The organism is Streptomyces sp. bgisy159 (genome assembly GCF_057707805.1).
Window position 1 is genome coordinate 110108 of sequence record NZ_JBYIQX010000015.1, and the last position, 54331, is coordinate 164438.

General features: G+C 72.5%; 57 protein-coding genes, 2 pseudogenes and 1 riboswitch (2 of these 60 cut by a window edge). Of the genes and pseudogenes, 27 read left to right on the forward strand and 32 right to left on the reverse strand.

Annotation, left to right across the window (positions count from 1 at the left end):
- Together AC3ET3_RS17240 and AC3ET3_RS17245 are read left to right on the forward strand one after the other, a co-directional pair.
- Positions 1-762 carry the 3' portion of an undecaprenyl-diphosphate phosphatase gene (locus tag AC3ET3_RS17240; RefSeq protein ID WP_432157092.1) on the forward strand. 114 nt of this gene lie to the left of the window's left edge, so the window shows 762 of its 876 coding nt (coding positions 115-876); the start codon falls outside the window, past its left edge; the stop codon is at positions 760-762.
- 100 nt (positions 763-862) lie between these two features.
- On the forward strand, positions 863-1042 hold the full coding sequence (locus AC3ET3_RS17245) for a hypothetical protein (RefSeq protein ID WP_432138970.1): 180 nt from the start codon (positions 863-865) through the stop codon (positions 1040-1042).
- A 36-nt stretch (positions 1043-1078) separates the two neighbouring features.
- On the opposite strand, the gene AC3ET3_RS17250 is transcribed toward AC3ET3_RS17245, so the two are convergent.
- Positions 1079-1657, reverse strand: a complete 579-nt coding sequence (locus AC3ET3_RS17250; protein ID WP_435612444.1) for a DUF4291 domain-containing protein — start codon at positions 1655-1657, stop codon at positions 1079-1081.
- Between the two features lie 2 nt (positions 1658-1659).
- Positions 1660-2760 (reverse strand): annotated as a pseudogene (locus AC3ET3_RS17255) (alpha/beta fold hydrolase); the annotation flags it as partial.
- Positions 2761-3046: 286 nt separating this feature from the next.
- Here AC3ET3_RS17255 and AC3ET3_RS17260 point away from each other — a divergent pair.
- A complete protein-coding gene (locus AC3ET3_RS17260; RefSeq protein ID WP_435612439.1) occupies positions 3047-4027 on the forward strand; it encodes a hypothetical protein in 981 nt (326 codons plus the stop codon).
- 210 nt (positions 4028-4237) lie between these two features.
- On the opposite strand, the pseudogene AC3ET3_RS17265 reads toward AC3ET3_RS17260, so the two are convergent.
- A pseudogene (locus AC3ET3_RS17265) lies at positions 4238-4429 on the reverse strand (DUF4291 family protein); the annotation flags it as partial.
- 92 nt (positions 4430-4521) lie between these two features.
- Between AC3ET3_RS17265 and AC3ET3_RS17270 the strand changes: the two are divergent.
- On the forward strand, positions 4522-4986 hold the full coding sequence (locus AC3ET3_RS17270; RefSeq protein WP_432138973.1) for a nuclear transport factor 2 family protein: 465 nt from the start codon (positions 4522-4524) through the stop codon (positions 4984-4986).
- A 237-nt stretch (positions 4987-5223) separates the two neighbouring features.
- The gene (lnt, locus tag AC3ET3_RS17275) at positions 5224-6789 is read left to right on the forward strand and encodes an apolipoprotein N-acyltransferase (protein WP_432138974.1); all 1566 of its coding nucleotides are present in this window, start codon (positions 5224-5226) and stop codon (positions 6787-6789) included.
- Here lnt and AC3ET3_RS17280 read toward each other — a convergent pair.
- A complete protein-coding gene (locus AC3ET3_RS17280) occupies positions 6707-7618 on the reverse strand; it encodes a Gfo/Idh/MocA family protein (protein ID WP_432157117.1) in 912 nt (303 codons plus the stop codon). The two genes, lnt and AC3ET3_RS17280, sit on opposite strands and share 83 nt — an antisense overlap.
- 176 nt (positions 7619-7794) lie before the next feature.
- Here AC3ET3_RS17280 and AC3ET3_RS17285 point away from each other — a divergent pair, with 176 nt between their 5' ends.
- Both AC3ET3_RS17285 and AC3ET3_RS17290 read left to right on the forward strand, forming a co-directional pair.
- Positions 7795-8307 carry a DinB family protein gene (locus tag AC3ET3_RS17285; RefSeq protein WP_432138975.1) on the forward strand — a complete coding sequence of 171 codons (513 nt, stop codon included), beginning with the start codon at positions 7795-7797 and terminating at the stop codon, positions 8305-8307.
- A 113-nt stretch (positions 8308-8420) separates the two neighbouring features.
- Complete coding sequence (locus tag AC3ET3_RS17290) at positions 8421-8942, forward strand: hypothetical protein (protein WP_432157090.1); 522 nt, start codon at positions 8421-8423, stop codon at positions 8940-8942.
- An 85-nt stretch (positions 8943-9027) separates the two neighbouring features.
- On the opposite strand, the gene AC3ET3_RS17295 is transcribed toward AC3ET3_RS17290, so the two are convergent.
- The 5 genes from AC3ET3_RS17295 to fabG all read right to left on the reverse strand — a co-directional run bounded on the left by AC3ET3_RS17295 (position 9028) and on the right by fabG (position 13736).
- Entirely contained in the window at positions 9028-9522 is a 495-nt protein-coding gene (locus tag AC3ET3_RS17295) for a hypothetical protein (RefSeq protein WP_432157089.1), read from the reverse strand.
- 100 nt (positions 9523-9622) lie between these two features.
- Complete coding sequence (ung, locus tag AC3ET3_RS17300) at positions 9623-10306, reverse strand: uracil-DNA glycosylase (RefSeq protein ID WP_432138978.1); 684 nt, start codon at positions 10304-10306, stop codon at positions 9623-9625.
- An 81-nt stretch (positions 10307-10387) separates the two neighbouring features.
- Entirely contained in the window at positions 10388-11917 is a 1530-nt protein-coding gene (locus AC3ET3_RS17305) for an ABC transporter substrate-binding protein (RefSeq protein WP_432138979.1), read from the reverse strand.
- Positions 11918-12191: 274 nt separating this feature from the next.
- Positions 12192-12944: an SDR family oxidoreductase gene (locus AC3ET3_RS17310; RefSeq protein ID WP_432138980.1), complete on the reverse strand. Its 753-nt coding sequence runs from the start codon at positions 12942-12944 to the stop codon at positions 12192-12194.
- A gap of 30 nt (positions 12945-12974) precedes the next feature.
- Positions 12975-13736 (reverse strand): 3-oxoacyl-ACP reductase FabG, encoded by a 762-nt coding sequence (gene fabG, locus AC3ET3_RS17315; RefSeq protein WP_432138981.1) that lies wholly within the window; start codon positions 13734-13736, stop codon positions 12975-12977.
- 318 nt (positions 13737-14054) lie between these two features.
- On the opposite strand from fabG, the gene AC3ET3_RS17320 reads away from it, so the two are divergent.
- On the forward strand, positions 14055-14495 hold the full coding sequence (locus AC3ET3_RS17320; RefSeq protein WP_432138982.1) for an excalibur calcium-binding protein: 441 nt from the start codon (positions 14055-14057) through the stop codon (positions 14493-14495).
- Positions 14496-14809: 314 nt separating this feature from the next.
- Here AC3ET3_RS17320 and AC3ET3_RS17325 read toward each other — a convergent pair whose 3' ends face one another.
- Positions 14810-15259 (reverse strand): DUF3037 domain-containing protein, encoded by a 450-nt coding sequence (locus tag AC3ET3_RS17325; protein ID WP_432138983.1) that lies wholly within the window; start codon positions 15257-15259, stop codon positions 14810-14812.
- A complete protein-coding gene (locus tag AC3ET3_RS17330; RefSeq protein WP_432138984.1) occupies positions 15256-16020 on the reverse strand; it encodes a HipA family kinase in 765 nt (254 codons plus the stop codon). Before AC3ET3_RS17330 ends, AC3ET3_RS17325 begins: the two co-directional genes overlap by 4 nt.
- A gap of 104 nt (positions 16021-16124) precedes the next feature.
- On the opposite strand from AC3ET3_RS17330, the gene AC3ET3_RS17335 reads away from it, so the two are divergent.
- Positions 16125-16592, forward strand: coding sequence for a Rieske (2Fe-2S) protein (locus AC3ET3_RS17335; RefSeq protein WP_432157088.1), 468 nt, complete (start codon positions 16125-16127; stop codon positions 16590-16592).
- Here the strand turns inward: AC3ET3_RS17335 and AC3ET3_RS17340 are convergent.
- Positions 16579-17211 carry a cysteine hydrolase family protein gene (locus AC3ET3_RS17340; RefSeq protein WP_432138986.1) on the reverse strand — a complete coding sequence of 211 codons (633 nt, stop codon included), beginning with the start codon at positions 17209-17211 and terminating at the stop codon, positions 16579-16581. The genes AC3ET3_RS17335 and AC3ET3_RS17340 overlap by 14 nt on opposite strands.
- 83 nt (positions 17212-17294) lie before the next feature.
- Between AC3ET3_RS17340 and AC3ET3_RS17345 the strand changes: the two genes are divergently transcribed.
- Complete coding sequence (locus AC3ET3_RS17345; protein ID WP_432138987.1) at positions 17295-17765, forward strand: pyridoxamine 5'-phosphate oxidase family protein; 471 nt, start codon at positions 17295-17297, stop codon at positions 17763-17765.
- Between the two features lie 7 nt (positions 17766-17772).
- Here AC3ET3_RS17345 and AC3ET3_RS17350 read toward each other — a convergent pair whose 3' ends face one another.
- Positions 17773-18675 carry a LysR family transcriptional regulator gene (locus AC3ET3_RS17350; protein ID WP_432138988.1) on the reverse strand — a complete coding sequence of 301 codons (903 nt, stop codon included), beginning with the start codon at positions 18673-18675 and terminating at the stop codon, positions 17773-17775.
- Positions 18676-18749: 74 nt separating this feature from the next.
- On the opposite strand from AC3ET3_RS17350, the gene AC3ET3_RS17355 reads away from it, so the two are divergent.
- On the forward strand, positions 18750-19688 hold the full coding sequence (locus AC3ET3_RS17355) for a DMT family transporter (RefSeq protein ID WP_432138989.1): 939 nt from the start codon (positions 18750-18752) through the stop codon (positions 19686-19688).
- Between the two features lie 388 nt (positions 19689-20076).
- Here AC3ET3_RS17355 and AC3ET3_RS17360 read toward each other — a convergent pair whose 3' ends face one another.
- Positions 20077-21408 carry an aminotransferase class I/II-fold pyridoxal phosphate-dependent enzyme gene (locus AC3ET3_RS17360; protein WP_432138990.1) on the reverse strand — a complete coding sequence of 444 codons (1332 nt, stop codon included), beginning with the start codon at positions 21406-21408 and terminating at the stop codon, positions 20077-20079.
- A gap of 38 nt (positions 21409-21446) precedes the next feature.
- Between AC3ET3_RS17360 and AC3ET3_RS17365 the strand changes: the two genes are divergently transcribed.
- Both AC3ET3_RS17365 and AC3ET3_RS17370 read left to right on the forward strand, forming a co-directional pair.
- On the forward strand, positions 21447-22151 hold the full coding sequence (locus AC3ET3_RS17365; RefSeq protein ID WP_432138991.1) for a pyridoxamine 5'-phosphate oxidase family protein: 705 nt from the start codon (positions 21447-21449) through the stop codon (positions 22149-22151).
- The gene (locus tag AC3ET3_RS17370) at positions 22145-22771 is read left to right on the forward strand and encodes an FMN-binding negative transcriptional regulator (protein WP_432138992.1); all 627 of its coding nucleotides are present in this window, start codon (positions 22145-22147) and stop codon (positions 22769-22771) included. Before AC3ET3_RS17365 ends, AC3ET3_RS17370 begins: the two co-directional genes overlap by 7 nt.
- Positions 22772-22875: 104 nt before the next feature.
- On the opposite strand, the gene AC3ET3_RS17375 is transcribed toward AC3ET3_RS17370, so the two are convergent.
- Positions 22876-23790, reverse strand: a complete 915-nt coding sequence (locus tag AC3ET3_RS17375; RefSeq protein ID WP_435612445.1) for a DMT family transporter — start codon at positions 23788-23790, stop codon at positions 22876-22878.
- Positions 23791-23834: 44 nt separating this feature from the next.
- On the opposite strand from AC3ET3_RS17375, the gene AC3ET3_RS17380 reads away from it, so the two are divergent.
- On the forward strand, positions 23835-23984 hold the full coding sequence (locus tag AC3ET3_RS17380) for a hypothetical protein (RefSeq protein WP_432139029.1): 150 nt from the start codon (positions 23835-23837) through the stop codon (positions 23982-23984).
- Between the two features lie 138 nt (positions 23985-24122).
- Here the strand turns inward: AC3ET3_RS17380 and AC3ET3_RS17385 are convergent, their stop codons facing one another.
- Together AC3ET3_RS17385 and AC3ET3_RS17390 are read right to left on the reverse strand one after the other, a co-directional pair.
- Positions 24123-25127, reverse strand: a complete 1005-nt coding sequence (locus tag AC3ET3_RS17385) for an EamA family transporter (RefSeq protein WP_432138993.1) — start codon at positions 25125-25127, stop codon at positions 24123-24125.
- A 108-nt stretch (positions 25128-25235) separates the two neighbouring features.
- The gene (locus AC3ET3_RS17390) at positions 25236-25910 is read right to left on the reverse strand and encodes a Clp protease N-terminal domain-containing protein (RefSeq protein WP_432157085.1); all 675 of its coding nucleotides are present in this window, start codon (positions 25908-25910) and stop codon (positions 25236-25238) included.
- Between the two features lie 218 nt (positions 25911-26128).
- On the opposite strand from AC3ET3_RS17390, the gene AC3ET3_RS17395 reads away from it, so the two are divergent.
- On the forward strand, positions 26129-26317 hold the full coding sequence (locus AC3ET3_RS17395) for a hypothetical protein (protein ID WP_432138995.1): 189 nt from the start codon (positions 26129-26131) through the stop codon (positions 26315-26317).
- A gap of 103 nt (positions 26318-26420) precedes the next feature.
- Positions 26421-26852, forward strand: coding sequence for a type II toxin-antitoxin system Rv0910 family toxin (locus tag AC3ET3_RS17400; RefSeq protein WP_432138996.1), 432 nt, complete (start codon positions 26421-26423; stop codon positions 26850-26852).
- A gap of 97 nt (positions 26853-26949) precedes the next feature.
- On the opposite strand, the gene AC3ET3_RS17405 is transcribed toward AC3ET3_RS17400, so the two are convergent.
- A complete protein-coding gene (locus AC3ET3_RS17405) occupies positions 26950-27573 on the reverse strand; it encodes a PadR family transcriptional regulator (protein WP_432138997.1) in 624 nt (207 codons plus the stop codon).
- A 272-nt stretch (positions 27574-27845) separates the two neighbouring features.
- On the opposite strand from AC3ET3_RS17405, the gene AC3ET3_RS17410 reads away from it, so the two are divergent.
- Positions 27846-28274: a VOC family protein gene (locus AC3ET3_RS17410; RefSeq protein WP_432138998.1), complete on the forward strand. Its 429-nt coding sequence runs from the start codon at positions 27846-27848 to the stop codon at positions 28272-28274.
- A gap of 109 nt (positions 28275-28383) precedes the next feature.
- Here the strand turns inward: AC3ET3_RS17410 and rox are convergent, their stop codons facing one another.
- Both rox and AC3ET3_RS17420 read right to left on the reverse strand, forming a co-directional pair.
- Positions 28384-29826 carry a rifampin monooxygenase gene (rox, locus tag AC3ET3_RS17415; RefSeq protein WP_432138999.1) on the reverse strand — a complete coding sequence of 481 codons (1443 nt, stop codon included), beginning with the start codon at positions 29824-29826 and terminating at the stop codon, positions 28384-28386.
- Positions 29827-30197: 371 nt separating this feature from the next.
- Complete coding sequence (locus tag AC3ET3_RS17420; protein ID WP_435612440.1) at positions 30198-31190, reverse strand: NAD-dependent epimerase/dehydratase family protein; 993 nt, start codon at positions 31188-31190, stop codon at positions 30198-30200.
- A 192-nt stretch (positions 31191-31382) separates the two neighbouring features.
- Between AC3ET3_RS17420 and AC3ET3_RS17425 the strand changes: the two genes are divergently transcribed.
- Positions 31383-32198, forward strand: a complete 816-nt coding sequence (locus AC3ET3_RS17425) for a PhzF family phenazine biosynthesis protein (protein WP_435612441.1) — start codon at positions 31383-31385, stop codon at positions 32196-32198.
- A gap of 18 nt (positions 32199-32216) precedes the next feature.
- On the opposite strand, the gene AC3ET3_RS17430 is transcribed toward AC3ET3_RS17425, so the two are convergent.
- Together AC3ET3_RS17430 and AC3ET3_RS17435 are read right to left on the reverse strand one after the other, a co-directional pair.
- Positions 32217-33008 (reverse strand): CPBP family intramembrane glutamic endopeptidase, encoded by a 792-nt coding sequence (locus AC3ET3_RS17430; RefSeq protein WP_488191831.1) that lies wholly within the window; start codon positions 33006-33008, stop codon positions 32217-32219.
- A 447-nt stretch (positions 33009-33455) separates the two neighbouring features.
- Positions 33456-34973, reverse strand: coding sequence for a glutamate-cysteine ligase family protein (locus AC3ET3_RS17435; protein ID WP_432139003.1), 1518 nt, complete (start codon positions 34971-34973; stop codon positions 33456-33458).
- A 568-nt stretch (positions 34974-35541) separates the two neighbouring features.
- On the opposite strand from AC3ET3_RS17435, the gene AC3ET3_RS17440 reads away from it, so the two are divergent.
- The 3 genes from AC3ET3_RS17440 (at position 35542) to AC3ET3_RS17450 (ending at position 38267) form a co-directional block, all read left to right on the forward strand.
- A complete protein-coding gene (locus tag AC3ET3_RS17440) occupies positions 35542-36120 on the forward strand; it encodes a hypothetical protein (protein WP_432139004.1) in 579 nt (192 codons plus the stop codon).
- A 592-nt stretch (positions 36121-36712) separates the two neighbouring features.
- Entirely contained in the window at positions 36713-36919 is a 207-nt protein-coding gene (locus AC3ET3_RS17445) for a DUF5999 family protein (protein WP_432139005.1), read from the forward strand.
- A 355-nt stretch (positions 36920-37274) separates the two neighbouring features.
- Entirely contained in the window at positions 37275-38267 is a 993-nt protein-coding gene (locus tag AC3ET3_RS17450) for a LacI family DNA-binding transcriptional regulator (protein ID WP_432139027.1), read from the forward strand.
- Positions 38268-38273: 6 nt separating this feature from the next.
- Here AC3ET3_RS17450 and AC3ET3_RS17455 read toward each other — a convergent pair whose 3' ends face one another.
- The 4 genes from AC3ET3_RS17455 to AC3ET3_RS17470 all read right to left on the reverse strand — a co-directional run bounded on the left by AC3ET3_RS17455 (position 38274) and on the right by AC3ET3_RS17470 (position 42539).
- Positions 38274-39335 carry an endo-1,4-beta-xylanase gene (locus AC3ET3_RS17455; RefSeq protein WP_432139006.1) on the reverse strand — a complete coding sequence of 354 codons (1062 nt, stop codon included), beginning with the start codon at positions 39333-39335 and terminating at the stop codon, positions 38274-38276.
- 61 nt (positions 39336-39396) lie between these two features.
- Positions 39397-40245 carry a carbohydrate ABC transporter permease gene (locus AC3ET3_RS17460; protein WP_432139007.1) on the reverse strand — a complete coding sequence of 283 codons (849 nt, stop codon included), beginning with the start codon at positions 40243-40245 and terminating at the stop codon, positions 39397-39399.
- The gene (locus AC3ET3_RS17465; protein WP_432139008.1) at positions 40242-41240 is read right to left on the reverse strand and encodes a carbohydrate ABC transporter permease; all 999 of its coding nucleotides are present in this window, start codon (positions 41238-41240) and stop codon (positions 40242-40244) included. Before AC3ET3_RS17465 ends, AC3ET3_RS17460 begins: the two co-directional genes overlap by 4 nt.
- Before the next feature lie 6 nt (positions 41241-41246).
- The gene (locus AC3ET3_RS17470) at positions 41247-42539 is read right to left on the reverse strand and encodes an extracellular solute-binding protein (protein WP_432139009.1); all 1293 of its coding nucleotides are present in this window, start codon (positions 42537-42539) and stop codon (positions 41247-41249) included.
- Between the two features lie 317 nt (positions 42540-42856).
- Here AC3ET3_RS17470 and AC3ET3_RS17475 point away from each other — a divergent pair, with 317 nt between their 5' ends.
- The 5 genes from AC3ET3_RS17475 to AC3ET3_RS17495 all read left to right on the forward strand — a co-directional run bounded on the left by AC3ET3_RS17475 (position 42857) and on the right by AC3ET3_RS17495 (position 46725).
- Complete coding sequence (locus tag AC3ET3_RS17475; protein WP_432139010.1) at positions 42857-43255, forward strand: TOBE domain-containing protein; 399 nt, start codon at positions 42857-42859, stop codon at positions 43253-43255.
- Between the two features lie 278 nt (positions 43256-43533).
- Positions 43534-44355 carry a molybdate ABC transporter substrate-binding protein gene (gene modA / locus AC3ET3_RS17480; RefSeq protein ID WP_432139011.1) on the forward strand — a complete coding sequence of 274 codons (822 nt, stop codon included), beginning with the start codon at positions 43534-43536 and terminating at the stop codon, positions 44353-44355.
- Positions 44352-45179: a molybdate ABC transporter permease subunit gene (gene modB / locus AC3ET3_RS17485; protein ID WP_432157082.1), complete on the forward strand. Its 828-nt coding sequence runs from the start codon at positions 44352-44354 to the stop codon at positions 45177-45179. Before modA ends, modB begins: the two co-directional genes overlap by 4 nt.
- The gene (locus AC3ET3_RS17490) at positions 45176-46273 is read left to right on the forward strand and encodes an ABC transporter ATP-binding protein (protein ID WP_432139013.1); all 1098 of its coding nucleotides are present in this window, start codon (positions 45176-45178) and stop codon (positions 46271-46273) included. The genes modB and AC3ET3_RS17490 overlap by 4 nt, the downstream gene beginning before the upstream one ends.
- A gap of 29 nt (positions 46274-46302) precedes the next feature.
- Positions 46303-46725: a TOBE domain-containing protein gene (locus AC3ET3_RS17495; protein WP_432139014.1), complete on the forward strand. Its 423-nt coding sequence runs from the start codon at positions 46303-46305 to the stop codon at positions 46723-46725.
- A gap of 49 nt (positions 46726-46774) precedes the next feature.
- Here AC3ET3_RS17495 and gcvP read toward each other — a convergent pair whose 3' ends face one another.
- A complete protein-coding gene (gene gcvP / locus AC3ET3_RS17500) occupies positions 46775-49660 on the reverse strand; it encodes an aminomethyl-transferring glycine dehydrogenase (protein WP_435612442.1) in 2886 nt (961 codons plus the stop codon).
- 176 nt (positions 49661-49836) lie between these two features.
- Positions 49837-49933: riboswitch (glycine riboswitch) on the reverse strand.
- 114 nt (positions 49934-50047) lie between these two features.
- On the opposite strand from gcvP, the gene AC3ET3_RS17505 reads away from it, so the two are divergent.
- Positions 50048-50422, forward strand: coding sequence for a PRC-barrel domain-containing protein (locus tag AC3ET3_RS17505; protein WP_432139016.1), 375 nt, complete (start codon positions 50048-50050; stop codon positions 50420-50422).
- On the opposite strand, the gene AC3ET3_RS17510 is transcribed toward AC3ET3_RS17505, so the two are convergent.
- From AC3ET3_RS17510 to ftsR, 5 genes are all read right to left on the reverse strand, one after another.
- Entirely contained in the window at positions 50419-50874 is a 456-nt protein-coding gene (locus tag AC3ET3_RS17510) for a nucleotidyltransferase domain-containing protein (protein ID WP_435612443.1), read from the reverse strand. The genes AC3ET3_RS17505 and AC3ET3_RS17510 overlap by 4 nt on opposite strands.
- The gene (locus tag AC3ET3_RS17515; protein ID WP_432139018.1) at positions 50871-52364 is read right to left on the reverse strand and encodes a DNA polymerase IV; all 1494 of its coding nucleotides are present in this window, start codon (positions 52362-52364) and stop codon (positions 50871-50873) included. Before AC3ET3_RS17515 ends, AC3ET3_RS17510 begins: the two co-directional genes overlap by 4 nt.
- Before the next feature lie 68 nt (positions 52365-52432).
- Positions 52433-53077, reverse strand: a complete 645-nt coding sequence (locus AC3ET3_RS17520; RefSeq protein ID WP_432139019.1) for a MerR family transcriptional regulator — start codon at positions 53075-53077, stop codon at positions 52433-52435.
- Positions 53078-53321: 244 nt separating this feature from the next.
- Entirely contained in the window at positions 53322-53795 is a 474-nt protein-coding gene (locus AC3ET3_RS17525) for a bifunctional nuclease family protein (protein ID WP_030833746.1), read from the reverse strand.
- Between the two features lie 79 nt (positions 53796-53874).
- Positions 53875-54331, reverse strand: partial view of a transcriptional regulator FtsR gene (gene ftsR / locus AC3ET3_RS17530; RefSeq protein WP_432139020.1) — the 3' portion only. The gene runs 281 nt beyond the window's last position; 457 of the gene's 738 nt are visible here — the last part of the coding sequence; its start codon lies off the right edge, out of view; its stop codon occupies positions 53875-53877.

Sequence of the window (54331 nt, forward strand, 5' to 3'; positions counted from 1 at the left end):
CCGGGCGCGGCCTTCACGGCGATCACGCAGATCGGCACGGAGGCGGCGGTGCTGATCTACTTCCGCAAGGACATCGGGCGAATCCTCACGTCGTGGACGCGGTCGCTGGCCGACAAGGAGATGCGCCGGGACCCGGACGCCCGGATGGGCTGGCTGGTCATCGTGGGCTCGATCCCCATCGGGGTGCTCGGGCTGACGCTGAAGGACCAGATCGAGGGGCCGTTCCGTGATCTGCGCATCACGGCGACCATGCTGATCGTCGTCGGCGTGGTCATCGGCATCGCGGACCGGCTCGCGGCCCGCGACGAGAAGGGCGGCCGGCACCGGGCGCCCAAGCAGCGCAAGACGCTGCAGAACCTCGGCGTGCGGGACGGCCTGATCTTCGGACTGTGCCAGGCGTGCGCCCTGATCCCCGGCGTCTCCCGCTCCGGCGCCACGATCAGCGGCGGCCTGTTCATGGGCTACAAGCGCGAGGCGGCGGCCCGCTACTCCTTCCTCCTCGCCATCCCGGCGGTCCTCGCCTCCGGGGTCTTCGAGCTCAAGGACGCGATGGAGAGCGACCACGTGGCCTGGGGCCCCACCCTGTTCGCCACGGTGATCGCCTTCGTCAGCGGCTACGCCGTCATCGCCTGGTTCATGAAGTTCATCAGCACCAAGTCCTTCATGCCCTTCGTCTACTACCGCGTCGCCCTCGGCATCGTCCTCGTGGCCCTGGTCGCCACGGGAGTGCTGAGCCCCCACGCGGGCGAGTCGGCGGGCTGACTCCCCCTGGGCCGACGGGTCGAACAGTCGTGACCAAGCCCATAGGGGATCGGTAGCGGTGCGGTAGCGCGCTGTCATGGCTTGCGCCTAGGCTTGGTCTATGTCCCCCGAATGTGCCTTCCCTGGTTCCGTGCGGTCCGCTGCCGAGTTAAACGAGCGCATCCGGGCCCTGTGGCTGCGGGCCGGCGGATCGCTGTCGGCTCAGGAGCGCGCGGAGTACGAGCTGCTGGTGGTCGAGTGGGCCGAGGCGATCCGCGGCGGGGTCGTCGAAGCCGCCTGAAGCCCCCAGCCCCCGCCGGCGGTCACGGCTCACGGCTCACCTGCGCAGGTGAGCGACCGTCGCCTCGGCCACCGGATAGGGACGCTCACGCGGCAACAGCGCCCGCGCGCCGTCCAGTTCAGCGGCGCGCACCCGGCCGTGGATCTCCCTGGCCAGCGGGGTCACGTCCTCGATCCCGACGATCCACTCGTCCGCGTACCGGCGGGTCGCCTCCCCGCACAGCCCCAGCTGGAGCGACCGGTGAGGCAGGGGCTGGTGGTGCAGATCCCGCTCGGGATCCCACTGCACCCGCGCCGGCGCCTCCCTCAACTGCCGCTTCCAGTGGGCGATTTCCCCGTGCAGCTCGGGCACGTGGTGGGACAGGCAGGCATTGCGCAACGCCCATTCGAAGCCCGCGCGGGTGATCTCCACGGCGAGCACGGCCTCCTGGTTCTCCTTGGTGCCCCAGCCGCAGCGGTACATCATCCACAGGAACGACGGCTTGCCCCACGTCAAGCCGTGTTCGCAGACCCTTCCTGCGGGCTTGCCGCGTCGTTGTGTGCCCGCCGGGCCGACACCAGGTGCCCGTCGGCGTCGACGGGCATGTCGAGGAAGGCCCGGACCTCCCGGTTGAATGCGACGGGGTTCTCCCAGAATGCGAAGTGGCCGGCACGCTCGCTGAGGATCCGCACGACGGCCCCGGGAATGGCCAAGGCCACTGACCGCGCGGCAGTGGAGGGGATCATGCTGTCGTTCCCTCCGATGACCAGTGTCGGAACGGTGATCCTGGGCAGGATGTCACGCCAGTCCTGCATGACGTTGTCCAGCAGTAGTCTTCCGGCGTACTCCCTGGGCAGGAGCAGGTTCTGGGCGAGAACCCACTGACGGTCCCCCTCGTCGGCGGCCTGGGTCCACATGGCATTGAGGAATTCGGCACTGAGGATCTCGGCATCCGAGCGCGGGTCGCGGAGTCCTGCGACGACATCGGCGACTTGTCCGAGCCCGTACAACGCGCCAAGGCGTTCGGCCAAGCCGTCCGGCCAGTACGGCTGGCGGACCAGAACGGCGGGTTCGTCGAACAGCACCAGGCGCGCCAGCCGGTCCCCACCGAACAGGTCCCAGTAGGACCACGCCAGCGCGCAGCCCATGGAGTGGGCCACCCAGACGACCTCGGTGAGGTCCAGGAGATGAATGAGCTGATGGAGGTCCGTCGACAGACGAGCGACCCGGTAGCCGTGATCCGGCCTGTCGGATCCGCCGTGGCCGCGGTGGTCGACCGCGATCACATGATGCGTGCGCGCGAAGTCGGCGATCTGGTGCCTCCATTGCGCGGCGGTCTGCGACCAGCCGGGGACGAGAAGCATGTCCGGACCGCTGCCGGCCTCGAGATAGTGCAGCCGTACGCCGTCGTTCATGGTGACGTGGCCACTGCGCACACCGCGCATCTCGCCCTCCTCCTGCACAGCGGCAAACGCCTGGCCACATCGCTCTGCGGATGCGGCCAGGCTCGCCCGACTCAGCACTTCCGCGACTCGGGGAACGATCATGTCGGGTCGTGCCGGCCCGGGCAATTTCCCACGCCGCCCGGTCAGCCCACCGCAGAGGTGCGGGCACCCCTGCTCCGCACGCCTCGGCGGCACCTGGCGGAACCCTCCGCCGAACCGCCGTGCCCCGGCCTCTGGCTGCAGGTTCCTGTCGGCTTCCGCTGCGGAAACTGTCAACGCGGCTTGATGACCCATGTCAAGCCGCGCTCACAGACCACTCAGAGGGCGTCAAGCCCGGTATTCAGGGCGCGGTGGCGCAGTCGGCGACCGGGGATCCCGAATCCCTCGAACACCGGGAAGCCATGAACGCGATCATCTCCCTTCACGGAGGTTCACCGCCAGACCGGTGATATTCCGGCGGCGCCTGGTGGGAACCGAACGGCCTCTGCCCTAGCGTCCCGAGCGGGCCGGGACCCGTGGCAGTGCTCGCCGCGCAACGAAAGGACACATGATGAGACGTCGGTTTCTGACACGTAGCCTGTTGTCGACTGTCGTCGGACTGAACCTCCTGACGCTGGCCGCGTGCGGCGTCGAGAGGTCCACCGGCGTCTCGTCCTCCGGCGCGAGCCGGGTCAGGGTGGCACCACGCGAGTTCAGCGGCATCGCCTGGCTCGCCACCGAGCGCGGGTTCACCGCCCCGGGGCGCGACGCGGAGTCACGAGAGGTCTTCCTGATCTGCCACGACGCGAGGGACAACGCGGCCGAACGCGACCTGCCGCGCCTGGCGATCGTGCGGACGCCCGTCGACCCCGACGGGATCACCGTCGAGGAGCTTCACGTGGACTTCCCCAGCGTGCCGAACGACCTGGAGAGCATTGCCCGGCTGCCAGGCCGAGACGAGGCGCTGCTGGTGGAGAGCAACGCCGACGGCGATGACCCCGACCCCACCATCTACCTCGCGCGGTGGGACAAGAACCTCGATGTCGAGATCGTGGGCTCGGTGCCGTGGCCGAAGACACCCGAGCCGCTCACCAACGTCGAGGCCACCGCCGTCGCAACGGTCGGCGGGCGAGACTACTTCGTGTACGCCGAGCGGGCGCAGGGGAGCGACACCACCCGCATCAACATGACGCGTCTGACGGTCGGCAGGAGCGGTGCGATCACGTTCGGCAGGAAATGGACGTCCGTCTCGTTCACCGCGCCCGAGCCGCCGGGTGCGCGCCCTGCCTCCGGCCTCGACATCGACGCGAAGGGCAATCTCTACGTCTCGGCCGCTTACGACCCCGGTGACCTCGGGCCCTTCGACAGTGCCGTGTACCGCGCGGCCACGGTTCAGCGGGGCGGACCCCTCGGTGCGCGGCTGGCTCCCGTCAAGCCGGCGCAGATGCTCGCCCGGAGCTCGGGGCTCAAGGTCGAAGGCGTTGCGTTGGTCTCCGGCTCTTTTCCGATCTTCATCAGTGACGACGACGAGGACTACGGCGGCCTGCTGCGGCAGCTGCGAGTGACGGAGCCGGGTCACTGACTGACCGAGCATCGGACGGTTTGTCGGGGCGATCGCCGGAGCGGCGGACCGGCCCGCGCAGGCAGGGACGCCGAGGCGCTCAGCCGTGTCCGGTCGCGGCGCAGGGCGGGGGATGGCGTTGTGCCCTGTGCGGCTCGGTCGGCACCCGCGAGTTCAGCCTGCGTACTGCTCGGCGACGCACCACGGATCCGGTTGTGAACGCGGTTTGATGATCCAGGTCATGCGCTCACGGCTCCACGCGGACGGGAACCGCCCGGTGCGGGCGGCCGCCCGGCCGATCTTCGGCCGGTAGGCCTGATACACGGTGATCGTGGACTCCGTGTAGCGGGCCCGAATACGGAACCTGGGTTCCGCACCATCGATGCCCTCGACCGGCTGACCGTTCTCCGGCTGATCGTTCACGGCCTCAGCCTCGCGCCGACCGGGCCGTTCGGCCACCGAATATCGCCGCACGCCCCCTTGGCCCGGCGCAGCGCGTGCCCAACACTCGGCTCATGACGCAGCGTGCGGAGCTCGCCACCGTGATGGACCGTCTGGCCATCGACGTCCTGATCACCGACTACGCGACAGCGGTCGACGACGGCGACTGGCCGGCGTACCGGAGCCTCTTCACCCTCGACGGCCGGGCCGACTACCGCTCCGCCGGCGGCATCGAGGGCCGGGTCCAGGAGGTCGCGCAGTGGCTCGCCGACAGCATGCGGCGGTTCCCGATGCGGCAACACCTCATCGTCAACCGCCGACTGCGCTTCGGACTCCTGGAGCAGGACGACGGCGACACGGCACGAGTCCACGCCGACTACGTCAACCCCATGCGCCTGAGCGGCGGCGACGGCGACGTCTCCCCGCCCGACTTCATCTGCGGCGGCCGCTACGCCTTCGGGCTGCTGCGCACCCCCGACGGCTGGCGGGTGCGCACGGTGGCCGTGCGGGAGAAGTGGCGCCGGCTCCCCCAGCCGTAGCACACCGCCGCCGCTCGGCGGCCTCCCGTCGCCGGCCACGGCAGCTCCAGGCTGCCACACGCCGGGGTCCGGCCACGCGTCCGGCCCCGACCAGAGACCTCGGCCCCGGCGGCAGCCCTCGGCCCCGCGCGCGACCCGCCGCCGCGCCCCTGCCGGAGCCGCGCCGCGCCGCCGTGCCGTGTGCCGGAGATCGCCGTGAGGCGGCACACTGGAGCCAGCACCGGGCAGGAGGCGCTCATGAAGTGGTTCGGCCGGGGGCTCGCCTCCCCCTGGGGGCGGTCCGCGCTCGCCGCGTCGGCGGGTGCGCTCCCCGTGCTCGCCTTCCCCGCCCCGTCCCTGTGGTGGTGGGCGTACGTGGCCCTCGTTCCCTGGCTGCTGCTGGTCCGTGGGGCGCCCAGCGGGCGCCGCGCGGCGTACGACGGCTGGTGCGGCGGGTTCGGGTTCATGCTCGGCATGCACCACTGGCTGCTGCCGAACCTCCATGTGTTCACCTTCGTCATCGCCGCGCTGCTCGGCGTGCTGTGGGCGCCGTGGGGCCTGCTGGTCCAGCGGTTCCTGACCGGCGGGCCCTCGTCGGGGCGGGCTCCGGCGGCCCTGCTGGTGGTGCCCTCGGGCTGGCTGACGATCGAGCTGGTCCGCTCCTGGGAAGGGCTCGGCGGTCCGTGGGGCATGCTCGGCTCGACCCAGTGGCAGGTGACACCTGCGCTGCGGCTGGCCTCCGTGGGCGGGGTGTGGCTGCTGAGCTTTCTGGTCGTGGCCGTCAACGTCGCCGTCGCGATCCTGGTCGCCGTGCCCTCCGCGCGCGTCCGGGCGGTCGCCGGGCTGACGGCCACGGCCGCCGCGGCCTCGGCGGCCTGGGCGTGGGCGCCCCGCCCGCCGGAGACCGGCCGGGTCCGGATCGCCGTAGTCCAGGCGGGGGTCGTCGACGGGCCGGAGCGGCGCTTCGACCGGGAGGAGCAGCTGACCCGCCGGCTGATCGGCCAGGACGTCGACCTGGTCGTCTGGGGCGAGAGCAGCGTCGGTCACGACCTCGCCGAACGGCCCGACCTGGCCCGGCGGATCGCCGGCCTGGCGGCGGCGACCGGAGCGGACCTGCTGGTCAACGTCGACGCCCGCCGCTCCGACCGGCCCGGCATCTACAAGAGCTCGATCCTGGTCGGTCCCGGCGGCCCGACCGGCGACCGCTACGACAAGATGCGGCTGGTGCCGTTCGGCGAGTACGTCCCGGCCCGCGCCCTGCTCGGCTGGGCCACCTCGGTGGGTGACGCGGCCGGCGAGGACAGGCGGCGCGGCACCGGGCAGGCGCTGATGCAGGCCGCACCGGGGCTGCGGATCGGCCCGCTGGTCTGTTTCGAGACGGCGTTCCCCGACATGAGCCGCCGGCTGGCCGCCGACGGCGCCGACGTCGTCGTCGGCCAGACCGCGACGTCGACGTTCCAGAGCAGCTGGGCGCCGCGGCAGCACGCCTCGCTCGGGGCGCTGCGCGCCGCCGAGACGGGCCGCCCGTTCGTACACGCCACGCTGACGGGGGTCTCGGCGGTGTACGACGCGCGGGGAGCCCGGGTGGGACCGCTGCTGGACACGGACGCGGGAGCGACGGCCGTGTACGAGGTGCCGCTGGCCGGCGGGGTCACGCCGTTCGTGCGGTTCGGGGACTGGCCGGTGTACGGGGCGCTGCTGGTACTCGCCGTGGCGGGGGCGGCGGAGGGCCGGCGGGCGCTCAGGCCGCGCCGGGGTGCTCCCGCACCGCTCGGACCACCCGCTCGCACAGTTCGTGGGTCGCGAGCGCGTCCCGGGCGCTGAGCACCTTCCCGGCGCGCACGGCGTCCAGGAAGGCGAGCACCACCTGCTCGATGCCGCGCTGGCGGGCCACCGGCACCCAGTCGCCGCGTCGGCGCACGGTCGGCTGCCCCTTGTGGTCGATCACTTCGGCCAGGTTCACCACCTGGCGTTTGGTGTCCTGCCCGGAGACCTCCAGGATCTCCTCGTTGGAGCCGCTGAGCCGGTTCATGACGCCGAGCGCGGTGAAGCCGTCCCCGGCCAGCTGGAGGACGACGTGGTGCAGCAGGCCGTCCCGGACCCGGGCGCGGACGGTGACGTCGTCGATCTCGCCGGGCGCCAGGAAGCGCAGGGTGTCCACGACGTGGATGAAGTCGTCGAGGATCATCGTGCGGGGTTCCTCGGGCAGGCCGACCCGGTTCTTCTGCAGGAGGATCAGCTCGCGCGGGTGGTCGGCGCACTGGGCGTAGCCGGGTGCGTGGCGCCGGTTGAAGCCGACGGCGAGGCTGGTCCCGCGGGCCTCGGCGAGGTCCACCAGCCGCTGGGAGTCGGCGAGTTCGTAGGCCAGCGGCTTGTCCACGTAGGTGGGGACGCCCGCGTCCAGGAGCCGGGTGACGATCGACGGGTGGGTCTCGGTGGGCGCGTGCACGAAGGCGGCGTCGAGACCCGCCGCGAGCAGGGCGTCGAGGTCGCGGTGTCGCTGACCGGCGGGCAGGTGGTAGGTGTCGGCGACCCGGTCGAGGGTGGCGGGCGTGCGGGTCTGCAGGTGGAGTTCGACCCCCGGCTGCATCCCGAGCACCGGCAGGTACGCCTTCTGCGCGATGTCACCGAGGCCGATGCAGCCGATCTTCACCTGGAACTCCCTCACTGCCTGCGAACACCTGCACGGCAGGATACGGCCCCCGGGCGGCGTGCTCCGCGCGGCAGGCGCCCCGACCGTGCTGCCGGCCCCGGGCGGACCCGCCGCGGGGCCGCCCGGGGCGGAAAAAGCCATGGTGGTGTGGGCGGGTGAGCGGCGAGGATACGGGGATGACCATCGAACGCCACAGCCCCGACCAGACCGCCGACGAGCGCACCATGCTGGAGGGCTGGCTGGACTACCACCGCCGGACTCTGGACCTCAAGTGCCAGGGGCTTTCCGAGGCCCAGCTCCGCACCGCCGCCGTGGAGCCCTCCGAACTGACGCTGCTGGGGCTGGTACGGCACATGGCGGAGGTGGAGCGGTGGTGGTTCCGCACCGTCCTCACCGGCGAGGACGCCGGCCCGGTCTACTACACCGACGAGGACCCCGACGGCGACTTCCACTTCACCGACTCCGACACCTGGGCCGAGGCCCACGCCACCTGGCAGGCGGAGATCGAGGCCGCCCGCATGAGCGCCGCCGAGCTGGGCCTCGACGTCCTGTCGCAGGGCACCGGCCGGCGCACCGGCAGGCCCTACAACCTGCGCTGGATCTACACCCACATGATCGAGGAGTACGCCCGGCACAACGGCCACGCCGACCTGATCCGGGAGCGCCTCGACGGCACCACCGGCGAATGACGTCAGCGCGCGTCGTCGTGAACCCCTCGTAGGGGGCGGGAGATCACCCGTCTGGGGCATCCTCCGCTTGTCCGCCGTCGTTCACGGGGGCGTGACGCAGCAGAGTGGCGCGGGTGCAGCGAACGACGACTACCGCAACGCTCCTGGTCACCGTGGCCGTCTCGGCTCTCTCCGGGTGCATGACCGTCCAGCAGCGTCCGCCCGTGCCCGGACCGCGGCCCGCGGCGCCCTCCCAGCCGTCCGCTCCTCGGCCGGAGGGGCAGGCCGAGGCCCAGGTGGTGCAGGCGCCCGTACAGGAGGCGCTGGAGATGGTGGGGGTGCCTCCCGAGGCGGACGGGGCCGCGCGGTCGGAGCGCCCCGGGGCGGAGCGGCCCCCCGGTGACGCGGCGCGGGAGCGGCCTCGGCAGCCGGAACGGCCGCGGGTGCCGGAGCGACCGCGCCCCCGCCCGGCACACCCTTCGCCCCGGCGGGCCGCGCACTCCGGCGCCGGGGTTCCGGACCCGCAGGACCTGTCGCGCGAGGTGACGCGGGAGGTGCGGAAGAACGCCGACGTGTGCGCGCTGGGCAAGAAGTACGGGGGCTGGCGGTCGGGCAGTCCCGAGGCGGTGATCTGCGAGGAGACGTACGGGCGATGACCCCGCCCGCGCGCCCGTCCCAAGCCTCGCGCCCGTCCCGGCCCCGCGCCGTCCCAAGCCCGGACGCTCGTCCCCCCGCCCGGGGCTACGGCCGTTGCCTCGGCGGTCCCCAGCCCTCGCCGCCGGCGCCGCCCTCCCCGAGCCGTAGCTCCAGCCGTCTGATCGCCGCACGCGTCCGGTCGCCGTGGCCGTCCTCCCGCAGCGCGTCGGCGGCGCTGCGGGCCGCCCGCAGATGGGAGCGGGCGGCGTCGGGGCGGCCCAGTCTCGCGTAGTCCACCGCCAGGTTCAGATGCAGCGAGGGGTAGAGCGACCGGGCGGCGGGAGATTCCTCGTGCTCCTCAGCCGCGGTCAGCGCCCGCAGGTCCCAGGCCAGTTCGTGCTCGGGATCGTCCTGGGTGTCGGCCAGATAGTGGGCGAGCGTGCAGCGGTGCAGCGGATCGCCCTGTTCGCCCAGCTCCGACCAGAGGTCGAGGAGGCGCCGTCGGGCCTCCTCGCGGTCGCCGCCGTGGTGCAGCATGACGACCTGCCCGATCCGCGTCAGCACCGCGTCCGGCGCCGTCTGCCCCTGTCGCTCCGCCACCGTGACCTCCTCGCGTCCTGGGGACGACGCTAACGGCAGCGGGCGGCGATCCCGGTCAGGCGGCACCGGACCGGCCCCGGGCGGACGGGCCCGGCGGGGATCAGCCGAGGTTCGGGATGGTCCAGTCGATCGGCTCGTGGCCCTGCGCGGCCACCGCCTGGTTGATCTGCGTGAAGGGGCGGGAGCCGAAGAACTTCTTCGCGGACAGCGGCGAGGGGTGCGCGCCCTTGACCACCACGTGCCGGGTCTCGTCGATCAGCGGGAGCTTCTTCTGCGCGTAGTTGCCCCACAGCACGAAGACCGCCGGGTCGGGCCGGCCGGCCACCGCACGGATCACGGCGTCGGTGAACTTCTCCCAGCCCTTGCCCTTGTGCGAGTTGGCCTCACCCGAGCGGACGGTGAGGACCGCGTTGAGCAGCAGCACCCCCTGCTCGGCCCACGGCATGAGATAGCCGTTGTCCGGGACGGGGGTGCCCAGCTCCTCGTGCATCTCCTTGTAGATGTTGCGCAGGGACGGCGGGACCCGCACCCCGGGCCGCACCGAGAAGCACAGGCCGTGGCCCTGACCCTCACCGTGGTAGGGGTCCTGGCCGAGGACCAGCACCTTCACCTTGTCGTACGGCGTCGCGTCGAGGGCGGCGAAGACCTCCTCGCGCGGCGGGTAGACGGGACCCTTCGCCCGCTCCTCCTCGACGAACTCCGTCAGCTCCTTGAAGTAGGGCTGCTGCAGCTCGTCGCCCAGCACCCCGCGCCAGGACTCGGGCAGCATGGCGGTGTCGGTCACGTCAACGTCCTTCGGTCGTGCGGTCGCTTGCAGGTCTCAGAACCTACAGGCGACCACTGACAACCGGGTCCCGGAGGGCGATTACCAGCTCGTCTTGCGGGACAGCTCCCACAGCAGCATGATCGTCGACGCGTCCAGGGAGCGCTCGCCGCCCGAGATGTCCTCGTTGGCCGCGACGTACTGCTTGCCCTGCCACAGCGGCAGCAGCCGGACGTCGTCGACGAGGACCTTCTGGGCCTCCTCGAAGTCCTTCACCACGTTGGCGCGGTCGCTCTCCTGCCGGGAGCGCGGCAGCAGGACGTCGGTGATCCGGGTCGCCTTGTAGGGCGTGCCCAGGGCGTTCTGCTCGCCGACGAAGGGGGCGATGAAGTTGTCCGCGTCGGGGAAGTCGGGGGACCATCCGCGCCCGAAGACCGGGTACTCGCCCTTCTGGTAGCCGTCGACGTACTCCTTCCACGGGCGGCTCTTGAGGGTGATCTCGAAGAGCCCCGTCGCCTCCAGCTGGCGCTTGAGTTCCTTGAACTCCAGGGCCGTCTCGGAGCCGTAGCGGTCGGAGGTGTACCAGAAGGTGAGGGGTACGGGGTCGGTGATGCCCTCGTCGGTGAGGATCTCCTTGGCCTTCTCCGGGTCGGGGTTGCCGAAGTCGTCGAAGAAGACGGTGGTGTGGCCGGTCAGGCCCTGCGGGACCATGGAGTACAGGGGCTGGACGGTGTTCTTGTAGATCGTGCGGGCGAGGGCGGGCCGGTCGATGATCTGGGCGATGGCCTTGCGGACGGCGGGCTTGGCGGCCCACTTGTCCTTCGGGTTGAAGACCAGGTAGTCGATGCTCGCCCCGGTACCCTCGACGATGCTCAGCCCCTCGTTCTCGCTGCTCTTGCCCTCCAGCGAGACGATGTCGTCGGCGGCCAGACCGCGGTAGGTGACGTCGATGTCGCGGTCGCGCAGCGCCTTGACCATGGCGCCCGAGTCCTGGAAGTAGCGGACGGTGACCGCGTCGTTGCGCCGCTCGGCGAAGCCCTTGTAGCGGTCGTTGCGCACCAGTTCGGCGCGCTCACCTTCCTTGTAGTTCTCCAGCTTGTAGGGCCCGGAGCCGATGATGCCGGACTTCTCGCGCAGGGCGTCGGCCGGGTAGTCGTCCGGGGGGACGATCGACATGGCCGGGGTGGCGAGCACGAACGGGAAGGTGGCGTCGGACTTGTTGAGCTGGAAGACGACCTCCAGGTCGCCGCGCACCTGGACCCGGTCGAGGCTGCCGAGCAGTCCGGCGGGACCGGTCGCAGCGTTGATCTTGAGGATCCGGTCGATGGAGTACTTCACGGCCTGGGCGTCGAGCTTGTCGCCGTTGGAGAAGGTCAGGCCCTCCCGCAGCTCGCAGCGGTAGGCGCGGTTGCCGGTGTCCGTGAACTCGCAGCTCTTGGCGGCGTCGGGCTCGGGCGTGATCGCGCCGGGCGGGTAGGCCAGCAGCGTCTGGTAGACGTTGCGGAACAACTCCCAGGAACCGTCCCAGGAGGCGGCCGGATCGAGGGTGCTGACGGGGCTGGTGGTGCCGACGACGATCGGCCCCTGATCGTCGGAGCCGCTGTCCGAGAAGTAGCCACATCCAGCGATCATGCCTATGGAGGCGATCGCCGCCACTTGGCGAAGGCTTCGCTTCCGGTTGAACACGTACACGCTCCTCGATCTGCCGTACCAAGGGTTGGCAGACCATACCGCAGCACCACCGGGGTTTAACCAGGTGTGTACCAAGGTCTTGATCCACTCGTGTCCGACTACGTTGTCAGGCGGCCGTCCGGCCTCCGTACGACGACAAAGGCGCCGTTCCCGTCAAGGAAACGGCGCCTGTCGTGAGCCCTTCGTGACCCGCCGGTCGGGGGTCCCGGTGAGGTCAGCCGACGCCGGCGTTGAGGAAGATGCCGCCGTCCACTACGAGGGTCTGGCCGGTGACCCAGTCGGACTGCCCGGAGGTGAGGAAGGCCGCGGCCCCGCCGATGTCGGAGGGCACGCCGAGCCGGGCGAGCGGGTAGGCCGCGGCGGCCTCCTCCTCCCGGCCCTCGTAGAGCGCCTGGGCGAACTTGGTCTTCACCACGGCGGGAGCGATGGCGTTGACCCGCACCCGGGGCGCGAACTCGTGGGCGAGCTGCTGGGTGAGGTTGATCAGCGCGGCCTTGCTGACGCCGTACGCGGCGATGAAGGGTGAGGGGGCGAGGCCGGCGACGGAGGCGATGTTGACGATCGCGCCGCCGTTGTCCTTCTGCCAGGCGTGCCAGGTCTTCTGGGCGAAGCCGAGCGCGGAGATCACGTTGGTCTCGAAGACCTTGCGCGCCACGCCCAGGTCGAGGTCGGCGATCGGCCCGAACACCGGGTTCGTTCCGGCGTTGTTGACCAGGAAGTCGACGCGGCCGAAGGCCTCCATGGTCCGCTCGACGGCGGTGGCCTGGTGGGCCTCGTCGTGGGCCTTGCCGGCGACGTGGATCGCGCGGTCGGCGCCGAGCCGCTCGACGGCCTCCTTGAGGGCGTCCTCGTTGCGGCCGGTGATGCAGACGCGGTCACCGCGGGCGACGAGCGCCTCGGCGACGCCGTATCCGATGCCGCGGCTGGCGCCGGTGATCAGCGCGACCTTGCCGGAGAGTTCAGTCATGAGGGTGTGTCCTGTTCCCTGTCCCTGAGGTCAGTTGAGCGGGCCGCCGGCGACGTACAGCACCTGGCCGGAGACGAAGCCGGCCGCCTCGCCGGTGAAGAAGGCGACGGCGCCCGCGATGTCCTCGGGCTCGCCGACGCGCTGGACGGGGATCTGACTGGCGGCGGCCTTCTTGAAGTCGTCGAAGCCCATGCCGACGCGTTCGGCGGTCGCGGCGGTCATGTCGGTGGCGATGAAGCCGGGGGCGACCGCGTTGGCGGTGATGCCGAACTTGCCCAGCTCGATGGCGAGGGTCTTGGTGAAGCCCTGCAGGCCGGCCTTGGCGGCGGAGTAGTTGGCCTGGCCGCGGTTGCCGAGCGCGGAGGACGACGACAGGTTGACCACACGGCCGAAGCCGGCGTCCACCATGTGCTTCTGGACGGCCTTGGTCATCAGGAACGAGCCGCGCAGGTGCACGTTCAGGACGGTGTCCCAGTCGGAGACGCTCATCTTGAACAGCAGGTTGTCACGGAGCACACCCGCGTTGTTGACCAGGATGGTCGGGGCGCCGAGTTCCGTGACGATCCGCGCGACCGCCGCCTCGACCTGGGCCTCGTCGGACACGTCGGCGCCGACCGCGATGGCTTTGCCGCCGGCCGCGGTGATCTTCTCGACGGTGTCCTTGCAGGCGGCCTCGTCGAGGTCGATCACCGCGACCGCGCGGCCCTCGGCGGCCAGCCGTACGGCGGTGGCGGCGCCGATGCCGCGCGCGGCGCCGGTGACAACTGCGACCCGCTGCTCAGTGGTGGACATGGGGTGGATCTCCTCGCCCTTGAGAGAACGTGACGTGCCGGGGAACCGCGATCCGCGGTGAGCGACCGCTTAGTACCTTCAGCAGACGTGACGCTAGAAGCCCTGGCACCCGGTGTCAACGGCCCACCCGCCGCATGTGATCCATCACCCGATCGGCCCACCGTCACACGTCCCGCGTCCAGGGCGTTGCCAGGGCCCGTCCTGCGATTCCCGTCGCCCGTCGCGGCCCGGCCGGGGGCGCCGCCCGGCAGGCGGCGGTCGGCAGACCGGCCCTAGCGTCGAAGCGCGAGCCATCCGCACCGCAGAGGGAGGCATCTCATGCCCCGCAGCCATACCGGTGCCGTCGGCGTGCTCTTCGCGGTCGCCGCGATCGTGCCGGCGGCCGGCCCCGCGCAGGCCCAGGACGTGGACCTCGACTGCCGCCACTTCACCTACCAGGAGGACGCCCAGGCCGTCTTCGACGCCGACCCGAGTGACCCCAACCGGCTCGACGCCGACGACGACGGCATCCCGTGCGAGGCGCTTCCCCACCGGGGCGACCCGGTCACCTCGTCCACCAGCAGGCCCTCGGCACCGGCCGCCGTCGTGCCGACGCGCGGGACGCAGGGCGGTCTGGGCGGCTCGACGCGGACCGGGCCGAGCGACTGGGACATCGGGATCGGTCTGGTCTTCGTGACCGGCGCCGCCGTGGGGACGGGCTTCCTGCTCGGACGCCGGCGAAGCCCACGGCACGGCTTCCCGGCCGTCCGCCGCCGCTGACCGGGCAGACCCGGGGGTGCGGGCCGGTCCGGCGCAGCCGGTGCCCGGGGCGGCGCCGGCCGGGCGGGCCCGCCGGACCTCCAGGTCCGGTTGCCCGGTCCGCGGTCGCGCCGACCGGTCCGGACCCGCCGGGCCCACCGGGCCGGGCGCCCGGTCCACGGTCGGGCCGGCCGGGTCCGGAGCCGCCAGACCCGCGGGGCCGGTCGCCCGGTCCGCGATCCGGCGGACCGCTCGCCACGGACATCACCGGCCCGCGGCGACCGTAGCCGGGCGGGCCGGGCTCGGCCCCCGCCACCGGACCCGCCGGTGTCGGCTCACCGCACCAGCAGGTCCAGGAGGCGGTCCGTCTCCGCTGCCGGGTCGGTGGTGAGGCCGGTGTGGACGGGGCCGGGCTGGACGATCGTGGAGCGGGGGGCGACCAGCCAGCGGAAGCGGCGGCCGGCGTCGTCGGCGGCCGCCTGGCCCGCGCTCTCGCCGCCGCCGCAGACCCGCTCCACCGCCGCCAGCGCGGCCCGCACGCCGGACACGTCCGCCCGCGGGTCGAGCGCCAGCAGCCGCGCCTCGTCGAGGTGGGTGCGGGCGCCGACGTAGGACCGGGCACGGCAGTACACCAGCACCCCCGCGTTGACGCACTCACCGCGCTCGACACGCGGGACGACGCGCAGCACCGCGTACTCGAAGACGTCCCGGCCGCCGCCCTGGCCGGCCCGGGTGATGTGCCGCTCGGTCAGGTGCCCGGCGACGTTGATGCGGCTCTCGCTCACTTCGTCTCCTCGATCCCGGTGATGCGCTCGTGGATGACGGCGGCGCGCGCGAGCAGCGGGCGGGCGTAGGCGCGGCGCAGGTCGTCGGGGTCGGTGAAGCCGGGCTCGTCGGCGAGCCAGGCGTCGGGGATCTCGGCGGTCACCTCGGCGAGGAGGTCCTCGGTGATCCGGGGCGCCAGGTCGGCAGCGGCGCCGGCCACGTCGGGGGCGAACCGGGCGAGGGCGTGATCGGCAGCGTCGTAGGAGCGGGTCGCCGAGGTCTCGGCGGAGGGCCAGTTGTGCTGCCAGATCATGGTGGCGCCGTGGTCGATCAGCCACAGCTCGCCGTGCAGCACCAGAAGGTTGGGGTTTCGCCAGGACCGGTCGACGTTGTTGACCAGCGCGTCGAACCAGACGACCCGGCCGGCCTCGCGCGCGTCCACCGGGAAGGCGAGCGGGTCGTAGCCGAGGGCGCCGGAGAGGAAGTCCATGCCGAGGTTGGTGCCGCCGCTGGACTTCAGCAGTTCCTGCACCCGGTCGTCGGGTTCGCCGAGCCCGAGCAGCGGATCGAGGTGGACGGTGACGAGGCGGGGCATCCGGAAGCCGAGCCGCCGGGCGAGCTCTCCGCAGACGACCTCCGCCACCAGCGTCTTGCGGCCCTGTCCCGCGCCGGTGAACTTCATGACGTAGAAACCGAAGTCGTCGGCCTCGACGAGGCCCGGCAGCGAGCCGCCCTCCCGCAGGGGGGTGACGAAGCGGGTGGCGGTGACGTCCTTGAGCATCGCCCCAGGTTACCGGGGAGAGCCGACCGGCCGGCTGAACAGCGGGTGCCTTCGCCGCGTACCTCTGGGCGGATCACGCCATCTCCCCGAAGGGAAACACCAGCATGACCAGCGCATCGTTCAACTCCGCACCGGGGCCCGCCCGTCGAACGGTCGTCGCGGCGGCCGGAGCCGCGGGGCTCGCCGTGGCGCTGACCGCGTGCGGGGACTCGGACGGCGGATCGTCCGACGTGACCGGCGGCGAGACCGGGCAGGCCGCGGGCGGCGGTGCGAACGCCGGCGCCGCCGGCGCGCTGGCCACGACGGCCGACATCCCGGAGGGCGGCGGAAAGGTGTTCGCCGACCAGAAGGTGGTCGTGACCCAGCCGAAGGCCGGCGAGTTCAAGGCCTTCTCGGCGGTCTGCACCCACCAGGGCTGTGCGGTGAAGAGCATCGCCGACGGCGTCATCAACTGCCCCTGCCACAACAGCAACTTCTCCGTCGAGGACGGCAGTGTGCAGTCGGGGCCGGCGAAGAAGCCGCTGCCCTCGGTGCCGATCACGGTGAACGGGGACTCGATCACGCTCGCCTGAGGCGGCCGGTCAGCTCGTCCGTGGTGGTGAGGGTGGCGACCAGGGCGAGGGTGTGGCGGATCATCGCGCGGGTGTAGTCGGCCGGTACCCCCGCGATGGCGTCCGTCGGCACGACGGCGGTGTAGCCCAGGTTCACCGCGTCGAAGACGGCGTTGGGGATGGCCACGTTGGCCGAGACCCCGGCGACGACGAGGGTCCGGCAGCCCAGGTTGCGCAGCAGCGCGTCGACCTCGGTGCCCTGGACGGGCGACAGGCCGTGCAGCCGCCGTACCACGATGTCCCGCGCCGCGACCTCGACGGGGTCGGCGACCCGGACGGCGGCGGTGCCGGCGAGCTGCTGGACGGGGAGGCGTTCGGCGGCGCGGAAGAGGCGGGCGTTGCGGCCGGCGCCGCGCCCGTCGGGGCGGCGCTCGGCGACGGCGTGGATCACCTGCACGCCACCGTCGTGGGCGGCGGTCACCAGCCGGGCCACGTTGGCGAGGGCACCCGACCGCCGGGCCTCGCGGGCCAGTTCGGGCAGGGCCGCGTCGGGACCGACGACGCCCTGCTGGCATTCGACCGTGAGCAGGACGCTGCTCACGGGATCAAGGATCGCACCGTGTTCCTCGTACGACGGCATGGCGTCCCCCTGGTCACCTGCGGGTGGTCGGGCGACACTAGCCACCGCCGCGTGGCGAGGGAAGACATGACGAGGGGGCAACGATGACGGTGACGGAGCAGCGCCGGGGCCGCAAGATCATGATGACGCCGGGTGAGCTCGACGCGTTCCTCACCACCCAGCGCACCTGCCGGGTGGCCACCGTGTCCGCCGACGGCGTCCCGCACGTGAGCGCGCTGTGGTTCCTGTGGGACGGCAGCGCGTTGTGGCTGTACTCGGTGGTGCGCAGCAAGCGGTGGGCGGACCTGCGGCGCGACCCGCGGGTGGCCGTCGTGGTCGACACGGGCGAGGAGTACGAGCAGTTGCGTGGCGTGGAGCTGTCGGGGACCGTGGAGTTCGTGGGCGAGATCCCGCGCACCGGGGAGCTGTGCGCCGAACTCGACAGCGTGGAGACGCTGTTCGCCCGCAAGAACTTCGGCCTGGACGCCATGCCGCACGATGGCCGGCACGCCTGGCTGCGGTTGCGGCCGCGCAAGGTGGTGTCGTGGGACTTCCGCAAGCTGGGCGACCGCTGAGCGGACCTCAGCCGATCCGCGCCCCGGCGTCCTGCAGCGCTCGTACGGCGGCGCGGATCGAGGGCCGGCGGTCGGCGTCGGCCCTCCAGACGACGTAGACGTGCCGCCTCACCCGCTGCTGGAGCGGCACCATGACGACCCCGTCGGGGACCGGACGCCTGCCCAGCAGCGGCACGATGCACACGCCGAGTCCCGCCTGGACGAGTCCCAGTTGGGTATGGGTCTCGGCGGCGCGGTGGCCGACGATCGGCTCGATGCCGCGCGAGCGCAGCGTGAACATCAGCCATTCGTGGCAGAACTCGCCCTCGCCCCAGGTGATCCACTCGTCCTCGGCGAACTCCCCCAGATCGACCTCGGCACGGCCGGCGAGGGGGTGGCCGGCCGGCATGGCGACCTCGGCCGGGTCGTCCAGAACGGGTGCCTTGACCAGGCCGTCCGGCAGCGGCATCGGCTTGTTGTACCAGTCGAGGACGACGGCGAGGTCGAGGTCTCCGCGCACCACCCCGGCGATGCCCCGCTCCGGTTCCAGTTCGCACGAGCGCAGCCGCAGCGCGGGGTGCTCGCGGCGCAGCGTGGCCAGCGCGAGGGGGAACAGGCCGCGCGCGGCCGTCGGGAACGCCGACAGGCGCAACTCCCCGACGACCTGGCCGCGTTGGGCCTCCAGATCGGACTGGGCGAGCTCCACCTGGGAGAGGATGCGGGCGGCGTGCTCGGCGAGCAGCCGGCCCGCGTCGGTGAGGCGCACCCCACGCCCGTTCTTGGCGAGGAGCCGCTGGCCGACCTCGCGTTCCAGCTTGGCCAGCTGCTGCGAGACCGCCGACGTCGTCACATGCAGTCCCTCGGCCGCGCCGCTGACCGAGCCGTGGCGGGCGAGGGCGTCGAGGGTGCGCAGGCGCTCCAGGTTCAACATGTAAGCGATGCTACGAGATGTTCGGCGACAATTCTCGATTGTGCTACGAGGAGGGGGACGGCATCGTTGCGGCCATGACCACCGTTGCCGCATCCCGGACGCCGTCCGGCACCGCCACCCCCGCCGCCCCGCCCCGGCCCCGCGCCGACTGGCGGCTGCGCTTCGCCGCGCTGTCCCTGATCTGGGGCTTCAGCTTCCTGCTCATCAAGGTGGGCACGACCGGCTACGCACCCTTCCAGGTCACCCTGGGCCGACTGGTGTTCGGAACGGCGGTGCTGGCGGCGGCGATGGCGGTGAAGCGGCAGGGGCTGCCGCGCGGGGCGCGCCTGTGGACGCACCTCACGGTCGCCGCGTTTCTGCTCAACGCGCTGCCCTTCTCGCTCTTCGCGTACGCCGAGCTGACCATCCCCTCGACACTCGCGGGGATCTGCAACGCCACCTCCCCGCTGTGGGGGATGGCCCTGTCGCTGGTCGCCCTCTCCGAGGACCGGCCGACCCGGGTGCGGGTCGCCGGGCTCGGACTGGGCTTCCTGGGCGTACTGACCGTGCTGGGGGCCTGGCAGGGGTTCTCGGGGCTCGACGCCAAGGGGACCTGCCTGGCGCTGCTGGCCTCGCTGAGCTATCCCGTCGGCTGGATCCATGTCCGGCGGACGCTCGCCGGGAGCGGGTACTCCCACCTGTCCATGACCGGGGCACAGCTGTTCCTGGCCACACTGCAACTGGCTTTCGTCACACCGCTGTTCACCTCACTCCCGGACCGCTTCCCGGTACTGCCCCTGCTCGCGGTCGCCGCGCTCGGGGCGCTGGGCACGGGACTCGCGGTGCTGATCCAGTACGGGCTGGTGGCCGAGGTCGGCCCGACCACCGCCCAGATGGTCACCTACTTCATCCCGGTCATCGCGACGGCCGCGGGCGTGGCGATCCTCGGGGAGTCGCTGCGCTGGAGCACCCCGGTGGGGGCGGCGATCGTCCTCGCGGGGGCGGCGCTGACGCAGCGGAAGCGGGGGGCCTGAGGGCGGGGCCCCGCGCCCTCGCCCACCACGCCTTCGCCCACCGCGCCTCGCGCACGGCGCTTCTCCGTGGGGGCGCGGCCTCAGGTCGGCATCCCGTCCCCCTGGCCCGTGCCCCCGTGTCCCCGTGCCCCCGTGCCCCCGTGCCCCCGTGCCCCCGTGCACCGAACGCCCCCGCGCACGCGCCCCGATCACCCAGAGCCCAGGCCCCCGCCCCGGCGCCGCCGCCACCCCCACCTCCGACTCCGGCCCCCTCGGCACCGTCGCCGCTCCGCACTCCGACTCCGGCCCCCTCGAGACCTCCGCCACCCCACCCTCCGAGACCGTCCCCCTCGGGACCTCCGCCACCCCACCTCCGAGACCGTCCCCCTCTCCGGCCCCGTCCCCCGTCTCACACGTAACTGCGCAACGGAGCCGGTCCCAGCGCGTCCGCGATCGCGTCCGCCAGGAGCGGGGCCTCGTCCTCCCGGAGTGTCGAGATCGTGACCCGGATGCCCGGCGGGGACGCCGAGCGGAAACGGGCTCCCGGGGAGACCGCCCACCCGGCGTGCAGGAGGCGGGACACCGCTGTCGTCTCGTCCGGGACAGGGATCCAGACGGCCATGCCACTGCGGCCGTGCGCCGGGACCCCCCGCTCGGTGAGGGCGTCGACGAGCGCCTCGCGCCGTCGCCGGTAGGCGGCGGCCACCGCCGGTCCGTCCAGGGTGCCCTCGGACCACAGCCGGGCGAGCGCCCGCTGGAGCAGCAGGCTCACCCAGCCGGGCCCGAGGCGGTGCCGGCCGTGCACGCGATCCACGGTGACCTCGTCGCCCGTGACCACGGCGAGGCGGAGGTCGGGGCCGTAGGCCTTGGCGGCCGAGCGGACGAAGGCCCAGTGCCGGGTGACGCCCGCGAGAGGGTGCAGCGGCAGGTCGACGACGCCGTGGCCGTGGTCGTCCTCGATCAGGACGGTCTCCGGGTGCTCGGCGAGTACGGAGCGCAGCGCACGCGCGCGTGCGGCCCCCACACAGGCTCCGGTTGGGTTCTGCGCCCGGTCGGTGACGACGACGGCGCGCGCCCCGGACTCCAGCGCGCGGCGCAGTTCGCCGGGCAGCGGCCCGTCGTCGTCGACGCGCACGGGAACGGCCCGCAGGCCGAGCGCGGCGACGAGATCCAGGGTGCGGCCCCACCCGGGGTCCTCCACCGCCACCCCGTCGCCCGGCCTGAGGTGGGCGGCGAGAACCCGCTCGACGGCGTCCAGCGCCCCGGACACCACGGTGAGCGGCGCCTGCGGTACCCCGTCGGCGGCGAGGCCGGCCCGCGCGAGCCGGGCCAGCTCCGGGTCCACGTGGTCCTCGCCGTACAGCACGGGCCGGCGGTCCTGCCGTTCCACGGCCGCGGCGAACGCCCCGGCCAGCGGCGGCAGCAGCGCGGGGTCGGGGTTGCCGTCGGCCAGGTCGCGCACCCCGGCGGGCACGTCCACGCGTACCTTCTCGCGTCCCGTCGTGGCCGGCTTGGGCCGCACCCGGCTGCCCCGGCGCCCGTCGGTCTCGATCACCCCACGCTCGCGCAGGGTGCGGTACGCGGCCGCGACCGTGTTGGGATTCACCCCCAGCCTGACCGCCAACTCACGCATGGGCGGTAGCAGTTGGCCCGGCTCCAGCGCACCGGCGCCGACCGCGCGCTCGACGCTCGACGCGATGTCCGCTGCACGGCGCCCTTCGATCCGATACTCTCCTAGCACAAAACCGATTATGCACTAGTGCAATAAGGAGCGCCACTATGCCGGGCACCGCGCAGCCGACTCCGCCCACTTCCCCGACGCCGCCGACCTCCTACCCCGCGACCGACCGCACCGTCCCCACCCGTGCCGCACAAAGGGCGTCGTACGACAAGGAGCTGGTGCACTCGATACTCGACGAGGGATACGTCTGCCACCTGGGCTTCGTGCGCGACGGGAAGCCGGTGGTGCTGCCGACCCTTTACGGCCGGGTCGGCGAGCGGCTCTACGTGCACGGCTCGACGGGCTCGCGCCCGCTGCGCATGGCGGGCAACGAGGACGGCGGACTGCCGGTGTGCCTGACGGTGACCCATGTCGACGGGCTGGTACTGGCCCGCTCCGCATTCCACCACTCGGTCAACTACCGGTCGGTGGTGGTGCACGGCCCGGCGTACGACGTCACCGACCCGGAGGAGAAGCGGGCGGCGCTCGACGCACTCGTCGACCAGGTGGTGCCGGGCCGGTCGGCCGACTCCCGGCCCGCCGACAAGAAGGAGCTGGCGGCGACCGCGGTGATCCGTCTCGACCTGGACGAGGTCTCGGCCAAGCTGCGCACCGGGGGCGTGAGCGAGGAGCCCGAGGACCTCGCCCTCCCCCACTGGGCCGGCGTCGTCCCGCTGCGCAAGGGCTACGGCACCCCGTTGCCCGACGCCGAGCTCTCCCCCGCGGTCGGGCTCCCTGACTACCTCAGGGCACTGGGGTGCTGATCCACCCCTGGGACGCGGCACGCGACGACGCCGAGTGGCAGCAGTGGCTGGCCCGCCACGATTTCGGGCAGCTCGCCGTCAACGGCCTCGACGGGGAGCCGCCGTGCGTCCAGCCCCTGCACTTCGTCTACGACCCCCGACGAGGCGAGGCGGTCACCCACCTCGCCCGGCCCAACCCGCTGTGGCCCGCGCTGGAGGCGAACCCACGGGTCGTGCTGAGCGTCGTCGACGACTACGTGTTCGTGCCGGGCCCCTGGCAGGCGGCTGCGGAGGACCGGCCCGAGCACGGCGTGCCCACCAGCTTCTACACGGCGGTGCAACTGCGCTGCACCGCCCATGTGGTGGACGACCCGGCCGCCAAGGCCGAACTGCTGAACCGGCAGGTGGGCCACTTCCAGCCGGCGGGCGGCTCGGCCCCGGTCACGCCCGGTGAGGCCCCGTACGGACGGCTGCTCTCGGGGATCCGCGGCCTCCGGCTGGAAGTGACGGACGTCCGCGCCAAGTTCAAGTACGGCGGCAAGCGTCCGGAGCAGGTCCGCTCCCGTATCGCGGACCGCCTGGCCCTGCGCGCGGGCCCGGGCGACTCGGCGGCCCGCGCCCATCTGGCCCGCCGCGCCTGACCGCCGCGCCTGACCGTCACGTCGGCCCGCCACGTCGGCCCCCACGCCGACCGGGCCCGGGCCGGCCCCGCCGGGCTCCGCCCGTGACTCCCGGCCGGCCCCGGTCAGCCGCCGCCGCTCCGCGCCTCCGTCAGGGCCAGGCCCGTGACCGAGCCGAGCATCAGGAGCGTGCCGAGAGCGGTGGCGGCGGTCAGCGGTTCGCCGAGCACGACGACCGCGAGTACGGCCGCGCTCACCGGCTCCAGCAGCATGATCACGGAGACGGTGGCGGACCGTACGGCGGCGGCACCCGCGAAGTACAGCGCGTAGGCGAGCGCGGTGGGCACCGCCGCGAGGTACCCGAGCAGCCACAGCAGCCGTACGGGATCGGCGCTGTGCGGCAGCAGCCCCTCGGCCAGTGCGAACGGCAGCAGGCACAGGGCGGTCACCGCGAACGCCCCTACGGTGGTGGACGAGGCGTCCGCCGCGCCGTCCCGCCCCCACCACCGCACCAGCAGGGTCATCGTGCTGTACCCCGCGGCGGACAGCAGCGCCAGCAGCACGCCCGCCGGACGTACGGCCGTGTCGCCGCCGTCGGCGAACAGCACCGCGAGCCCGGCGAGCGCCCCGGCCGCGGCGAGGATGCCGGCCCGGCCGAGCCGTTCGCCGAGCACCGGCCGCGACCCGAGGGCGATCAGGACCGGACCGGAGCCGAGGGTGACGACCGTGGCGACGGCGAGACCGGTGGCGTCGACGGCCGCGAAGTACGCCGTCTGGAACACCGCGAGCCCGAGTCCGGTGGCGGTCGTGCGCCACAGCCGGCGCCCCGGCGTCACCCGGCCGCGCGGCGCGGCTGACCGGGCGCGCGGGCGCAGCGCGTGCGCGGCGCTCAGCAGGACCAGCCCGGCGGCGCACCGCCAGAACGACAGGGCCACGGCGCCCATGTCGCTGACCCGGTAGACCAGCGCGGCGGCGGCCCCGGCGGTGCCCCAGGCGGCACCGGCGACGATCAGGTAGAGCAGCGCCCGCCCGGCCGGCAGCCCTGGCCCCGGGGCAGGGGCGGAGGAATCCGCAGGGCAAGAAGGTGAGGAAGGAGAAGAGGGGGAGAAAGAGGAGGAAACCGAGGAAGACGACGGGGAGGAGGAGGAAGGGGAAGATGAGGAGGAAAGGGTCGACACGCGTTCTCTCCGCAGTCGCGCGCTGGGCGCGGAAGTTCGGGAAGGACCGCCGCTGACGCAGCGGTCCGCGGACTTCGTCTGCGGGCAGCACGGCCCGGCCCGGCGGCGCCCGCCGGGCCAGGTTCACCGAGGGCCCGCCTCAGGCGGCCGGCGGCGGTGACAGGAGAAGTGCGGGTGCGTGCATGGACGGCACCCTAGGCGGCCGTGCGGCGGGCGGACAACTCCCGCTCGGGGACGGCGCCGGCCACCGGCTCCACGGAGCCCTTGACCGGGGTCGAGGACTGGGCGATGAACGCGCCCAGCAGCACCATCGCACCGCCGGCGATCTGCGGGGCCGACAGGTGCTCGCCCAGCAGGATCCAGGCGAGGACGGTGGCCACGACCGCCTCCAGGCAGGAGACGACGGTCGCGACCTGCGGCGAGAGCCGGCGCACCGAGACCACGCCGGTGACGTAGGCGATGACGGTGGCGAGCAGCACGATCCACGCGAGCAGCAGCCAGGAGGGGACCTCGGTGCCGTTCATGACCGCGGTGTCCGCGATGACCGACCAGCTCATGCCCCAGGGGCGGGCCACGACGGTCAGTACGGCGGCCCCGACGAGCAGGCCGTACGCGATGACGCCGAACGGGTCCGGAGTGTCCGCGCCCGCGTCGGTGCCCTGGTCGGACAGGACGAAGTAGCCGACCTGGCAGCCTGCGGCGCCCAGCGCCAGCAGCAGGCCGAGCCCGTCGAAGCTGAGCCCCGACCAGACCTCGACGACACAGGCGAGGCCGCCGACGGCGAGGACCACACCGACGGCGGCGGCCCGAGTCACCGGCCGCCGCTGCACGAACCGTACCCAGCCCAGCACCAGGGCGGGCGCCAGGTACTCGACGAGCAGGGCGACACCGACCGGGATGCGGGAGATCGACGCGAAGTAGAAGGCCTGCACGCCGGCCACCCCGAGCAGTCCGAAGCCGGCCAGCAGCGCGGGCCGGCGGCGCAGCAGGGCACGGTGGCGCACGGCCATCGGCAGCATCACCAGGGCCGCGCCCGTCACCCGCAACCACACCACGTGCAGGGGTTCCAGACCCGCCTCGATCAGCGGCTTGGCCGCCACCCCGGACCCGCCGAAGGCGAGGGCCGACCCCACCGCGAGCGAGAGCCCGATGCCCTTGCCGCGACTGCCCTGACTGCTCACTGACGTACGCACCGGCACATGATGACAGGGGACGACATGACCGTCACCCCCTTTGACACCTGTCTCACCGGCTGGACGGCGGACCGCCTCCGGCTACGGCGTGACGCCCGGCACCACCACCCATCCCTACGCTCGCCGAGCCCCGGCCCGGGATGCCGGAGCGGAGGCGCCCCCACCGCCCCCACCGCCCCGGCCCTCCCCGCCCCCACTGTCGGCACCGACGGCACCGACGTGCGAGACCGCCGGGCCGGCACCGTCGCGCAGCCGTGCCACGTCGACACCGGCTCGGCCCAGTACCTCGACGGCGCGGGCCTGGGGGTCGGTGACGATCGAGGCGAGCAGATCCAGGCCGCAGGCCGCCGTCCGGCCCTGCCGCAGCGCCCGGACGCCGGCCTCCCGTACGGCGAGGGCGGCCAGCGGCGAGAGGCCGTCACCGCCCGGCCCACCGCCGCCCGGCCCACCGCCTCTTGGCCCGCGGACATCCGGTGCGGGTACGACGGGCAGTGCGCCGGAGTCCTCGACTCCGCCCTGCCAGCGCAGGCCGTAGCCGATACTGCGCTGGGCCAGGTAGCCGAGGAGCCGGGCGAGCCGGTGGCCGTCGAGGACGGCGCGCACCCCGGGGTCGTGGTCCAGGAGCGAGTGGAGCAGATGGGCGGTGTCGATCTGCCGGTCCCCGTCCCGGAACGCCCGGCGGCGGGCACCGGCGAGCACCGCGGTGAGTTCGTCGCTGAACCCGCCGCCGTCGTCCACGCCGGAGGTCACGGGTTCACGGTCCGACTGCCGGGGATCACGGGATGGCACGCCCCCACCTCATCAGGCACCCGGACACGGGGTCATCGGCGTGGCGAACCATTCGCGCGTCCCACGGGGAGCGGAGGTGGCGCGGCCGGTGTCCTCCCTGCGGATGAGATCCGGCCGTTCTCCCCTGAGGGGCGCCCGCCGCCTTGCTCCGCGCCCCCGACGCAACCATGACCCCGGCCCGCAACGTCCCACAGGGGCGTACGGAGGGGGTGAGGCCGATGGTGGCCGAGTGCTGGCTGGTGGCCCTGCCGGCGGTCGACGGCATGAGCTACGTCTACCGGGTGTACGCCCCGCGCGACGCGCTCCCCGCCGACCTGTTCTGGGACGCCTGGCACTGCCACGACGAGGGGCCGTTCCCAAGAGCCTGGGACCTCTTCGACGCGGCGCTGATACGCCGCGTGGTGTGACCGGCCGCCACCCGAACGGCTCCTGACGGTTCATCAGTATTGAAAGTTCACCGCCCCGCGGCTACGTTCCGCGGCACCTGGCCCTAGTCGGAGAGGTGGTCGCATGGCCGAAGTGAGCGCGCAGGCACACATCGGGGCACCGGCGGAGCGGATCTGGGCACGGCTCACGGACTGGCCGGGGTACGGCGAGTGGAACACCACCCACACCGGCTTCCCGCACGGCGGCCCGAAGACCCTGGAGGTGGGCGCCACGTTCCAGGAGAACATGAAGCTCATGGGCTTCCCGGCCGAGGTGGAGTGGACGGTCGAGGAACTGGAACCCGCGCGGCTGCTGGCCATCCGGGGCAAGGGCCCGATGGCGGTGGCCCTGGCCACCCGCTACACACTGACCCCCGACGGCGACACCGCCGCCACGGTCCGCATCGACGGTGAGTTCACGGGCGCGGCGGTGTCCCTGATGGCGGCCCGGCTCAGGGACTCGGCGACGACCGCACTCAACGAGTCGCTGCGCCGGCTGGACGGTCTGGTGACCTGAGCCGGACCCGCGGCCGGCCCGCTACGGGAAGGCGCCCCGCGCGTGATCGCACGGGGCGCCCGGACCGTCGTACGGCGACCGGCGCGCCGCGGGGCGATCAGTCCTCGTCGGCGAGGATCAGGTACAGCTTCTTGCGGGCGTCGTTGATGACGGCCAGAGCCTTCTCGCGCTGTTCCTTGCTGCCGGTCTTCCAGACCTGGCCGAACGCCTCCATCAGGCCGAACCCGGCCTGCCGGATCTCCCCGAGGGCCTCGAAGTCGATCCCCCGGGAGGCCTCCTCCCAGGGGGCGTCGGGGCCCGCCTCGGCGGCCTCGCGCCCTTCCCCGGTGAGGGCGAACAGCTTCTTGCCGCCCTCGGTCTCACTGCTGATGAGCCCCTCGTCCTCCAGCAGTTGCAGCGTGGGGTAGACCGAGCCGGGGCTCGGCTTCCACGCGCCGCCGCTGCGCTCGGCGATCTCCTGGATCATCTCGTAGCCGTGCATCGGCCGCTCCCTCAACAGCGCCAGGATCGAGGCCCGTACGTCACCACGCCGGGCCCTTCCCCTGGGTCCGCCCCTCCCCCTGCCCCAGGGCCCGGGGCCGAACCCGGGCCCACCGGGGCCGAAGCCAGGCCCGCCCGGCCCGAACGGCCCGAAGGCCGCCCGACGGCCGTCGAACCCACCCCGGCCACGGCCGAAGGGACGCTCCTGTCCATGTCCACGCTCGAATCCATGGGTACGCATCGCGCTCACTCCATCCCATCGTTGATCTGTCGCGATGTCTCAACGATATATCGGGACCGATCGAACGACAAGACCCCGGGCCGTCGAGCGCGGACGTGCCCGCTGGGCTGCCGTTCCGCTGGTAACGGGGGGAGGCCGGTGACGCGACAGTCTCGGGCGCCTGTCGCACGAGGCCATGAGCCTGGCCAGCGACACGGGTCGAGCTCGGTGCCAGGCGGTCAGGATTCGCTGTCACGGGACAACCGTGTCGACGGCGCCCATAGGGTGGGCCGATGACGTCGATCAAGAAGTTCCAGGTCACGTTCGACTGCGCGGAGCCCGAACGCCTCGCTCGGTTCTGGTGCGAGGTGCTGGGGTACGTCGTACCGCCGCCGCCGGACGGGTTTGCCACCTGGGACGACTACCAGGACGCGCAGCCGCCCGAGCAACGGGACTCCTGGTTCGCCTGCGTCGACCCCTCAGGTGTGGGCCCGCGCCTGTACTTCCAGCGCGTCCCCGAGGGCAAGGCCGCCAAGAACCGGGTGCATCTCGACGTGCGGGTCGGCACCGGGCTCGTGGGGAAGGAGCGTCTCGCCGCGCTCGATGCCGAACGCGCGCGGTTGGTCCCGCTCGGCGCGGTGCACGTGCAGACGCTGTACGACGGCAACGACGCGTGCATCCCGATGCTGGACATCGAGGGCAACGAGTTCTGTATCGACTGAGGACCGCGAACGCGTCGCCGTTCAGGGCTCGCCCCTGGTCGGGACGCGGCACCGGGACCGGCACCAGCACCAGCACCAGCACCAGCACCAGCACCGGACACCGGTACCGTCAGGGTCGGCCGGCTCGACCGGCGGCGGGCCCGAACCAGGTCGGCAGCCGGTCGAGCAGCTCTCGCTGGTCCTCGCCGGCCCAGGCCACATGGCCGTCCGGCCGCAGCAGCACCGCGGGTGCCGCCAGTTCCTCGCTGACGTCGACGACGTGGTCCACCCGGTCCGCCCAGCCCTCGGCCGAGAGCCGGCCGGTCTGGTCCAGCAGCAGTCCGCGGCCGGTGCGCAGCAGCTCGTAGAGGCGCCCCTGCTTCAGCCGGACGTCCCGCAGCCTGCGGCCGAGCAGTTCATGGCCGTCGCCGAAGTCGTAGCGGACTCCGATCGCGGTGACCTTCTCGATCAGGCGCCGGTTCACCTCCTCGATGTCCATCAGCTCCGCCACCAGTCGGCGCACCGCCTGCGCGCCGGGCTCGGTGGACATCAACTGCATCTGCGCGCGGGTGTTGTCCAGCACGTCGGCGGCCACCGGGTGCCGTTCGGTGTGGTAGCTGTCCAGCAGGCCCTCCGGTGCCCAGCCGGCCACCTCGGCGGCCAGCTTCCAGCCGAGGTTGAACGCGTCCTGGATGCCGAGGTTGAGGCCCTGTCCGCCGGTCGGCGGGTGGACGTGCGCCGCGTCGCCGGCCAGCAGCACCCGGCCCGACCGGTAACGCTCGGCCAGCCGGGTGGCGTCGCCGAAGCGGGACAGCCAGCGCGGCGAGTGCACGCCGAAGTCGGTGCCGGCGACCGCCCGCAGCCGCCGCCGGAAGTCCTGCAGGGTCGGCGGCACCGTCCGGTCCTCCGCCACCCCGTCGGCGGGCACGACGACGCGGTACGCCCCCTCGCCGAGCGGCATCAGGCCGAACCGCTTCTGCGTCTTGCGCACTTCGGCCATCACGGCGGTCAGCGTCTCCTGCGACGCGGTCACCTCCATCTCGCCCAGCAGCGTCTCCACCCGGGAGGGTTCACCGGGGAACGCGACGCCGAGCAGTTTGCGCACCGTGCTGCGGCCGCCGTCGCACCCCACGAGGTAGCGGCAGCGCAGCCTGCCGCCGTCGGCGAGCTCGACGGTCACCCCCTCCTCGTCCTGGCTCAGCCCGACCACCTCGCTGCCGCGCCGGATCTCGGCGCCCACCTCGACGGCGTGTTCGCTCAGCAGCCGGTCGGTGAGGGTCTGCGGGATGCCGAGCGTGTACCCGTGGGCGGTGTCCATCCGCTCGGGCCACCCCTTGTCGATGGCGGCGAAGAAACCGCCGACCTCGTAGCGCGTCCCGAGGGCGAGGAAGCGGTCCAACAGGCCCCGCTGGTCCATCACTTCGATGCTGCGCACATGCAGCCCGAGTGCCCGGACGACCTTGGTCGGCTCCTCGTCCCGCTCCAGTACGACCACACGTACCCCGTGCAGTCGCAACTCGGCCGCCAGCATCAGGCCGGTCGGTCCGCCGCCGGCCACGATGACGTCGATCATTCACGATCCCCGTTTCCGCAGGTTCCTGGATCAGGCCGGTGATTCTGCGGCACCACGGGGGCCTTGCCGCAAGCCCCCCGGTGCGCTATACGTTGAGAGTGGCAAGGAGTGGGCGCACTCCTTGCTCTTCTTGTTTCCGGCCTCAAAGAGTCCTCAAGGAGTCCTCGGCGGGTCCCCGGGGAATGCTCGGGGAGGAGCAACCCGGAGACCGGCAACGCCCTTTTCGCCCACGCGATTTCGCGCCACGACACAGCACCCGGCGAGGCGGGCGCGGCTCGGGGCAGGCCGCGGCTCACCCCCGGCCGCTGCACGGCGGGGCCTTCCGCGGCAGGCACGACAACGTGCCGCCCACCTCGCCGCCCGGCGACCCGTCACGCTCCGCCGGGCTCAGTCGGCCCGGCCCCGTACCAGTCCGCCGCCTCCGCCAGGCGCTCCGGGAACCCGGGCCCGGGCGGGCAGTCGGCGAGGCGCCAGATGTCGTCGGAGCGGTACCAGTGATCGCGGACGAGCATGGCCAGCTGGCGCTCCGACGCCCGCCCCGGCGTCGCCCGCAGCCGCTCGACGCACCGCTCCCACGGCCAGTCGACGTCCGGCACCGGCGGCAGAACGCCCCGCTCGGCCAGCCCGGACAGCAGGTCGCCGCAGCGCACGGGCACCGGGTGACTCACGTGGTAGGTACCGGCAGGCACCGGGCGCGGACCCCTGGCAAGGGCCGTGAGGAGGCGGCCGACGTCGTCCACGGCCGCGACGGACAGCAGGGCCCGCCCCCCGGCCCACACCGCCGGTACCCGGGTGCGCAGTTCCCGCATCACGGGCACCACCCAGCGGTCGCCCGGGCCGAGCACGAGCCCGGGCCGCAGGACGACCGCGCCGACCTCGCGCGCGAACCGCTCCCCCTCCAGCCGGGTCCGGCTGACCGCCGAGACCGGCGCGGCGGGTACCTCCCCGACCGCGACACCCCGGTGCGGCCCTGCGCCGTAGACGGCGGCCGTGGAGAGGTGCACCACGCGCGGCACGCCGGCCCGTACGGCCTCGGTGAGCACCGTACGGGCGCCGGTGACGTTCACGGCCGCGCACCGGTCCTCGTCCGGGCCGATGTACGAGGCCAGGTGGAGCAGGGCCGACGCGCCCTCGCACAGCCCGCGTACCGTCTCCGGGTCGGTGACGTCCCCGCGCACCCACTCGACGGCGCCCGCCTCGCCGGGGGCGCCGTGGCGGCGGGGCTCCGGAACCCGGCGTACCAGCGCGCGGACGCGCGGTCCGGTGCCGTCGCTCAGCAGGGCGCGCAGCGCCGCCGATCCGATGAAACCCGTCGCGCCGGTGAGCACGACCGTGCCCCCGGTCCGTGTCGCCGTCTGCGGCACCGGCTCGCCTCCTGATCCCGTCCGTCGTCCGTTCCGACTCGGTGATCATCCCCCGAAGGCGTGGCCGGTGTCGCCGCGTTGGGGCACTCGGTGCGCAGCGGGGGCGGAGGGGAAAGGGCGGCCCGTCGAGCAGGCCACGTGTCCCGCATTGGCCTTGGTCCTCCGGTCCGGTGCCCCGTTACGGTCGGCGGCATGCGGATCCGAATCGTCGACGCCTTCACCGACCGTCCTTTCTCCGGCAACCCGGCGGGCGTCCTGCTCCTGGCCGACGGCGCCTTCCCCGAGGCCGGCTGGATGCAGAACGTGGCCCTGGAGGTCAATCACGCCGAGACGGCGTTCGCCCACCCTCTCCCCGAGGGCGGCGAGGCCGACTGGGCGCTGCGCTGGTTCACACCGGCCACGGAGGTCGCGATGTGCGGGCACGCCACTCTCGCGACCGCCCACGTACTGCACTCCACCGGCGCTCACGCAGGACCGGTGCGGTTCGCCACCCGCAGTGGGGTGCTGAGAGCGACGCCCACCGAGGACGGCTCGATCACACTGGACTTCCCCACCGCCCCGCTCACCCCCGTCGACGTCCCGGCGGGGGTCGCCGAGGCCCTGGGCGCGGCGCCGCTCGCCGCCTTCGACACCGGGCCGCACGTCGGTGACCTACTGGTCGAGCTGGCCGACGAGAGGACCGTGCACGCCCTGCAGCCCGACCACAAGGCCCTCCGCGCCCACTCCGAGCGGGGCGTCATCGCCACCGCCCGCGCCGAGAACCCCGCGCTGGGCTACGACTTCGTCTCCCGCTGCTTCTTCCCGAACGTCGGCATCGACGAGGACCCGGTCACCGGAAGCGCCCACACCGCGCTGGCCCCCTTCTGGTCCGAGCGGCTCGGCCGCGCCGAACTGACCGGTCTGCAGGCCTCGCCGCGCTCCGGGCGGGTGCGCACCGGGCTGCGCGGGGAGCGCACCCTGCTGACCGGCCGGGCTGTGACGGTCGTCGAGGGCGAACTGCTGGCCTGACGGCGTGGCCACCGGCGGTCACGCCATCGGCAGCCCCAGTGTCTCGGCGAACAGCGCGTAGCCGACGAACGCCCCGATGTCGAGCAGGGAGTGCGCGACCACCAGGGGCCCCACCCGGCCCCAGCGGCGGTACAGGTACACGAACACGACGCCCATGACCATGTTGCCGATGAACCCGCCGACACCCTGGTAAAGGTGGTACGAGCCGCGCAGCACGGAGCTGGCGAGCAGGGCCGCGCCCGGCGTCCAGCCCAACTGGCCGAGCCGGCGCAGCAGATAGCCGACGACGATGACCTCTTCGAGGATCGCGTTCTGCAGCGCGGAAAGGATCAGCACCGGGTACTTCCACCACACGCCGGGAAGCGCCTCGGGCACCACGGTGAGGTTGAAGCCGAGGTCCCGGGCGAGCAGGTAGAAGGCGATGCCGGTGCTGCCGATCACCGCCGCGATCGCCGCGCCGCGCCCCAGGTCGGACCAGGGCCGCGTACGGTCGAAACCGAGGGTGCGCAGGCTGCCGCCCTCGCGCATCAGCAAGTGGGCCACGAGGGCTACGGGAACGAGCGCGGACGCGATACCGAACAGCTGCCAGGCCAGGTCCAGCCAGGGCCGACCGGGGGCCGCCGAGGCGTTCAGGGTCGCCGCCTGGTCCTTCAGCCCGCCCGGCCTGGTGACCGATCCGACGAAGCTGATCAGGGCGGACACTCCGCTGGCGCCGAGCGAGAGGCCCAGCACGAGCAGCGTCTCGTCACGGAGGATCCGGCGCCCCGGCCGCTCCTCGGGAAAGGACCCGGCCACCGTCTCCGCCTCCACCTGCGCACCCGCTTCCGTTCGAGGAATCCCGTGGTGCCCATCATCCACACCACGCCCCCGATCCTCGTGCCCCGGTCCCGGTTTCCCGCACGTCCCCGGCGTCCCTGGCGTCGCCCGGGGCCCGCGAGGGGAAGCCGCCCGCCGGTCGCGTCGTCGCCCAAGGCCTGCGGCACGACGCCGCACGGAGACCGACGAGTGCTGTGCGACCTGCGGCCTCAGCCCGGCAGCGCCCGGCCAGTCCCTCAGGGCCCCGGCTCAGCCCGGCGGCTCTCGCTCCACCCGGCCCCTCAAGCTCGACCCGGCCACTCCGGCCGAGCCCCCGGTTCCCGCTCGACCCGCCGGTTCCCGCTCGACGCCGGCCACTCCGGCTCAGCCCCGCGGCTCCCGCTCAAGCCACCGCGCCGCGCGATCCCGGCGGTGCCGCCGCCTCAAGCCCACTGCGCCGCCTCAGCCCGTGTGCGCCGGTTCCGGCAGGCCCACCGGCCAGGTGTGCACCGGCTCCCCGTGCTGCATCAGTTCGCTGTAGCGCCGGGTGGTGGCCGCGAGCGCCGACTGGCGGGACAACCCGGCGTCGAGTGCCCGATGGAAGGTGGCGATCTGCCACGACGCGCCGTTCGCCCGCATCCTGCACCGCTCGTCGATCACCCCGAGGTACAGATCGCGGTCCGCGGGCTCCACACCCCAGGCGTCGAGCCCGGCCTCGGCCAGCGGCAGCAGCTCGTCCCGGACCAGGCTCACCGCGTCCACCTCGGCCGTGCCGCCGTGCCGGCCGCGCCGCGGCCACTGCAGACGGGCGTCGATGCCGTGGCGGCAGGCCGCGTCGAAGTTCGCGGCGGCCGCGCGGAAGGGGAGCCTGCTCCACACCGGCCGCGACTCCTCGGCCAGGGAGCGCACGACACCGTAGTAGAAGGCCGCGTTGGCGAGGACGTCGGTCACGGTGGGGCCGGCGGGCAGGACACGGTTCTCCACGCGCAGGTGCGGGACGCCGTCCGCGATGCCGTAGACGGGCCGGTTCCAGCGGTAGACCGTGCCGTTGTGGAGCACCAGCTCGGCGAGTTTGGGGACTCCGCCCGCCGCCAGGACTTCCAGCGGGTCCTCCTCGTCGCAGATCGGCAGGAGGGCCGGGAAGTAGCGCAGGTTCTCCTCGAACAGCTCGTAGGCTGACGTGATCCAGCGCTCGCCGAACCAGGTGCGCGGTCGGACACCCTGCGCCTGGAGTTCCGGCGGCCGGGTGTCGGTGGACTGCAGGAAGAGCGGGATCCGCGACTCGTGCCAGAGTTCACGCCCGAAGAGGAACGGCGAGTTGGCACCGATGGCGACCTGCGCGGCGGTGACCGCCTGCGCCGCGTTCCACACGTCGGGGAAGCGGGCCGGAGTGACCTGCAGATGCAGTTGCACGGAAGTGCAGGCGGCCTCGGGGGTGATGGACTTGGCAGTGCAGTAGAGCCTCTCGGGGCCTTCGATGTCGAGGGTGAAGTCCTCACCGCGGGCGGCGACTATCTGGTCGTTGAGAAGCGTGTAACGATCGACCTCGGAGAGATTGGACGAGACCAGATCGTCGCGGTCGAGGGTCGGCAGTATCCCGATCATCAGGATTCCGGCGTCGACCTCGGCAGCCTTTCGGTCGGCATATGCCAGTGAGGTCCTGAGTTCCTCGGCAAGCCGATCGAATACCCGCCCGCCCAAACGGTGGGGCGCGATGTTCACCTCCAGATTGAACATGGCGAGTTCTGTTTGGAAATCCCGGCTCGCGATCCTCTCCAGTACTTGTGCGTTCAGCATTTTCGGCATGCCGTCCGCGCCCACGAGATTCAGCTCGATCTCCAGCCCCATGAGGTTCTTGGGCCGGTCGAAGCGCCCCTGCGCCAGCAGCCGCTCCAGCCCCGTCAGACACCGCCGCAGCTTGTCGCGGTACTGCTGACGATCGGACAGGTCGACCCCGCCGGCCACGACCTTCTCCCCCATCGAAGCGTCCCTTCCTCGCATGGGCGGGCCGGTGTTCCGGCCGCCGGTCTCCCGGGTCAGGTGGGATGATGCCCAGCGAAGCCGATCGATAACGTCCGCACACGACCGGCACGGCCGCTACTCTTGGCGGAGGTGACCGACGGCACATTCGCGGGGCATGCGGCTGGGTGGATTTTCAGCTTCGGGATCTCGTGAAAACCGCCGACTGGAATTGGCCGACCGCGGCGCTCGCACCGGGCGAGGTCAGCGCGGGGGTCCGCATCACTGAATCGACACGATTCACGCATATCGCCGACCGAATGAACCCTTGCCGAGTCACCCGGAAGCAGCTAGTTGAAACACGGGCTGAACACGTGTCGTATAAACTCCGCGGAAACAGGGCAGAGAAGGTGAGCGCCCGCGGTCGGAACAGCCTGTCGTCGAAGCGATGGACGGCAGGCCGGACTCGCCCCCTCGCGCAGCCAGACCCCGGCCCACTGCCTCTCTGACCTCTGTTCTCCGTGAGCTGACAGCGTCGTCCGCCCCCGCCCTCGTGCCACCGTGCCTGTCGAATGAGAGGCGACCCATCATGCCGTTGCACGTCCCTCCGGCTCCCGCGCCCGCTTTGCGTTCCGTTCTGACCGCTCTGAGTTCCCCGACAGCGGTCAGTGAAGCGCGCACCCCCGCCCTGCGTACCGCCCAGGGACCCGTCACCCCCGAGCTGCCGCTGCCGGTGCATGTGCTGGACCGGATCGGGCCCGAGGGCACCGCCGCCACCCGGTTGGCGGGCTGGCGGTTCCTGATCCTCAGCGGCGGTCTTCCGGTGGCCGCCGCCGAGACCCGGCTGACGCCGGACGGCTGGGCCTTCTCACACTTCTTCGAGGGCCCGTACATCGCCTCCACCGAGCGCGCGCTGCGCCAGGCGGAGTCGACCGCCCAGCCCTCCCAGGCACGGCTGCTGTCGGTGCCCGGCCTGTACATGCTCACTCTGTGGCTGCACGGCGACTGCGGCTCCGACGGCACGACGGGCAACCCCGCCGCCGACGACCTGCTGATCCCGCTGGCCCCGACGCTGCCCGGCATCGCGGCCCACCGCCCGCACCGAGTCGCCGACCTCCTGCCCGCACTCACCCTGCGGGTCTCGCCGGCGCCCCTGCTCTCCGCCTGACGGGCCCGCTCTCCCCCAGAGCCGCCGACGGGCCCGCCGTCCCCTCGACGGGCCCGCTGTCCGCCTGACGCGCCCGCGCTTGGCCGACCGGGCCCGGGTCCGCCCGGCCGGCCGGACCGTCAAGACCCCGTGCCCCGCCACCGCGGCCCCGGTGACGGGGCACGGTGCCGTACGGCCGCGTATCCGCCGAACCCGCCGCCGCGGCTCTTTCGAGCGCGACACCCGATTCGCCACCTTCCCGACCACCCACCCCCGGCCCGTCTCCGTCGCGGCCCCGGCCCCTCTCCGTCGCGGCTCGGATGCGGCCCCCGCCGCGCCCCCACCGCACCCCCGGCCCTAGGTGACTAGCCCCATCCGGCCCCCCGAAACCACCCGAAGTGACGGTGCTGCGGCGATGAACCGCCCGGGCGGGTGACGCGTCATGAACCTGTGAGAAGCGGTGCTGCGAAATACCTGCGGAACGACGCCCGGAGGGCAACACTGGGTTCCGACCGACTTATCACAACGGGGGGCGGCCATGAACGACGCTTCACGCCGCGGGACAGCCACGACACACACTCCACACACCACGCCAGAGCGAGAGATCCCTTCCATGTGCCAGCATCAGCCACCGTGCCCGACAGCCGACTCCGCCGACCGGGAATCCGCCCGGCTCGTGGCGCACCACCCCGAGCAGGGCTGGAGCCTGCTGTGCAACGGCGTCCTCCTGTTCGAGGACACCGGTGAGCTGCTGCCGGACGGCCGGGTCATCGCCCCGCACCGCCCGCTGGAGACCAGCCGGGTCGCGACGGCCGCCTGAGCGGCCCGGGCGGCGGACCCGCCCGACGACATCCGGGGCCGGACCGCGGGCCACCTCCGCGCGCCGGCCCCGAACCGTGCCGCCGCCCGGTCACCCAGCGTGTCGTGAGCCTCGTCTTCCGTACGCCTTCCCAGAGCCGACCGATTTCCGGAAGGATTCTGGAAGTTTCGGCACGGGGCCGGGGCATCCTGCGACGGAGGTGGGCAGCGTGGGCGACGGGGGCGACGCGGCAGCGCGGGAAGACGTGGCAGCGCGGGAAGACGGGACCGACGTCGTGCCCGGACCTCCCGCACCCCCGCGAAGCGCACCGCCCGCCGCCCCGCCCCGGCCAAAGGCGCCCGCCCAGAAGGTCACCATCACCGAGATCGCCCGTGCGGCCGGAGTCTCCGTGCCCACCGTGTCCCGGGTGGTCAACGGGCGTTCCGACGTCTCCCCCAGGACCCGGGCCCGGGTCGAGGAACTGCTGCGCCGGCACGGCTACCACAAGCGTGCCGCCTCCCCGGCCCGCACCCCCACCCTGCTCGACCTGGTCTTCAACGACCTGGACAGCCCGTGGGCGGTGGAGATCATCCGGGGCGTGGAGGAAGCCGCGCACGCGGCCGGTGTGGGCACCGTGGTGTCGGCGATCCACGGCCGGTCCGGCGCCGCCCGCGAGTGGATGCGCAATCTGCGGTCCCGCGCCTCCGACGGGGTCATCCTGGTGACCTCGGCGCTGGAAGCCACTCTTCACGAGCAGCTGCGCGTCCTCGGCGTGCCGCTGGTGGTGGTCGACCCTACGGGCTCCCCGGGCGTGGACACGGCCACCGTGGGCGCCGCCAACTGGTCCGGCGGGCTGGCCGCCACCCGGCATCTGCTGGCGCTGGGGCACCGCAGGATCGGACTGATCGCGGGTCCGCCCCGGCTGCTGTGCTCCCGGGCCCGCTTCGACGGCTACCGGGCGGCCCTGGAGGGTGCGGGCCTGGCCGTCGAGGACTCCCTGGTGGTGCCCGGCGACTTCCGCCCCGAGTCGGGCTTCGCGGGCTGCACCGCCCTGCTCGGTCTGTCCCGGCCGCCGACCGCGCTGTTCGCGGCCAGCGACCAGATGGCGCTCGGCGCGATCGAGGCGCTGCGCCGCCGCGGGCTGCGGGTGCCGGAGGACATGAGTGTGGTCGGCTTCGACGACCTCCCGGAGGTGCGCTGGTCCGCACCGCCGCTCACCACCGTGCGTCAGCCGCTGGCCGACATGGGCAAGCTGGCCGCCCGTACGGTGCTGCGCCTGGCGCGCGGTGAGCAACCCGACTCGCCCCGTGTGGAACTGGCCACGGAACTGGTGGTGCGGTCGAGCACCGCACCACCCAATCCCCGCTGAACGGTCCTACCTCTTCTTCAGCGCCTCGCGGATCGCGTGGTACGCCGGCTTCGGCCGCAGTTCCTCGTCCCACGGCAGGGCCGCTCCCTGCCCGTCGAAGACCGCGGGGATCCACGAGTACTTGTCCGTGTAGTCCCAGATGGTGATGCCCACACACCGCCGCACCGCGAGGCACGCCCGGGTCAGCTGCCGGTACCAGTCGGCCTGCTGGGCGAGCTTGTCGTCGGTGGCCGGAAGGATCATCCGTACGTCGACCTCGGTGAGCGCGGTGTCCAGGCCGAGCCGGGCGAAGCGGCGGAGGTTGTCCTCCAGGGTCGTCGGATAGCCGTACTGGAGGGCGAGGTGGGCCTGCATGCCGAAGCCGTGCAGCGGGACGCCCTGGGCCCTGAGCTCCTTGGCCAGCTTGTGGTAGGCATCGCTCTTGGGGCCGATGGCCTCGACGTTGTAGTCGTTGAGGTACAGCTTGGCCCAGGGGTCGGCCTCATGGGCCCAGCGCAGCGCGTCGGCGATGTAACCGGGGCCGAGCGTCTTGTAGAAGATGCTCTCCCGGTAGGTGCCGTCCTCGTTGAACGCCTCGTTGACGACGTCCCACGAGTAGACCTTGCCGCGGTAGTGGCGTACCTCGGTCTGGATGTGGTTCTTCAGAACGGCGCGCAGCTCCTCGGCCGTCCATTCCCTGCTGGTGAGCCAGTCGGGCAGCTGACTGTGCCAGACGAGGGTGTGGGCGCGCACCCTCTGGTGGTGGGCGCGGGCGAGATCGACGATCTCGTCGCCGGCGCTCCAGTCGAAGACGCCCTGCCGCGGCTCGGTGGCGTACCACTTCATGCCGTTGCCGGGGGTGATCATGTCGAACTCGCGGCCCAGGATCTTCGTGTAGGCGGTGTCGGTGAGTTCGGGGTTGTCGGTGGCGCTGCCGAAGTAGCGGCCGTGCCGGTGGGCGAGGTCGGCGAGGGTGTGCGGCTTCCGGTCGTGGGCCTGGGCCGCCGGGCCGGCCGCGACGCCGGTGGCGACGAGGGCGGCGGCGAGGAATCCGGCGAGTTTGAGCCGGGTGCGGGTGGTGCCGGGCATGGTGCGACTCCTCACGGTCAGGGGGCGTGCGGGCGAGCCGTACGTGGGTGCGCGGCGCCGGTCATCCCTTCGTCGCGCCGGCGGTGAGGCCACCGACGAGCTGGCGCTCGGCGACGGAGTAGAAGGCCAGGGCGGGCACCATGGCGAGGACGAGGTAGGCGAAGACGCGGGCGTACTCGGCCGAGTACTGGCCCTGGAACTGCTGCACGCCGATGGGGATGGTCCACCACGTGGAGTCGGTGAACACCAGCAGCGGCAGGAGGAAGTTGTTCCAGCTGCCGACCACGGCCAGCACGGAGACGGTGCCGAGGGCGGGACGGGCCATCGGCAGCAGGACCCGCCAGAAGAACCCGAGCGGACCGCAGCCGTCGAGGGTGGCCGCCTCCTCCAGCTCCGCCGGGATCTCCCGGAAGAAGCCGCGCAGGATGACGATGGTCATCGGCAGTCCGAAGGCGGCCTGCGGGAGGATCACGCCGAGCGGGTTGTCCAGCAGTCCGAGCGAGCGCAGCAGCAGGAACAGCGGGAGGGCGGCCACCGCGAACGGGAACATCAGCCCCAGGGTGAACAGGGTGAACAGGGCTTCGCGTCCCCGGAAGGCGAAGCGGGCGAAGGAGAACGCGGCGAGGGCGGAGACCGCGACCACGACCACCGTCGTGCCGATCGCGATCAGGGTGCTGCTGCCGACCAGCCGCCAGAAACCGCCGGTGCCGAGGATGTCCGTGTAGTTGGACGTGACCCAGGACTCGGGCAGGCCGACCGGATTGCGGGAGAGTTCGTCGGTGGTCTTGAAGCCGGACAGGACGGCGTAGAGCAGGGGCACCGCCATCAGTGTCCCGACGGCTACCAGGACGAAGTGCAGCGGAAACGTACGGACGCGGGTACGGGTACGGCGATCGGCGCCGGCGCTCATGAGCCGCCTCCTCTCAGGGTCGTGCCGGCCCCCGCCAGGTCGCGGCGGAGCACGAACCGCTGGTAGGCGAGGGCGAACACGAGGCAGATGACGAACATGGCGACGCTGATCGCGCTGGCGTAACCGACCTGGTAGCGCTTGAAGCCGTACTGGAACATGGTCACGGCCAGCGTCTCGGAGTGGTGGTCGGGGCCGCCCGCGGTGGTGACCCACACCAGGTCGAAGAGCTGGATCGAGCCGATGACGGAGAGGAAGACGCTGATGCGCAGGGTGGGCGCGAGCAGCGGCAGGGTCACATGGCGGAAGCGCTGCCAGGGACCGGCCCCGTCGATCAGGGCGGCCTCGGTCAACTCGGCCGGGATGGACTGCAGTCCGGCCAGGTAGAGCATCATGTGGAAGCCGAAGTACTTCCAGATCATCACAAGGAAGAGGGTGGCCATGACGGTGGACGGGTCGGCGAACCACTGTCCGCCGAGGCCGTCCAGGCCGACCGTGCCGAGGACCTGGTCGGCCAGTCCGTCGTCCGGCGCGAAGATCATGCCGAACAGCACGCCGGTGATCGCCTCGGAGAGGATGTACGGCGCGAAGAACAGCATCCGGTACACGGCCCGGCCCCGGATCCGCTGGTTGAGCGCGACCGCCAACGCCAGCGCGAACGGCAGCTGGACGGCGACCGAGAGCAGGACCAGGACCAGGCAGCGCCACAGGTCGCCCAGGAAGACCGGGTCCTCGAGGAGGCGGGTGAAGTTGTCGGCGCCGATGTAGTCCTCGGGCATGCCGAAGCCGCCCCAGCGGAAGAAGGCGGCGTACAGCGCGAACATCATCGGCAGCAGCACCAGTGTGCCGAACAGCACCAGCGCGGGCACCTGGAGGCCGACGGCGGTCAGCCAGTTCCGGGTGCGCCGCCGGTCCCGGCCCGGGGACGTACCTGCGGCCGGGGGCGGCGGCGCGGTGCCGGGGCCGCTCCGCTTGTCCGGGAGGAAGGTCGACGTCATCGCCTGCTACTGCTCTTCCTTCGCGACCTTGGTGATCGACTCGGTGACCTGCTGCGGGGACTTGGAGCCGGCGATGAGGGCGGCGACGCTGTCGTTGACCTCCTGGCCGACGGCGGGCGCGTACGCCTGGTCGAGGTAGAGCTGGAAACCGGTGGCCGCCTTCAACTGCGTCTGCACGGCCTTGAGGTTGCGGTCGGTGAGCGCCTTCTCCGCGGCCGGGACGACGGGCAGCGCGCCGGTCTTCTCGACGAGTTCGGTGTCGGTGGTCTCGGACGCGAAGAACTTCAGGAAGTCGTACGCGGCCTGCGGGGCCCCCTTGCGCAGGGCGTGCCCGCCGCCTCCGCCGAACACCTCGGTGAGGGCGCCCTTGCCGCCCTCCACCTCCGGGAAGGGGAAGAAGCCGAGGTCGTCGCCGAGCCCCTTGCCGGCGTCGGCCTCGACGACCGGCGCCCACTGGCCCATGAGTTCCATGGCCGCCTTGCCGTTGCCGACGGCGGCGGCCTGACCGGTGGGGCTGGAGTAGGCGGCGCCGAGGAAGCCCTTCTGGAACGGCTGCAGATCGACCAGTTCCTGGAGGTGCTGTCCGGCCTGGACGAAGTCGTCGCCGGTGAAGTCCCTCTCCTCGTCGGCCTTCTCCAGGGCGGACGCGCCCGCGGTGCGCATCGACAGGTAGGCCCAGTAGTACATGCCGGGCCACTTCTCCTTGCCGGCGAGGGCGAGCGGCGTGATCCCGGCCGACTTCAGCCTGCGCACGGCGTCCAGGAAGCCGCTCCAGGTGGTGGGCGGGGCGCTGATGCCGGCCTTCGTGAAGAGCGCCTTGTTGTACCAGAAGCCGATCATGCCGATGTCGAACGGTATGCCGTACGCCTTGTCGTCGATCAGGTACGGCTCCTTGGCGACCGGCAGCAGACCGTCGGCCCAGGGCTTGGTCCCCTCGGTGAGGTCCTCGACGAGCCCGGCGTCCACCTGCTGCTTGAGCACCCCGCCGCCCCAGGTGTGGAAGATGTCCGGCAGCTTCCCGGAGGCGGTCAGCGCGGTCATCTTCGACTTGTAGGCGTCGTTCTCCAGCTGAACGATCTTGACCTTGACATGGGGGTTCTCGGCCTCGAACTTCTTGGCGAGCGCGGCCCAGACGTCCTTGGTCGGCTGGGTGGTGGAGATGTTCCACCACTCGATGGTGGTCGTCCCCGACGACCCGCCGTCCGAGTCGCCGCCGCAGGCGCTCAGTGCCGTCATGGTCGCACCGGTCGCGGCGGAGGCCACCAGAAATCCGCGGCGGGACAGTGACGGGTGGGCCATCATGCGCTCCTTGGGTAGGTGCGGGACGGCGCACTTCGTGGGGCGCCGCCCAAGTGGGCGCGAAAGTTTCGCAGTTGATCCAGAAACCTTCGCTGCTGCCGCACCCTAGAGACAGCGCGCGGAGAGAGGCAACCCCTTGAACACAGCGAATCCACCTCTGACCGTGAGGCGAGGACGGACTTCGGGATCGAAACATTCGACGTACGCGGCGACCCTTACGAGGGCAGGGGCGCGTCGGGGTGGACGCGTCGACCGGGCCCCGCCGCCGTCACGTCAGGGGGCCGGACCCGCCCTCCGACGGGGCTATCGTGACCGGCATGCAGTCCTACACGATCGGCCAGGCGGCCCGGCTCCTCGGCGTCAGCCCGGACACCGCGCGCCGCTGGGCGGACGCGGGCCGGGTGGCCACCCACCGGGACGACAGCGGCCGCCGGCTCATCGACGGCAAGGCCCTGGCCGCGTTCTCCGTCGAACTCGCCCGCACCGACGCCGGCCCGGAGGACGACGCCCCCCACACCTCGGTCCGCAACGCCTTCCCCGGCATCGTCACCGCCATCAAGCTCGGGGACATCGCCGCCCAGGTGGAGATTCAGGCCGGCCCACACCGTCTGGTCTCCCTGCTGACCCGCGAGGCCGTCGAGGAACTGGGGCTGGAGGTCGGCATGGAGGCCACGGCACGGGTGAAGTCGACGAACGTCCACATCGACCGCGCCTGACGGCACCCCACGGCCGGCATCGGGCGACCGCATCGGACCGACCGCGCCGCACCGGGCGCGCCACACCGGGCGTCCTGGCCGACCGGCCCCTCCGACCGCAGACGGCCCCACCTCGGCACCGACCGGCGGCACCGAAGCCACCGGCGTACTCGGTCACTCCCGCACATGCACACCTACAAGACCCATCCACCCCGCTTATGCGATGCCACAGATGACACGAGCCTCGCAGATGCGGCAGTATCGTCACGCCGAGTCCGTGAACCGAGGAGTTGACCGTCGTGCCGACCTCTTCCCCGCTCCGCGCCCGGCGACCACTGCGGGTGACCGGCGCGGCGGCCGCGGCGCTGCTCGCGCTCGGCGCGCTGAGCGCCTGTTCCGCCGACGGATCCGCAGACCCGGCCGCCGGTGACGGGGCGTCCGGCCCCTCGGGCACGATCACCGTGTTCGCCGCCGCCTCCCTCAAGGAGAGCTTCGAGAAGCTGGGCGCGGAGTTCGAGCGGCAGCACCCCGGCACCGAGGTCGTGCTCAACTTCGGAGGCAGCGACTCCCTCGCGGCCGGCATCACCGGCGGCGCCCCCGCCGACGTGTTCGCCGCCGCCAGCACCCGGACGATGAAGACCGTCACGGACGCCGGGGCCACCGCCACCGCGCCGGTCACCTTCGCCCGCAACCGGCTGGAGATCGCCACCCTGCCGGGCAACCCCGACGGGATCACCTCGCTGAAGGACCTCACCGGACCGGGCCTGAAGGTCGTCCTGTGCGACAGGACGGTGCCCTGCGGCGCGGCGGCGCAGAAGGCACTTGACGCGGCGGGCCTGGAGCTGACCCCGGTCTCCTACGAGCAGGACGTCAAGAGCGCCCTGACCAAGGTCACCCTCAAGGAGGCCGACGCGGCGATCGTCTACCGCACGGACGTGCGCGCGGCGGGCGACAAGGTGCGGGGCGTGGACTTCCCGGAGGCGGCGGGCGCCGTCAACGACTACCCCATCGCCCTGCTGGAGAACTCCCGCAACACCGGCACGGCGAAGGCGTTCATCGCCCTGGTCCGGTCCACCGAGGGCCGACGGACCCTCGCCGAGACGGGGTTCCAGTCGCCATGACCCCGCCGGCGAAGACCAGAGGGGCGAGGGCGCCCTCCCCGCGACGCCCGGGCGTCCCCCTCCCCCTGCTGCTCCCCGCCCTGCTCGGCCTGGCCTTCCTCCTGCTCCCCCTGCTCGCCCTCCTGGTGCGCGCGCCCTGGAGCAGCCTGCCGGAGCAGCTGACCGGCGCACAGGTGTGGGAGGCCCTGCGCCTCTCGCTGATCTGCGCCACGGCGGCAACGGCGGTGAGCCTGGTGCTGGGCGTGCCACTGGCCTGGCTCCTGGCCCGCACCCGGTTCCCCGGCAGGGGGCTGGTGCGAGCGCTGGTGACCCTGCCCCTGGTCCTGCCGCCGGTCGTGGGCGGAGTCGCCCTGCTGCTCGCGCTCGGCCGCAACGGAGTGGCCGGCCGGTGGCTCGACTCCTGGTTCGGGATCACCCTGCCCTTCACCACGACGGGTGTGGTGATCGCGGAGGCGTTCGTGGCGATGCCGTTCCTCGTCATCAGCGTCGAGGGCACCCTGCGCGCCGCCGACCCCCGCTACGAAGAGGCCGCCATGACGCTGGGCGCCTCACGCTTCACCGCCTTCCGCCGGGTCACCCTCCCCCTGGTGGCCCCCGGTATCGCCGCCGGCGCGGTCCTGGCCTGGGCGCGCGCCCTCGGCGAGTTCGGCGCCACGATCACCTTCGCCGGCAACTTCCCCGGCCGTACCCAGACCATGCCCCTGGCCGTCTATCTGGCCCTCCAGAACGACCCGGAGGCGGCGATCGCGCTGAGCCTGGTCCTCCTGGCGGTCTCGATCGCGGTCCTGGCAGCCCTGCGAGACCGCTGGCTGAGGACCCCATGAACCGCCACCAGCGCCCCCGAGCCCCCTTCCCGGGTCCCCAGGGCCCCCGCCCCGACGACGGCCTGCGCGCGCACCTGGTCGTCACCCGTCCGGCCTTCCACCTCGACATCGCCCTCACCGCCGCCCCCGGCGAGGTCGTCGCCCTCCTGGGGCCCAACGGCGCCGGCAAGACGACCGCGCTGCGTGCCCTCGCCGGCCTCACCCCGCTCACCGCCGGTCACCTCCACCTGGACGGCGCCCCCCTGCACGACACCCCGCCCGAATCCCGTCCGGTGGGCGTCGTCTTCCAGGACTACCTGCTCTTCCCCCACCTCACCGCCCTGGACAACGTCGCCTTCGGCCCCCGCTGCAGGGGCGCCACCAGGAGCGAGGCCCGCGGCCGGGCCGCCGCCTGGCTCGACCGCATGGGCCTCGCCGACCACGCCGCCACCAAGCCCCGCCACCTTTCCGGCGGCCAGGCCCAACGCGTCGCCCTGGCCCGCGCCCTCGCCACCCACCCGCGCCTGCTCCTCCTGGACGAACCGCTGGCCGCTCTGGACGCGCGCACCCGTCTGGAGGTGCGCGCCCAGCTCCGCCGCCATCTCGCCGAGTTCGAGGCGGTCGCGGTCCTCGTCACCCACGATCCCCTGGACGCGATGGTCCTGGCCGACCGCCTGGTCGTGGTGGAGCGCGGTCGCGTCGTCCAGGAGGGCGCCCCTTCCGACATCGCCCGCCGTCCCCGCAGCGACTACATCGCCCGGCTCGTCGGCCTGAACCTCTACCGGGGCCACGCCGACGGCCATACCGTCACCGTGGACGGCGGCCCCGCCGTCACCACCACCGAACAGCTCACCGGCCCGGCGTTCGTCGCGTTCCCGCCGAGCGCCGTCACCCTGCACCGCGCACGGCCCACGGGCGCCAGCGCCCGCAACCTGTGGCGCTGCGAGGTGGCGGGCCTGGAGACGCACGGCGACCGGATCCGCGCCGACCTCACCGGCGACCTGCCGCTCGCCGCCGACCTCACCACGGTCGCCGCCGCAGAGCTCGACCTGCACCCGGGCGCCGGGGTGTGGGCGACCGTCAAGGCGACGCAGACCCACGCGTACCCGGCCTGACCGCCCCTGTGCCGCTACGGTGAGTGCCCATGACGCTGAGCATCCGCAACCAGTTCCCCGGCACGGTCACCTCCGTCACCCCCGGCGGTGTCATGGCCACCGTCGGCGTCCTGCTGACCGGCGGCCGCCACCTCACCGCCGCGATCACCCTGGAGGCCGCCGAGGAACTGGGTCTGGCCGAGGGCTCCGCCGTGCGCGCACTGGTGAAGTCCACGGAGGTGTCCCTGGCGACGGAGCCGGTCGCCGGCCTGTCGATCCGCAACCAGCTCCCGGGCACGGTCGCCGAGGTGTCCACCGGCGCCGCCATGGCCTCGGTGAAGGTCGCCGTCGACGACGGCACCCGGCTCACCGCCGCGATCACCAAGGACGCCGCCGTGGACCTCGCCCTCACCGCCGGCACCCCGGTCGTCGCCCTCATCAAGGCCACCGAGGTCGGTCTCGCGACCCCGTGACACGCCGAGGGCCCCCACCCGGCACGGGTGGGGGCCCTTCACGATGGGATCAGTCCTCGTACGCGTCCAGCGGCGGGCAGGAGCACACCAGGTTCCGGTCACCGAACGCCTGGTCGATCCGGCGCACCGGCGGCCAGTACTTGTCGGCGGCGGAGACACCGCCCGGGAAGACGGCGTCCTCGCGCGCGTACGCGTGCGTCCATTCCCCGCCGAGCGCGGCGGCGGTGTGCGGGGCGTTGCGCAGCGGGTTGTCCTCGGCCGGCCACTCGCCCGTGCCCACCTTCTCGATCTCCGCGCGGATCGCGATCATCGCGTCGCAGAACCGGTCCAGCTCGCTCAGGTCCTCCGACTCGGTGGGCTCGATCATCAGCGTGCCGGCCACCGGGAAGGACATCGTCGGCGCGTGGAAGCCGTAGTCGATCAGGCGCTTGGCGACGTCGTCGACGCTCACCCCGGTCGCCTTCGTCAGCGGCCGCAGGTCGATGATGCACTCGTGCGCGACCAGCCCGCCCGGCCCCGTGTACAGCACCGGGTAGTGCGGCTCCAGCCGCTTGGCGACGTAGTTGGCGGACAGCACGGCGACCTGGGTGGCCCGCTTCAGCCCCTCGCCGCCCATCAGCCGCACGTAGGCCCAGGAGATCGGCAGGATGCCCGCGGAGCCCCACGGCGCGGCCGAGACCGGCCCCACGCCGGTCTCCGGTCCGGCGGCGGGCTGCATCGGGTGGTTCGGCAGGTACGGCGCCAGGTGCGCGCGCACCGCGACCGGGCCGACGCCCGGGCCGCCGCCGCCGTGCGGGATGCAGAACGTCTTGTGCAGGTTCAGGTGGGACACGTCTCCGCCGAAGTGCCCGGGCTTGGCCAGGCCGACCAGGGCGTTCAGGTTGGCGCCGTCGACGTACACCTGCCCGCCCGCCTCGTGCACCCGGCCGCAGATGTCGGCCACGTGCTCCTCGAACACGCCGTGCGTCGACGGGTAGGTGATCATCAGCACGGCCAGCTCGTCCCGGTGCCGCTCGATCTTCGCCCGCAGGTCGTCGACGTCGATCTCGCCGTCCTCGGCGGTCTTGACGACGACGACCTTCATCCCGGCCATCACGGCGCTGGCGGCGTTGGTGCCGTGCGCGGACGACGGGATCAGGCACACCGTCCGCTGCTCGTCCCCGTTGGCCCGGTGGTACCCGCGCACGGCCAGCAGTCCGGCCAGCTCGCCCTGCGAACCGGCGTTCGGCTGGAGGGAGACCTTGTCGTACCCGGTGACCTCGGCGAGACGTTCCTCCAGCTCGCGGATGAGCGTGAGGTAGCCCGCCGCCTGCTCGGCCGGCGCGAACGGGTGCAGCTGCCCGAACTCGGGCCAGGTCACCGGCTCCATCTCGGTGGTCGCGTTGAGCTTCATGGTGCAGGAGCCCAGCGGGATCATGCCCCGGTCCAGCGCGTAGTCGCGGTCGGCGAGCCGGCGCAGGTAGCGCAGCATCGCGGTCTCGGACCGGTGCTGGTGGAAGACGGGGTGCGTGAGGACCTCGTCGTCGCGCAGCAGCGCCGCCGGAAGGGCGTCCTCGACGGCCGCGTCCAGCGCCTCGACGTCCCCGTCGACCCCGAACGCCGCCCACACCGCGGCCAGCTGGGCGCGCGTGGTGGTCTCGTCGCAGGCGGCCGAGACGTGGTCGGCGTCGACCAGGCGCAGGTTGACGCCGTTCTCCCGCGCGACCGTGACGACCTGGGCGGCCTTACCGGACACCCGCGCGGTCACGGTGTCGAAGAACCGCCCGTGCACGACCTCGACGCCGCCGGCGGCGAGCCCCGCGGCCAGGATCGCGGCGTACCGGTGCGTGCGCCGCGCGATCGTCCGCAGCCCTTCGGGCCCGTGGTAGACGGCGTACATGCCGGCCATCACCGCGAGCAGCACCTGCGCGGTGCAGATGTTGCTGGTCGCCTTCTCCCGGCGGATGTGCTGCTCACGCGTCTGCAGCGCCAGCCGGTAGGCCCTGTTCCCGTCCGCGTCCACGGACACGCCCACGAGCCGCCCGGGCAGGCTGCGCGCGAACTTCTCATGGACGGCCATGTAGCCGGCGTGGGGTCCGCCGAAGCCCATCGGCACACCGAACCGCTGTGTGGTGCCGACCGCGATGTCCGCGCCGAGCTCGCCCGGGGACTTCAGCAGGGTCAGCGCGAGCAGGTCGGCGGCGACGGTGACCAGCGCACCGAGGTCGTGCGCCTGGGCGATGAGCGCCTCGATGTCGCGCACCGCGCCGGACGCGCCGGGGTACTGGATCAGCACACCGTTGATCTCCCGCGCGGCGATGTCGGCGGGAATGCCCTCGCTGAGGTCGGCGACGACGACCTCGACGCCGGTCGGCTCGGCGCGGGTCTCGATCACGGCGATGGTCTGCGGCAGCGCGTCCGCATCGACCAGGAACAGGCCCTTCTTGTTCCTGCCCATGCGCCGGGACAGTGCCATGGCCTCGGCGGCGGCCGTGCCCTCGTCCAGCAGGGACGCGCCGGAGGTGGGCAGCCCGGTGAGGTCGGCGACCATCGTCTGGAAGTTCAGCAGCGCTTCCAGCCGCCCCTGGGAGATCTCCGGCTGGTAGGGCGTGTACGCCGTGTACCAGGCCGGGTTCTCCATGACGTTGCGCAGAATGACCGGCGGGGTGAACGTGCCGTGGTAGCCGAGGCCGATCATCGAGCCGAGGACCTGGTTGGAGTCGGCGAGCGAGCGCAGCTCGGCGAGCACCTCGGCCTCGGTGCGGGCGCCGGGAAGGTCCAGCGCGTCGGCGTTCTTGATGACGTCCGGGACCGCGGCGGCGGTCAGTTCGTCCAGCGAGCCGTACCCGACCTGGGCGAGCATCTTGGCCCGCGCCTCCTGGTCGGGCCCGATGTGGCGCTGCTCGAAGGGGATCCCTTGCTCCAGTTCGGAGAGCGGAGTGCGGTGGGCGGTCATGGCGGAGGCCTCCTGGTCTGACGCGACCTTCGAGGGACACCACGGCGCAGGTGTCCCGACGGCCTCCCCCTCTGTCATCTCAACCTGAGAGCTTCACCGGGGCGCCCGCGGGCGGCCGGTTTTCACCGTCGGTGAGAGCGGAAGCCGTCGACACCCGCCCTGCTTTCCAGAGTGACCTCGTCCGTGCGGTACGTGAGCCTGAGAGATTCCGGGGAGGATTTGCTCCTTCGGCGCCTCCGATGGTGTTCCGGAGGACTCTCCCGCACGGGGTCAGCAGCCGCTTGTCAGCCTACCAGCGAGGTCAACGCCGCAGCTTTCGAGTGGCCATCGCGCTGATTGTGCTCTTTTGTAGTGCTTACGGATGAGTTGCGACCATGTGGAGGGACCGTGCGCACCGACATCGATCCGCGCTACCTGATCGGCCGCAAGGCGTTCGACCGCAATGGCACCAAGATCGGCACGATCGACGAGGTCTACCTCGACGACGCGACCGGTGTTCCGGAGTGGGCGGCCATACGCACCGGCCTGTTCAGCAGGGACGCCTTCGTCCCGCTGGAGCCCAGCGAGCTGATCGAGGGCGCCCTGAGGATCCCCTACGACCGCGCCCTGATCAAGGACGCGCCCGACTTCGGGGTGGGCCGCCACCTCTCCCCGGAACAGGAGCTCCAGCTCTACCACCACTACGGCCTCGACGTGGCCGGTCCGTCCGCGCTCGCCGACCGCGACTTCGGGCACCTGGCCGGCGACACGGACGAGTCCTAGTCGCCCCGGCGGACGCCCCCGCACTGCCCGATCAGCGCCGCGAGGATTCCCTCCGGGTCGTACAGGGCCCGTGCCCCGCCGGAGACGACGCGGCGCGTCCCCGCGTCCACGGGGTCGGTGGCGGCCCAGGCCGGCGAGCCGACGCCCAACTCGATCTCCAGCCCCGAGCCGTCGGCATACCGCCACTCGGTGATGGGCCCCCAGCTTCTCGTCCGCACCGGTTCTCCGAGGCCGAGACCGGCGCCGAGAGCGCTTCCGTCGGCGTACCGCGCACGGTGGGTCGTCAGCAGGACCAGATCCACGTCGGAGTCCATCCGCGCCTCTCCCCGCGCACACGATCCGACGAGCAAGAGCCCCACCACGTCCGCCCGCCCCGCGGCCCACCGCGTGACCCGCTCGCACACCCGGCCGATCTCACCGGCCCGCTCCGGTGACACATCCGTCCCGGTCATGTGACGGCCCTCCCCTCGACCCCGTCGTGCGGCACCCGCTCCGCCCCCTTCGGAGGCTTGGCAGCCGACCCCGTCCGCGCCTCTCCCCGCACGGACGGCCGCGTCCTCTCCCCCGCACCGGCCTGCGGCTCCCGGGCCTCACCCGTCTCCGGCCTCTCCGGCACCAGGGGCAACGGCTCCGCCGGCTCCAGGTCCGGATCGTCGGCCCGGAACGTGCGCACCCGCCCCGGCACCCGGTCCGTCGGCGTCTCGAACCGCACGGTCACCCGTCCGAGCCCGCTGCCCTGCACCCATCCGTGCCCGAACTCGGCGTGCCGTACATCGTTCCCCGGGCGCCAGTGGTGCTCGGACGGCGTCGGCCCGGCCGGTTCCGCCTCCTCCCCCGGCGCCTCTTCCTCCGGCCCGTCGGCACCCTCCTCGGCGGCCTGGGCGAACAGGTCCTCCTGGGTGTAGTCGGCGAGGCCCGAAACCCCCACGCCCAGCAGCCGCACTCCGCCGGTCGTGTCGACGGAGTCCAGCAGCCGGGCCGCCGCCTCGCGCACCACCGCCGGATCGTCGGTGGGTCCGCGCAGCGTCTCGGAGCGGGTGAGCGTGGAGAAGTCGTACCGCCGCACCTTCAGCACGATCGTCCGTCCCGACAGGCCCGCCCCGCGCAACCGTCGCACGCACCGGTCGGCCAGTCGCCGCACTTCCGAGGCGACCCGGGCCCGGTCGTGGATGTCCACGTCGTACGTGTCCTCGACCGAGACGGACTTGGCCTCCCGCTCGGCCACCACCGGTCGCTCGTCCCGCGCCAGCGCCATGGCGTACAAGCCCTGCCCGTGGGCCTTCCCCAGCAGCCGCACCAGTTCGCCCTCGCCCGCCTCGACCAGCTCGTCGACGGTGGTGATCCCGGCCCGCCGCAGATGGTCCCCGGTCGCCGGCCCCACCCCGGGCAGGGTGCGCACGGACATCGGCCCGAGCAGCGCCCGCTCGGTACCGGGCTCGATGAGCACCAGCCCGTCCGGCTTGGCCTGTTCGGAGGCGATCTTGGCGAGCATTTTCGACACCGCCAACCCCACCGACCCGGTGAGCCCGGTGGTCGCCCGGATGTCCGCGCGCAGCCGCGTCCCCGCCAGGAGCGCCGACTCGCTGTCCCAGGCTGCTCCCCCGGCTTCCAGGTCCACGAAGGCCTCGTCCAGGCTCAACGGCTCCACCAGCGGTGACAGCATCCGCAGCAATGCCATCACCTGGTCGCTGATCGACCGGTAGAACGCCCCCCGTGGAAAGAGATAGGCCGCGTTCGGGGCGAGGCGGCGCGCCTGGGCCATGGGCATCGCCGAATGCACCCCGAACACCCGGGCCTCGTAGGACGCGGTGGCCACCACGCCGCGCGGCCCGAGGCCGCCCACCACCACGGCCTTCCCGCGCAGACTCGGCTTGGACGCCTGCTCCGCCTGGGCGAAGAAGGCATCCATGTCGAGATGCAGGATGGTGGGCGCGTTTCTCACATCTCCGATGCTGCACCACGCCACTGACAACGGCCCCGCGGCCCCCGGCCGCGATGTCGCCCGGCGGGTCAGACCGCGCGGTTGCGCCGTCGCGCCAGCTCGTCGGCGGGGTTGTGGCCGACCAGCGTCTCGCCGGTGTCGACGCGCTCCCCGTGCAGCTGTGACAGGGCGCTTTCCACGTCCCGCCACACGACGCCCACGGCGATCCCGAAGACGCCCTGGCCACCTTGGAGCAGCGTGTGGACCTCGTCCGGCGAGGTGCACTCGTAGACCGTGGCACCGTCGCTCATCAGCGTCATGCGCTCCAGGTCGCGGAAACCGCGTTCTCTGAGATGCTGCACGGCGGTGCGGATGTTCTGCAGCGAGACGCCGGTATCCAGAAAGCGCTTGACGATCTTGAGGACGACGACGTCGCGGAAGCTGTACAGCCTCTGCGTTCCCGATCCGTACGCCGGGCGGACGCTCGGCTCGACGAGCCCGGTGCGGGCCCAGTAGTCGAGTTGCCGGTAGGTGATCCCGGCGGCCGCACAGGCCGTCGGGCCGCGATAGCCGATCTGCTCGGACGCCATGGACGCCACCCCTCCGCCGCTCGGCACGGCCGTGGGTCGCTGCGGAGCGTGATCGGCCGCGCCACCGGGAAAGCGGTACGGAGCGTTCCCCCCGAACTCACGTCCAGGGGCACCCCCAGCCGTACCGTCGCCGCTGCTTCTCACGCCGACCTCCGTCCTTGACCTGCATTCTCGACGGTAGGCAGTCACCGGGGGTGCGTCAACGATCGCCACACTCGGCACGCCGAGTGATAATCACCCAAGGAGTGGTTTCCCGTACCCCACCGCGGGGAAAGGCTAGCCGAATGCGTTGATCGGGGGCCGTAGGACGCTCTCATGCGCCGGTGGCAATTGCCGGGCCCGGCGGCACGAGCGGCACTCCCACACCGCACGGCCGCCTCGTAGGCGCCTACTGGTTGCTGGAACCGAAGTCCTCGGGCGAGATCTGGTCGAGGAACTCGCGGAACTTCTCCACCTCGTCCTCCTGCTCGTCGGGGATCGCGATACCCGCGTCGTCCAGCACCGTGTCGCTGCCGTAGATCGGCGTACCGGTGCGCAGGGCCAGCGCTATGGCATCGGAGGGACGGGCGCTGACCTCCACGCCGCTGGCGAAGACCAGCTCCGCGTAGAAGACACCTTCCCGCAGGTCCGTGATGCGCACTTCGGTGAGCTCCTGGCCGACGGCCTCCAGCACGTCCTTGAAAAGGTCGTGCGTCAGCGGCCGGGCGGGGGCCATGCCCTGCTGGGCGAAGGCGATCGCCGTCGCCTCCCCCGGCCCGATCCAGATGGGGAGGTAGCGGTCGCCTCCCACTTCACGCAGGAGCACGATCGGTTGGTTGGAGGGCATCTCGACCCGGACACCTACGACATCGAGCTCGTTCACACAGCAACCCTAGGCCGTGTCCGAGACGTTTGGGTAGTCGGGCCGGGAACGCGCGCCCGATCCGCCGAGGGCGAACGCCTCAGGGCAGCCGCACTCCGAGCGCGGTCTGCACCAGCGCCGCGTGCAGTCTGACGGTGAGCCCCGCCAGCTCCTTGGCGCGGGCTTCCGCATGGGCCCTGGTCTGCGGATTGCGGTGCCGCTTGAGCGGGGCCACCACCTGGTCCACCAGACCGGCCTCCCGGTCCGCCGCCGCCTTCATCACCCGTAGGTGCCTCGGCTCGATGCCGAACCGTCCCAGCTCGGCGACCAGCGCGGCCACGGTGGCCGCCTCCGCGTCGTAGACCCCGTCCTCCAGGGGCACGACCAGCCCGTAGGCCTCCCACTCCGCCAGTTCCCGCTCACCGATCCCGGCGGCCGCCAGCAGCTCCTCCCGGCCGATCCGGGCGGCCGTGGGCCCGTCCCCCTGCTCCACGAGTGTCTCTCCGTCCCGCTGCCCGCCCAGCGAGGGCAGTGGTACGGACTCGCCGCGCTCCATC

Bases quoted from the DNA above. Each gene is read 5' to 3' on its own strand.
- AC3ET3_RS17330 (WP_432138984.1), bottom strand. From the start codon at position 16,020: ATGCTCAAGGACGTCACCGCCACCCGCTTCGTCACCCCCCTGCGGGAG.
- AC3ET3_RS17245 (WP_432138970.1), top strand. From the start codon at position 863: ATGTCCCCCGAATGTGCCTTCCCTGGTTCCGTGCGGTCCGCTGCCGAG.
- AC3ET3_RS17410 (WP_432138998.1), top strand. From the start codon at position 27,846: ATGACGTCGATCAAGAAGTTCCAGGTCACGTTCGACTGCGCGGAGCCC.
- AC3ET3_RS17425 (WP_435612441.1), top strand. From the start codon at position 31,383: ATGCGGATCCGAATCGTCGACGCCTTCACCGACCGTCCTTTCTCCGGC.
- AC3ET3_RS17305 (WP_432138979.1), bottom strand. From the start codon at position 11,917: ATGATCGCTGGATGTGGCTACTTCTCGGACAGCGGCTCCGACGATCAG.
- AC3ET3_RS17400 (WP_432138996.1), top strand. From the start codon at position 26,421: ATGGCCGAAGTGAGCGCGCAGGCACACATCGGGGCACCGGCGGAGCGG.
- AC3ET3_RS17495 (WP_432139014.1), top strand. From the start codon at position 46,303: ATGACGCTGAGCATCCGCAACCAGTTCCCCGGCACGGTCACCTCCGTC.
- AC3ET3_RS17340 (WP_432138986.1), bottom strand. From the start codon at position 17,211: ATGCCGTCGTACGAGGAACACGGTGCGATCCTTGATCCCGTGAGCAGC.
- AC3ET3_RS17320 (WP_432138982.1), top strand. From the start codon at position 14,055: ATGCCCCGCAGCCATACCGGTGCCGTCGGCGTGCTCTTCGCGGTCGCC.
- AC3ET3_RS17335 (WP_432157088.1), top strand. From the start codon at position 16,125: ATGACCAGCGCATCGTTCAACTCCGCACCGGGGCCCGCCCGTCGAACG.
- gcvP (WP_435612442.1), bottom strand. From the start codon at position 49,660: ATGACCGCCCACCGCACTCCGCTCTCCGAACTGGAGCAAGGGATCCCC.
- AC3ET3_RS17350 (WP_432138988.1), bottom strand. From the start codon at position 18,675: ATGTTGAACCTGGAGCGCCTGCGCACCCTCGACGCCCTCGCCCGCCAC.
- AC3ET3_RS17465 (WP_432139008.1), bottom strand. From the start codon at position 41,240: ATGACGTCGACCTTCCTCCCGGACAAGCGGAGCGGCCCCGGCACCGCG.
- AC3ET3_RS17455 (WP_432139006.1), bottom strand. From the start codon at position 39,335: ATGCCCGGCACCACCCGCACCCGGCTCAAACTCGCCGGATTCCTCGCC.
- AC3ET3_RS17270 (WP_432138973.1), top strand. From the start codon at position 4,522: ATGACGCAGCGTGCGGAGCTCGCCACCGTGATGGACCGTCTGGCCATC.
- AC3ET3_RS17310 (WP_432138980.1), bottom strand. From the start codon at position 12,944: ATGACTGAACTCTCCGGCAAGGTCGCGCTGATCACCGGCGCCAGCCGC.
- AC3ET3_RS17355 (WP_432138989.1), top strand. From the start codon at position 18,750: ATGACCACCGTTGCCGCATCCCGGACGCCGTCCGGCACCGCCACCCCC.
- AC3ET3_RS17365 (WP_432138991.1), top strand. From the start codon at position 21,447: ATGCCGGGCACCGCGCAGCCGACTCCGCCCACTTCCCCGACGCCGCCG.
- AC3ET3_RS17345 (WP_432138987.1), top strand. From the start codon at position 17,295: ATGACGGTGACGGAGCAGCGCCGGGGCCGCAAGATCATGATGACGCCG.
- AC3ET3_RS17470 (WP_432139009.1), bottom strand. From the start codon at position 42,539: ATGGCCCACCCGTCACTGTCCCGCCGCGGATTTCTGGTGGCCTCCGCC.
- AC3ET3_RS17440 (WP_432139004.1), top strand. From the start codon at position 35,542: ATGCCGTTGCACGTCCCTCCGGCTCCCGCGCCCGCTTTGCGTTCCGTT.
- AC3ET3_RS17445 (WP_432139005.1), top strand. From the start codon at position 36,713: ATGTGCCAGCATCAGCCACCGTGCCCGACAGCCGACTCCGCCGACCGG.
- rox (WP_432138999.1), bottom strand. From the start codon at position 29,826: ATGATCGACGTCATCGTGGCCGGCGGCGGACCGACCGGCCTGATGCTG.
- lnt (WP_432138974.1), top strand. From the start codon at position 5,224: ATGAAGTGGTTCGGCCGGGGGCTCGCCTCCCCCTGGGGGCGGTCCGCG.
- AC3ET3_RS17460 (WP_432139007.1), bottom strand. From the start codon at position 40,245: ATGAGCGCCGGCGCCGATCGCCGTACCCGTACCCGCGTCCGTACGTTT.
- AC3ET3_RS17490 (WP_432139013.1), top strand. From the start codon at position 45,176: ATGAACCGCCACCAGCGCCCCCGAGCCCCCTTCCCGGGTCCCCAGGGC.
- AC3ET3_RS17405 (WP_432138997.1), bottom strand. From the start codon at position 27,573: ATGCGTACCCATGGATTCGAGCGTGGACATGGACAGGAGCGTCCCTTC.
- AC3ET3_RS17475 (WP_432139010.1), top strand. From the start codon at position 42,857: ATGCAGTCCTACACGATCGGCCAGGCGGCCCGGCTCCTCGGCGTCAGC.
- AC3ET3_RS17510 (WP_435612443.1), bottom strand. From the start codon at position 50,874: ATGACCGGGACGGATGTGTCACCGGAGCGGGCCGGTGAGATCGGCCGG.
- AC3ET3_RS17285 (WP_432138975.1), top strand. From the start codon at position 7,795: ATGACCATCGAACGCCACAGCCCCGACCAGACCGCCGACGAGCGCACC.
- AC3ET3_RS17435 (WP_432139003.1), bottom strand. From the start codon at position 34,973: ATGGGGGAGAAGGTCGTGGCCGGCGGGGTCGACCTGTCCGATCGTCAG.
- AC3ET3_RS17395 (WP_432138995.1), top strand. From the start codon at position 26,129: ATGGTGGCCGAGTGCTGGCTGGTGGCCCTGCCGGCGGTCGACGGCATG.
- fabG (WP_432138981.1), bottom strand. From the start codon at position 13,736: ATGTCCACCACTGAGCAGCGGGTCGCAGTTGTCACCGGCGCCGCGCGC.
- modB (WP_432157082.1), top strand. From the start codon at position 44,352: ATGACCCCGCCGGCGAAGACCAGAGGGGCGAGGGCGCCCTCCCCGCGA.